This is a genomic window from Candidatus Omnitrophota bacterium, assembly GCA_030688425.1.
In the GTDB taxonomy this organism is placed as follows: domain Bacteria; phylum Omnitrophota; class Gorgyraeia; order Zapsychrales; family JANLHA01; genus JAUYIB01.
Map to the genome: position 1 here is coordinate 115,344 of JAUYIB010000010.1, position 57,671 is coordinate 173,014.

General features: G+C 58.8%; 1 protein-coding gene (only partly in view). It reads right to left on the reverse strand.

Every position in this 57,671-nt window falls within one protein-coding gene, locus Q8Q08_00915, for a pyridoxal-phosphate dependent enzyme (protein ID MDP2652572.1), read on the reverse strand. The gene is 114,990 nt long; 14,133 of those nucleotides lie to the left of the window and 43,186 to its right, leaving coding positions 43,187-100,857 in view, spanning codon 14,396 (partial) through codon 33,619 (complete); the first complete codon in reading order (the gene reads right to left) occupies positions 57,667-57,669. Both codon boundaries (start and stop) fall beyond the window edges.

Consider the following 57,671-nt stretch of genomic DNA (forward strand, 5'->3'; position numbering starts at 1 on the left):
GGGAAGCATGGCGTTGCGCGGCGGGGCCATCCATTGGGACCCTTCCGCGGGCAACGGCGTTGCGTCCAAACGAATCTCTCGCGATGACGCCGAAACATTCTGCTCGCCGGGATCTTTCCAGGCCACTTGTTTTCCACTCATAGCCTCGATCAGATTGTCCCTAAAGAATTGCCGGGCGGAACCGATTCTTAACCCCAACCCCGACCTGGCAAAATGCGCGGGGCTGTCCTGCCAGCTTGCCGAAGACATCAGGGCAGGTTTCAACGCTTCATAGATGTCATCCGCCAAAATAACGGTCAGGGCGGTGATTCCCGATTCTTCCTTTTCCTGAAAAGTAACAACAGGGCAGGACGCGCACGGGATCACGGCGACCGGAACTTCTCCCCAGGACGACATCACATAAGGAAGCGCCCAGAATTTCAATACCCGCTCGCCCGGCTCCCAGGCCAAAACCAATGTCCGGCCGGCATGGTCATCGCATTTCCCGCCTGCACAACCGAAATTGACGCTGGCGCGGACCATGATTTTCCCGTTTTCGAGGACGACGGCCCCAAGAGACGCCAGATCGTCATGTCCCTGCCCCCGGTGGATACGCGCAAATACGCCGTCTGCGCGTTTTTCAACAGACCATGGCGGCTGGCGGAATGTCTCCAGCTCTGCAGCCGGCCCATCCGGACCCGCCGCTTGCAATCTCTCTGTTTCCTGCCACGACGCTTTTTGCAAAGGCCCCCGGGAAGAACCGCCCAATTCGGCAAGGTGCACGGCAATTAAGGACAGCAGTTTAATGACCGTGAGTTTATGCTCATCGGGGAACCCGAACTCCCGCATCGTTGCGGCGGAGGCCATGGCCACAGGTAGTTGGATCAGCGAGTTTCGCATCATCACGGCGTGAAACGCCGCTGCGCAAAAATCGGGCGCCATTTCGACGACCCGGAGATCATTGCGCCATTCACGGATATCGAGCGGGACATTGGCGGCGGCCGGGTCCGTCAGGGATTCCAAGCGTGTAAAACACTCCGCAATGGCGCCCAGCACGCCGCGGAATCGTTCGCCCATCAGCTGGTTGGCCATGGACACTTCGGCATCGGTCTCTCCTCTGGCTATGGCTTGGGCGATCATGTCCCGGTCTTCCGGCTTCAGGCCCAGCGGGACTTCCCAAAGAATACGGTTCTCTGCGGGCTGACGCGTCTTCAGCGGAGCGGGATGGAATGGATATGGAAAGCGGCCGTTATTTAAAGAAAGCCATTCATCGATGACCCGGGTCTGGGCGCGGATGGCGAGGCGCTCGGTGGGCTGATTTTCATGGATCTCGATCTGGTCAAAGACAAAATCAATTTGTTCGTCGCTGAATCCGGCGGCATGCAAAATCGGCCGGGCTTGTTCGCGGGTCAGGTTGTAGTGGACCGCGCCGTCGGAGGTGTGATACGCGACGACATTTTCAAATCCGGGCGGGCCGTTGATCTGTCCCGAACCTTCCAGGATTCTCAGCGCATGGAACACCACCCCGTAAGCGCGGGCCAGCTCAAACTGTCCATGACCGACGGCCAGAAGGATCTGTTGATACATGGCGGCCGAACGGATGGGGTGGTCCTCTTCCTTTCCATTGAGATGCCGTTGCGCCATTTCAACATACTTCTGCACAGACCCCCGATGTTCGTCCATGACCCGGCGGGCGCGTTCGCCCAAGGCCCGGGCGGCTTCCTTGTCTTTCATCAGCCGGATCAGTTCGTCCGTCAAATTGTCCGGAGACGCCAGTTGGAGGATCGCGTCCTTTTCCTTGAAGATGGCGATGACATCCGCAAAATCGGCCGTATAGGGCCCGACAATGACGGGTTTTCCAAAATTCGCCGGCTCCATCGGATTATGCCCGCCGCGCTCGGGAATAAAACTGCCGGCGACGACCACGACATCCGCGACGCAGTAAATTTTCCGCAGTTCTCCCATCGTGTCCAGCAGGATCACCTGGGAATGCCCGTTAGGGCCGGCCGAACGCTTGGAGACGCTCAACCCCTTCCTGGCCAGATAACCTCCGAAGGCGGCCGCGTTCAGCATCATGCGCGGGGCGAAGATCAATCTCGTGCGCTCCAGACCAGGCTGGCGAATCAAAGCCTGATACGCAGCGGTCAGGATGGCTTCCTCGCCCGCGCGCACGCTGCCGAAAACCACCACAGGATCTTCCGGCCCGATCCCCAATGATCTCCGGATGTCCGCCTTTTCCTGATCGGTCACCACCACGTCCGCCGCGTCGAACTTTATATTGTGGATGACGGATATCCTTTCCGGAGACACGCCCTGATGGACAAAATATTCGCTGGCCTCCGAGGATACCACGCCGAACTCGTCGATCAGCGCGATCTTCTCTTTCCCGAAAAATCGGTCCTCAAGACCATGAAGGCCGATCAGTCCCTGGTGTTCCGCGTCCTCGGTCCGGTAAGAATTGATCAACAGGATGCCGGCCCGATAGTCCGTCTTCGCTTTTTTCAGAAGATAAGGGCTTGTCCGGCTGAAAATCTCCTGCAGGATAATCAGGCGCGGGCGCACCATTTTGAGCCACCGGTCAATGAAATAGCGCAGCTCCGCCGGGTACGGCAAAACGATCAACCCGCTGTCCTTCATGATGGGAAGCGACCTGACCTTGGCCGGGAAAAATGTAATCAGCACAATCTTATCGGGCGTGATCTTCCGCAGCTCACGGCTCAATTTGACCGCATTGATCACCTCTCCTTCTCCGATCGCGACGATCACGATAGAACGGCCGGGAGCGGCCAGCTGCGTCTCGATTTCAGGAGGAAACACATTGTACCGGGCGGCGAAATCCCTCGCCTGGATATCGTGGTTCACAAAGTTCCTGGCGGCCCTGACCAGGGAAAGAGACGCATAGGTGACGCGCTTGACCGCCTTGGCTTTTCTCGAGTCGGATTTGAACATTCTGGAATTGAACGACGTCCTGATCAGCCATCTCACGAACGGCCGAAAAGTCGCGTTGAGCATCGTCATCATAAGTCCCGATCTCTTCTTCATCCCGTTGCCGTTGGACACCCCGTTCACGCCGTTGGGAACGATCCCGGGCTCCCGCTCAACGGGCCGCGGACCGTTGCGGCCGTTGACGATCGTGCGCCACACCATGATCACGGCGCCCGCCATCAAAAGCAGCGAAGCGATGACCTGCAGAACCGTCGGATGAGACCCCAGGATGCTCACCGACCAGACGATCGCCCAGAAGGACGTGGTGGAACGGATGATCGTGATCGTCCAGTAAGGCAAATGCTGATACAACCGGTACGCAATGAGCCAGACCGTGGCAAAGATCAGCGCGAGGCCCCACAGCCAGGGGTTCAAAAGGTTCTGTCCGATCTCCGTCCAGGGCAGCCGTCCGGCGTCATGCGCCATGACCGCGAGAAACCCGGGGAGAACTTGCGACGCCCCCGCCTGGTCCACTCCGCGCAGGGTCAAAAAGACGACCCAGTGCGCCGCCACGCCGAAAATATAACCGTATTTCGTCATGATCAGGGACAAGTCGTCCTTGCGCTGGGCGTCAGTGTTCAAAACATCAATGACCGTTTTCTGGATAATGCTCTGAACGATCACGAGCCCGGCCAGGAACAACGCCAGGGAAATCCGCGGACTATGGAATCCGGCCATGACGGCGGACAAAAGGCCGGATCCTGTCCCCATCGCGAGCCCCATATCCAGCAGGGTCAACACCACGACCGCCCCTCCGATCAGCATACCGAACAGGTGGTGCCGGTTAAATTTCTCCCTGGCGATCTTCCCCCAGGTGCCGAACAACAGCGCCCCGATCGCCAGTCCAACGATGAAACCGGTGGTGTTAATCGCGGCATAAACTTGCGGAAGAACGACGCCGAGGGTGTAGACGAAAAAGATCGTGTTGATGAACTGGCTGATCAGCGCGTTGATGACAATCAGGAATATCTCCAGCCGGCTTGAAGCGCGCAGGGTCTGCCATTCGCTGGTTGTCAGGGACCCGACCCGGCTCCAGGTCTGCTTTTTGCCGAACCTGTGACCGAGGGCCACCTGCAGAACCAGAAGTCCGAACATGAAGATCGTGGCCATCGGGAAAAAGGTGATCAGATAGCCGATCGGATTGGCCTGCTGGACGTGCAGGACCTGGCTGGCGATCGGCGAGGAAAGCCCGACGAGGTTGGCCATGACAAACGCCGCCAGGACCCAGAAATACTTCTTAACGGGTTCCGGGATGGACAGCGAGCGGCCGGGGGCCGTGAAATATTCTTGATGGACAAATGTCGTGAACAGGAATAATCCGAGACCGACAAGCAACAACACGGGGAGGGAAAATTTCAGAAAAGCCAGCAGGACGATCGCGGCAAAATTCATCCCCGCCACGGCCGCCGGCGGCCCTTTGTTCATGTCTACGTGCAAGGGAATAAACGCGCCCCAGACGATTGCGCTCCAGACTGCATATCCAGCCGTGAACACCGGCCAGCCGATGATATGGCCGGCCAACAACCCTCCAAGCACCACCACGCCGGCCAAACTCAATGCCCAGAACATCACCTGCTCGATGATCCCCTGGTTGCGCACCGTGAAGCCCAGCCTCCGCCAGGCGGGTTTCTGCTCGGCCTTGCGTAGCCACCGCGTCAGCGCCGGGATCATGGCCGCCCCGGCACCCGGGGCGGGTTCACGGCCCACGATCCTGCCGGGAACCTGGTTCAAATCGGCGGCCCTCAAAACCTGTTCCCCTTCAGCGCTCACGACCACGCCATGATCGGCAAACATATAAATGGGACGGGCCAGCCAGGCCTCGTCCATATCCTTGAGGATATGCTCAACGCCCACAGCCTTCAAAGCGAGGAATAAGACCTTTGCCGTTTCAGTCGAAGGGATGAAACCATTATAATTCTGGTTCCCGTGAAGAATCGCCGCCCGGATGTTTTCGCCGATCTTTTGCCGGTTAAAAGGATCCACCCCCATGCCGATGAACACATCCGAAAGCGCCCCGGCCAAAATCGTGGCCGCGGCTTTGGGATCCGGCATGACCAAAGGCATGACGTAATAAACCGCCGCCTCTTTACGGGACTGATCCCACAACACGCAATAAACGCAATCGATGGCGCCGCTCTCTTGGATGACGTCGCCCGGCCCCCCGACGGTAAACACCCCCAGAGGAATTTCCCGGTCTTCCCGGTGCACCGGCCGGGAGAAACGGTATTTATCTTTTTCAACGTAATCCCGCCGTTTGGAATACAACTCCTGGTAGAGCTGGAGACCGTCCTCGAGATTGGGCTGATCCGGCCTGACCTTCCAGTCGCGGATTTTCTCCGCAAGAACCAGAACGCCGTAGCGAAGCATCTCGTTGGAATCTTGATGCTCCAGCAGGGCCACGGCGCCTTCCAGGGCGACGACAAGATGATCCTGGAGAACAAGGACCTGCTCCTGCCCTTTGCGCAGCTCAAACGGCAGGCCTTCGGCAAAAAGCTTCCCGGTTTCATGCTCTCCATAAACAACGCCCTGTCCGGCGTCGACCACGGACATCGTCCGGGCCGGGACATGGCGGGCGTCCTTTTGTCCAAGGACCATCTGGACTCCCGCTGGAGTCACAACGCCCCGGGTGTGGTCTTCCCCGTCTTCCCGCGCTTTCAGCACGACAAACGATTTGCCGTTGACCGTGGTAACAAAAGCCCTCACCTGGCCGTTGTTCACGGCGACCGGCCATGTGGCCCCTTCCGCATGGGCGCGCGCCAAGAGTTCAGCCGTCACTTCCACGGCGGGCTCCTCCTGCGGGCTCTGCAGAACTTGCTGCTGAATCTTTGATAATGTGTCCTGCCTTGCCGCCAGAATCACCAGGTCCCCGCGCTGCCTGACAAAATAGCGCAGGGCTTCGCCTTCGTAAATGCGCGAATCCCCGGCAATCCGCTCAATCCCGCCCTGCTGCCGAGCTGTTTCTTTCGCTTGCTCGAATTCCGCGCTGTCCGCAAGCTCAAGGATCTGGACTTCACCGGCTCCCAAGATAAACGGCAAGCCGTTTGCGATGAGACTCCCCCGGGCATGCACCTGATGTTCCCAGCCGCGTCCAACGTTCATGACCCGGAATTGCTCCGCCCGGCCTTGCGAGGCATTATCACTGTTAAGAAGCGACTGCATTTCCGAAGGCAACACGCTGCCGAACGACGGCTCGTTGCTGAAACTCCGCTGACCGGTGAGGACCATAAAGGACCGGCCCTGCGCCTGTGTGGCAAAAGCCGCAACACGGTCATTCGTTGTCGCCATCTGCCGCGTCACCCGGTCCTGCCAAACGGACGCGCCCCGGTCGCGGCGCTTCATGGCCTCATAGACGTTCTGCAGGATCTCCCTTTCCAAATCCTGACGGATCGGTAAAAGCATCGGCTCCGCAGACGGGACGCGGGCCAGGAATTCGCGGATATCCTTTTCAGGATGTCTGGCGCCGACCATGTCTTCGGGAGCTATCTCCTCGTCTCCGATCTCCTCCAACGGCCGATATCCCGGCAGCGGTTCGGCCTCGACGTGCCAGTGCCCCGGACGGGTCTTGACAGCATAAAGGCCATGTTCGGGAATACCTAACGTCCGCATGATCTGCCGGGCCGCTCTGAAATTGATCTCTCCGGATGCCATGTCGATTCCGCTGGATTCCAGTCTCTGCAGAAAGGCCTGCACCAAACTTTCCCGGGCGGATTGGTCCAGCGCATCTCTCCGGATGATCGCCTTCAGCAGGCAATTGAGAGACAGCGCTCCTTCCACCCCAATATCCCACCATTTGATTGTTGAATTGCCGGCGTTCAACTCTTGCCTGTGAATCACTGCCTCCGTCAAATCCCGTTCCCCGCTGTAAACCCGGGCTGTCAGGATGGCCTGCGTTTCGGTCAACGCCCGTCCCTCGCGATCCTTGAACTGAAAATCATGAATGAACAAACGATACGGACGACCGCTGCCGAGAAAGGCGTCGGAAAGATCGCGTTCCAGAGGATACTTCAAAGCTCGGCGGAAGGACAAAATTCTCGACAACGGCTGCCGTTCGGGCCCGGATCCCGTCCTCGTGTCTTCCTCCAGAGGATTCCGCGCCGACATGTATAATGAGCTTGGCACAAAGCCTTCGATGTTATCAGCCGGCAGAAGGATTTCCGCCCCGCGGCCTGAAGACGCGATGGTCAGAATCGCCTCATTGATACACAGGTCCCAAAACTTGCCGGTGATGACAACCGTGAGCGTCTCCCCGGGATAAGCACGTATGAGCCCCTCAACTTTCTCGGCGACCTCATCCTTGGATTTTGTCCCGGAAATATCCCATTCAACGACCTTCAAACCGGCCCGTTCCAGCCGGGATTTCGTCAGCTCTGAGATCCCAATCTGCGGAGCATGGACGTTCAGATGTATGATTTCACGGCTCTTCAACGGTTCATCGCTCAAACGCGGAATGTAGGAACGCAGTTCTGTCTGTTCGCCATTCAGCGAGGACGGGCCGTTCTTCCTAGGCCGTGCGATCGGACGCCCGGTCATGGTGTCCATGACGATCTCGTATTGCTGTTGAATCGCAGAGCGCCTGAAAATCCGCACCCGTCCGCCCAGTTCCAGGAATGTCCCCTGAATGTTCAACTGGAGACTTTCCGAATTCAAGGAAGCGAGGTTGGCCAGCACATTGTCGGGAAGCACCTGGCGCGTCACGTCGGCAAAACCCAGCTCGACCAGTACCTCTTCGGTCGCAGAAATCGCACGATGGTCAAAAATAACGATTTCGGGATTCCGGCGGGTCAATTGCAGAAGAAACGCCTTCAGCGCGCTTCGGTATTGACCATCGGCTTCCTGCGCGATCTTGTCCTCATCCAAACCCTCCGCCCTTAACTGGGTTTTCTTGTAAGCGAGGAAATAGGCCTCGACGTGCTGAAGCCAGATGACTGTTCGTCCGCCGTCAGGCAAGCCGGCCAAAGCCTCGCTGATGGCCCCGATGTCTTCAAACGCGACACGGGGAGCCGCCAACAAATTCCCAAAGACGGACTTTTCCTTTAACGACAACCCGTAATGCCCTAAGTGCCCGTCCACCAAAGCAAAATGGACCACACCCGATCCTTCCTGAGTCAACGCGATCCCCTTCGTGCACTCAAAGAGCAGGAGATTCAGGCCGTTCAACGGGGCGATCACAATCCCTTCCCGGGGAAACGGAAGAATGCCCGCTGTCCGTAACAGCGAGAGGAAGAGACGATAAGATAAAACATATTCGCCGATGGAGCTCCGGCGGGCATGGCGGGCGGCCCCCTGGGAGAGCGAAACCATCTGCCGTTCTCTCCTCTGTTCTGTTGTCCGTTCCCCTCCCCACCAGGACTTCTGCTTGTGCTTAAAGCCCTTGGCGTGCACGTCCCAGAGGGTCATGTCCGTTTGTTCGTCGGTCAGATGATAATAAAATTCCGTATCGCCTTTCGGCGCACGCTGCGGGACAACATAGATCCGCTCGGCCCAATCGCGGACGTTCGCGCCGTGCGCCTTGGCCAGCCGCTCCAGCCATCGCCAGGCGACATCGCCCCGGATCAGCGGGCCGTCAAAACCGTCAACCCCGTCCCGGACCGCGCCTTCCTGCTCGATGGCGCGGATCACGTCATGGATCTCCGCATCCGCGGCCCCCAACCGCACCAAAGACCGGATAAAGCAGTTCAACGACCATCTTCCGAAATCTCCCGTCGCCGGCTGAACGGTCCGGGCCTGGGGGTTCAAGGCATTGAGAGCAGCCATGGCCTCCTCGACCATCCGCCCGCCGGAAGGGCTTTCCAGCGAAAGGTTCGCAATCACATACGCCAGCGTTTCCCCCCGTGTCCGTACGGCTTCCGGCAAGTGAGGATTGGGACCGGTTTGCGATTGCCCCATGTCGATGAAAAACCCGCGGTTCGCCGGGTCCATCAAAATGCCGACGATCGTCTTGGGATCATGTCTTCTGACAAAGGCCTGCAGTTCCGCCCATTTCGTGGGACTGACAGCAAATTTCACTTCATAAAAGTCTCCGGACTCCAGCGCCCTCCTTTCGCGGTTCAGCCGCAAAATGCCGACCTGATAAACCAGGAGCACCGCCCCCTGATTCCTCATATCAACGGCCTGGCTTGAGATGAAAACCCCGTGTTCGGTCCAGAATTCCTGCAAAGGCATGCCGAACGACGCCAGCTTGTGCGGGAATGTCCGCGGGAAATTCCTCTTAAAGTCCTCGGCTGTTTGTCTGCGGTTGAAATCCGCCGGGTCAAACTCGATCAAGGCCATGAACTCATCCTCGGAAACCGCGCCGCCGCCGAAAATCAGATGGTCGAAGACCGAGATCCCGAAGACATACCGTTCGTTGCCCACATGGACCCGCAACACCTGATGGGCCTTCTTGGAAACATGGCCGCGATGGATTTGCGTGATCTCACACGGCGAGACAGAAATGGCCGACAACGGGACGCCCTGGCGGACCAATTCATCGATCGCGTAATAGCCCGTCACCGCGCAGTCCCCGCAATTGTTCTCGCCGAAATATTCCAGCCGGATCTCGCGGATGGACGGATCAGACCAGGCCCGGCGGCCGATCAGCATTTCTCCATAATTCCCGAGCGGGAACCTCTGCAACAAGGCGTCGCGGGCCGCGTCAAGCCGTTCCTTCAATGTTTTCGGATCGGTCGCCGCATTGGGGAAAGCGGCGGGATTCCCGGTGCCGGCCCGGCCGGCACCGGGCATAAAGGCATCTGTCCACGGGGAGACCTCCACCGGGAATTCTTCCCGATAGGATTCGTGCACGCGGCGGTTGGGGATGTCCATTCTCCGGGACGGAGCAAACTGCGTCAAAATGTCATAGGCGGATTCATACAACAGCTGCTCGTCCAATCCGGGCTTGCCGCGGTTGTAATCCAGGATCCCGCGCGCCATGCTCTCGTCGGCCGGGGTCCACTGTTCCGAGGAACCCGTCTCCGGGCCCCGGCGCGTTTTCTTTATGCGTTTGTCATACAGCCCGGCAAGATGTTTCCACTGGGCGAGATACGCCGGCCGGTCGTCCTGGTTTTTGGCGGGCTTTAAAATCACGCGCATGACATCTTCATGCTTGTCTCCCATGATCCGGCGGCCCGTCTGGACGCCTTCCACAACGGCGACATCCCAGCCACGCTCCAGGGCTTCAACAAAAAAGGCCGGCATCTTGTTATAGGTCAGCTCCAGCGTCCCCCCCGGTTTCAGGAACCGGCCTGCCTGCGACAGGACCCGGTGCAGAAGCTTCATATCCTGGTCCATAAAGACCTTCATGTGGGGCTCCACTGCGCCCGTGACCGGATACGGCATGTTGAAATAGATGCGGTCGAATTTCATGTCCGGGAGATCGTCCGGCAAGTCGAACAAGTCCGCTTGCACGACCCGGATGACGGACGCATACGGCGAACGACCGACGTTATATTTGGCAAAAGCGTAGGACACCAGATCGTTTTCAACGGCGACGATCTCGACCCGCCCTTCCGCCCGCGCCGCCGTGATGAGGGCGTCGGCCCCGGAACCGGTCCCGAGAATCAGGATCCGCTCGCCGGGTTTGGGGCGGATGCCTTCGTAAAACATCAGGCTGCTCGGCGTGGTCGGTGCGCAAACGCCTTCGCAATCAATGATCGGCGGAAGAGAAGGAATGCCGGTCGTGAAATCCAAAAACAATTTGCCGGACACCGAATTCTTGCGGTGCGTGGCGTTGACCCAGTCGGTGGCCGATTTAAAAACTTCCAGCTCCTGCCCCGAAGTGACCGGAAACGCAGGGAATAGCAACGACACGGCCTCGTTCCGCATCTGCGCGCGGGCCCTGTCCATCGCCCTCGGATTGCGGCGGAGGACCTCTTCGATCTGCGGAACTCCTTCGGCGGCCGCGCGGAGGATCGAATCCAGGATCATCGGCTCGCTCTCTTTGCGGATATGGTCCGGCAAGTATTTGAACTTGATCCCGTAGATGGCCAGCACCACCGCCCTGCGGCCGTGCATCACCAGGCGCACGGGAAGCGGACGGCCGTCCTCGTTGCTGATGGGAAACGTCTCCCGCCTCTCAATACGTTGTGTTTCCTGCTGCGTCAACGGGAGTTCGGTTTCCCAATATCCTTCGCGGACGTCCTGCTGGGAAACATAAAATTCTGTAAACGCGACGTGCAATCCCTCGCCCAATGCGGCCAGGGCGGAATCCGGCGCGATCAGCATCAGGCTCTGCGACTTGATCTCATCCTGCTGGCGAAGATAGGCCCGGCGCTCCTGTTGATACGTCCGTTCGAAGGCCGCCATCCTGTTCTGCCGGTCCGCCCTGGCCCCAACGGAATAATGAGCATCGAGCGCGGGGACGAGCGCGGACACATATTGCCGGAATTCAAAAACGGCGAACGGCGCCCTGCCTTCCAGGTACGGCCCGGCGGCCAGGTCCACAGCGATATCGCGCCCGGGCCCTTTCAGAATGATGAACTCATGGAGCTGGTCTTCATGAATCCAGACGTCGTGAGCGATCTTCAATTCATCCAGCGCTTCGCCCAACGTCTGGGAAATAAAGTGCGCCAGCCCGCTGACCGGCGAGTCCACGCGGTTGAGCCAAAGATAATGACTGGTCCCGTCCCGCTCTTCCATGACCAGCATGCGGGACCGCAATGCCTTCATCCTGCCGAACAGCGCGAGCAATTCCTGTGCCCTGGGCTCCAGCCGCTCCTGGATACGCTCTTCGCTGATCGCCGTGCCGGCCAGGGGCTCGAAGGCCGCCCGCAAGATCCCGCGGAGATCATCCAGCATCCTGTTGAACTCTTCCCGCGCCTCCTGCCAGGGCGCGTCAAGCCGCCGGGCCTGAAGAACGCCGGATGCGGGGGATTTCGTTTGCCCGGAGGGAGGAGCCGTGCGGGCCGGAGGATCTTTCTTCGCGTCCTTTGCGGCCGGTGCGGCCTGGGGCTCAAGGCCTCTCACCTTCTCCATATCCAACAGCCAGCCGGCGAGGATCCGGCCCAACGGGTCCTTGGCATGACGCAACTGGTTCACGCGGAACCCGTGGCGTTCCATCAGATCGATCAAGGCCTGACGGTCCTCATCCCCATAGACCGCGGCCTGGCCTAACAACACCCGGGATATTTCATAACGGACATCGCAGAGCTCGAAAAATCCCATAAGATCACGGATCTCAGCGGCCCGGTCGATCGGGGTCCCCCGCTCCAATTTCTCCCAAATATCCAGGTGGCGTTTGACCTCCTCAAACGCCCGGCGGTCCGTGGACCATCCGGCCTCGCGGATGGCAGATGTGAGGAATTCCCGGACAGAACGCATGCTTTGCAGAACCCCCCGGATTTCTGTGGCGGACGGCGTCTGTAAAAACGTCAGCGTGGCTTCACGAAGATGCGTCTGCCGGATAATTTTCTCTTCCTCCACGCGGACGGTCGCGCTGACCACGATGGCGGAATTTTTGTGATGGACCAGGAACCTGACCTTTCCGCCCACGGGCAGGACGCGGTTGATCGCCGCCAGGGTCTGTTCGCGGTTGGTATATTCCCAGCCGTAATGGGACACGACCGCCGACGGATTGGCGAGCATGCCGGCCGGTTGGCGGTCGGACCCGAGGTCTTCCGCGCGCATGCGGTGGAACGTGACCCCGGCCGGGATCAATGCCGCCGGGATATCCGCCAAATCCAGGGAATGGACCGTAAAGCCGGGGCCAGCCGCTCTAAGGATGCCGGCGGCCACGCCTTCTCCGGTGCCGATATCAATGATCCGCGCGTCCGGCGGAAGCATGCCGGCAAATTCCCGCCAGACCCAGGCCAGCGCGTCAATGACCTCCTGCGCCTGGAACTGCCGGCCCAGGCTGTACATGTGGCTCCAGTCCTCCGCTTTTTTCCTGTCCCCGGCGTTGAGGTTCAATTCCGCGGTTGGGACGGGCTGAGGACCCGGCTCTGCCGCCGGCGCTTGCGTGACGGTTTGAGCAACAGCAGTCGCAATCTCCTGTTCCAATTTCTCCGCCACGGCTTCAATGCCAAAAGCCATGTAACTGTATAAAAATTCCTCGATACCGGATCTCAGCGAGCGACCGGACACCGCCAGCGATAACCAATCCTCGACCATAGATTCGCTCAAGGCGCTCTGGGCCGGCAGCGCCGGGATCAGGGTCCGCAAGCGGGATATCAGGGCGGGGATGTCAACAAGGATTTCCGTTCTGGGGGAGGCTTGGGCTGCCCCGCTGGCAGCGGACTGAGCCTGGGCATCACTGACCCCGTCCACTCCGGCGACAAACCTCGTCGGCCTATCGGCCGGCGGGGCCGGAGACTCGGTCTCGATGCCGGATTGGCGCAGGACGTCCCGGACCATAAGGGACTGTTCCAGCAGCCGCAGCTGATCCTGCGCCGGAGCGCTCTGATACCTTTGGGAATATTCCTCCGGCCTGAACATGACATCGAGGCAATGCTGAATAAATTCTTTAAGAGGATCGAAAGTGATGGGCATGGCTTGGCCAGCCCTCTGCCAAAACGGCATCCCCTTCGGACCTTCGCTGCTCTGCGAGTTGCCCACGGCGCAGGCCACGACCAGAACATCTTCGTTCCGCCGCATGGCCGCGCCCGATCCCGCCTGTTCGAATCCCTCGATGATGGCCCGGCGGAATTGCCCGGATGGTTCGACCCCGCTCACCCGCAGCCAATTGAAGATGAAATTCGTCCGGACCATCTCCGTCACCGCCGCCAGGTCGCCGCGGACCAGCGCCTGATCAACCGCGATGATGTTGGTCGCTAACAGGACCCTCTCCATCCCCACGTACAGGATGTCTTCGACGGACGCGTCCCTGGTCAGGATAGTTTCGCCCTCCCGCAGATCTCTCCCGATGAACGGCAGACGCTGCGCCCCGGCAACCGGCTGAAACCCCCCCCGGACAAGAAGGCGGGCGGCGTCGGCATTCGCGCAGGCGAATAATTTTTGATACCCTCGCTTCCCGGTTTCGACAACCACATGCCGCAAAAGATTGCGGCCGATGCCCCGCCTCTCATGCCGCTCATCCACCGCCATCTGCACAATATAAACAACATTTCGCGCCGGGTAGACCGAGGCGTAAATATAGCCAAGGACGTCGTCGCCTTTCACATAAACATAAACCTCCGGGGTTCCGTTATAAATCTCCGATGACGATCTCACGATCCGGGCAATGGTTTCCCGAGGGACAGGGGAAGCCATAGGCACTCTCTTCGACAATTCGTAAACCCGGTCGATATCCCGCTCCCTCGCCGGGATGATCCTTTCGGCAGGACCAGAGGCCGTATTCTCGCTGCCCATGGCATGTCCCCGCTCAATCCGCGCCATGATCTGCGCGGCATCCTCTTCCCGGACCAGCATCGCCGTGTTCATGACGATGGGGACGAGCATTCCGGCAAATTTTATCGCCAGCCCCCGGATATGATCGTTGCCGTGATTCCGGATATCTCTTTGCACGAACGGCAACGGCTGGCCCAGCCACAACCCGGAGAGAGCGGCGGGATCGCGGTCCCTGAGCCAGGATTGGAGGTCCCCGAGTTTGTCCGCCGGGAACCGCAGCTTGACCAAAAAATTCTCACCCATCGGCGTGGCCAGGAGACGCTGGCGGGGATCGTAGAGCCGCTGCATCACACTGTAGGTCAACTCCAGACTGCCGCCGCGGGCGCGTTCGACGCCGATGGCGACAAACGCCTTGTCCTCTACTGAATACAGTTGCGGGACGATCGGCCCGAGGTCCAGGAACCGGAGGGTCTTTGCCGCGGCTTCCGGCCCGGCGTTTGCCGGAGGAACGACGACTTTCTTCCTTCCATAATCCCGCTCGACCTTGGCCAGATAATCCTTGGCCGGGTATTCCAGCGGCTGCAAATCTTCCTTACGCACGACAAACGGGATGGCCTTCTCATAATCGCGGCGAAGGAAATATCCGGTGCGGCCGAAGATCGTCTGCTCGAAGGGCGTGACTCCCAGGATATACGTTTTGTATCCCCGCCCGACCTCTACAAGAACGTGGCCCAGCCCTTTGCGCTGGGAATTCTCGTAAAGGACCGGCAAATCCACGATCAAGACTTTCACCTCTTTCAAATCAATCCCTTGCCGCTCGATTTCCTTGACGGTCCGATAGGCGAACAACTGGCAATCCCCGCAACCCTCGGCGATCGGATCGCCGGTCGTGGCCAGCGTCCCGGCCGGATCTTTCACGCCGCGCTGGTGATAGCGGAAATATCCGTAATTTTCCAGCGGGAGCTGTTGGGACAGGGCCTCCGCGGCGGCCGCGAGTTTCCGGCGCAGTTCCTCGTCCTGAGCATTTCCGTCGCCGGCGGTCAACGCCGGGATCGACAAAATGGCAAAAATACGGTCAATCAGCCAGCGCAACTCCGGCGCTTGGTACGGCGGCTGATACGGATGTCTGTTCCCGATAGCGCGCAGACCGAGCACATCGAGGACAAGGACATATAAGGGGAGGAGGAACCAATGCGTTAACACGGCGATGAGGTTGAAGAGCATATGGGCGAGGACATTGGCGGCGAGGACGCTCAAGGCATACGCCGCCAACCAGTGGCCGGCGAACAGGAACCAGCCGAGCATGAACTGCGGAGCCACGGCCATCGCCAGCCAGATGAAAATGATCCCCACGGCCCGCCAGACCCGCTGGCGATTGGTGAAGTTGTCATGGGCCCGGAACCAGCGGATGGGCCGGAACGGCCCTGCGATTTCATAGAACGGTGAGAATCCGATCTCGATGCCCCAATCCGGCATCATCGTGATCCCGAAATGCTTAAAGAACCGGTGCCCGGCCTGATAGGTGCCTGTCAACGTCAAGGGGCGGATCTCCCGGTCGTCCTGCGACAAAATTCCTTCAACTCTTTCAACGGTGGCGGCAACCGCCTCCCTGTTGCTGTCAACGATGACATAATTGCCCATGTTGTTCTTGCGGAGGATGCGATTCAACCGGTCCTCGATCAAACGGTAGTGGGTGCAGCTCAAACAGATCACATTGAGGCTTTTTCCCGCCCGCAGAGACATGCCCCGGAACTGCCTTGCCAGCAGCCGGAGCATTTTCTCCATGTGCCGGGAGCGGCTCTGAATGGCGTCCACCAGCCGCTGGCTCGGCACGATCAAGGCGTCCCGCTTACCGAAATTGACATCCGAGGACGCAGGCTCCCGCGGCGAAAAACCGGCGGCGCGCAGCAGAAACCAATAGGAATGGGCTGTCCGGGACCGGGCGCTGGCATTGGTCATGAGCAGAATGGGAAGAACGGACTTTCGTGATGCCGAGATTCCGGATAACCGCTCGACAACAAGACTGACCGGGGTAATAACGATGATCTTCTCGTCACTGATTCCTGCCGCCTTGGCCATTTCCCGAACAATGCGCTCTCCCCCCATGGCGGCGAACGTGTTGCAGGCCAAACAGACAACGTCCCGCTCGGTAATGCCGGCCCAGACCACCCGCCGGACAAGGCCACGGAAAATATCCTCGATCTGGCCGTCATCCAGCCCGCCGATCGTCTTTCCATAAACATGTAACCGGATCCGGACCTGTCCCGAAAGACCGGAAACGCGCCGGGACAGCTCCCGCCGGATGTCTTGCGCCGCGGTCTCGCCGCCACGACCGGAATCAATAACATGAATCGTTGTAACCTTGACGCCGTCAACTCCGGAATGGAACCTGGCCCAGGCGCGGCCGATGCTCTCCGGCAAACGCCGCGACAACGCCAATACACCGATCAAGGTGTATAACGGATCGACAAGCAGGTAAACCAAAATATCGCCCAGGGCGATTTCCGGGATATTGATTCTTTGGAGAACATGCGTTTCCCTTTTATAAACCAGCCAGTACTGCCATTCCTTGGGAATCCCCACCAACCAGGACGGATCGGAATGAGTGATGCGGCCCCGCTGATTCAGCGCAATGACTCCCAAAGAGGCCAGCTGGGGACCGGGGAGAGCGCCGTCAAGTTCCGGGATCACTTCCGCCAGTTCCCACCAGCCATACCGGACGGCGACCCGCCCCGTCACCAGCAGAATCACGTTGACCGCATTCAACGCGGCCGCGGTTGCCAGCAGTGCCCCCAGCCACCCGCTGGACATCCCGACGGTCAGCGCGATCAATCCCAAGACGCAAATGCCGAGGTCGATGGTGAGGGCGACGGACTTCGGAGCCCCTGCCCGAACGGCTCCCCGCTTTTTCCACGGCTGCGGGATGTCCATCGTCCGGCGCTTCTGGGCGCGGCGTTCGGCTTTGACGCGGTCGACAATCTCCCACCACTTATGGCGGGTCAGGGTGATTTCCGAAACCCCAGCTTTGACCGCCAATGTGGCCCGGCTTAAGGTCTTGCCGCGGAACCCGCGGACCGCCGCTTCGATCCGGCGAGCGGCGTCCTCATATGTCCTCCTGTTGCGGGCAGGCAAGACCTGGTCAGGTTCCAAAATTTCAATGACCGTCAGTCCTTTTGTAAGCCGCCGATCGGTGTCCACCCCGAGTTCCGCCGGCCCATATTCTCTCCACGTCTTGGCGCTCACCCCCAGAAAGCGGACCAACTCCGCCACCGTGGTCCGGCCGCCCGGATGCAAAGGCAGCTTGCCGCGGATCTTCTCCCGGCTTCTGGCCCGGCGGGCGTGATAGCCTCCGTAAAGGATTTCAGGCCGGCCCTCCCGTTTCCGCACGCGGTTGTCCGCCCAGACAATGGCCGCGGGTTTGTGCAGCCGCGCCCTGGATTTGGACATATGAACGCCGCGGGCCATGTCGTTGAAATTTAAAAGGCCCCCCGGATGCCCGGCCACGAACCGCCGGATCGTTTCATGGTCGCAGGCAAAACCTTCCTCATCGGAGCCAATGATAACAATCCTGTCAGCCGGACGGCGGTGGCGGTTCATCTGGCCGATCCTGAGGAGGAAATGGTAACGATACAGGGTCCCTGAAGGAATTCCCGTGTCGATCTCGATCTCCTTGGCCGTGTATCTGCCGCCGGCAATCCGCTGAAGGGCTTCCGTGACGCGGACGGCCGTCCGGTTGCTGCGCGCCCTCCGGCCGTCGGCTTTCCTCTGGCGCAACATCCCCAGCGCGTCCTGCGCGGCCTTCTGACAACGGAGCTCAAATTGCTTCTTTTTGGACTTGGCGAATGGCAAGACCTGATAAACGATCCAGTCATGGCTCGGATTGACGAACTCATGGAACTCTTCGATCTTCCGGCGTTTTTCCAGGACAAGGCCGCGCTTTTTCAACTCCCGGCGGATGATCCGGATATAGCGGACGCTCCTGTCCCGTTCCTCTTCCCGGAAGCGCCCGGGATACAGCTCGCCCGAGGTTTCCGGATCCTGATGCAAGTGGTTATACCACCCGAGGGCGATGTATCCCCCCCACTGCATGGCGCGGGCGATTTGAACGGCCATCCTCCGTTTGGCCTCGTGCGGAATGTTCGGATACGAGAAAACGCTCAACGCCACAATATTGCTGACGGAGTCCGGCCGGATGCCGGCATCTGCGAAGTTGCCCCCAGCCACGGGATGCAGTTGAATGCGGTTGGCCAACCGGTGCCTGCGGATCACATCCCGCCATTGACGATTGGCCTCGATCCCCGGCTCAAAAATTTCAAATTTGAGTCCCTGCCTGGCCATCAGGATCTCCACCCCGTCCTCGGACGGGTTCCCGGGGCCGACGGAAATATTGCGTCCCCGCCGGGAGTTCAGCATCCACCACGGGAAGTCGGTTCCGAAATACAACTTCAAGAGATGCTGAACTGCTCTCGGAGTCAGGTCCGCCACCTCCCGGCCAGTCTCTTCCAGGGATGTTCCCTGTTCTCCGGCAATGCGCGTTGCAATGATGGGCAGGCGGGGCAAACGTCTCCGGCCGTTCCCGGCACGCAATTCGGATGACGGCAAGCCGTGGCTGAGGTTGTATAAGGATTGCCAAAGCTCCGTCTCCAGCGCCGAGACCCGAGTTCTCATCTGTCCCGAAAGATTGTCGAACCACTCCGGCCTCAACCAATAAATGGTCCTCAATGTCGCCCTGGCTCTGGTCCATCGGCCGGTTTTTCTCAATTCAAACGCCGTCTTGTAAGCCCTTGCGGCAATGGCGGCCCTGATCTCCCTGGAACGCGCAAGCGCGTTGAAAGATTTTGCCACATCACCCATCGCTCCGAAAACAAGTCCGAGCCCGTTGTGGGCTTCATAATTGGACGGATTCAACCGAACGGCGTGCTGGAATGCCGTTTTGGCGTCCCTGTCACGATGCACCCGAAAAGCAGCAAATCCGTGCGCTGTCCATACGGCGGAATTCCTCGGATTCAGCTTAATGGCCTCGCTGGTGTTGTCCCAAGCGGCATCTCCCTCGAGAAGGGCCAGCAACGCATACGCGATGTTGCTGTGAATCAGCGCCGTCAGTCCACGGCCGTCCATGATCTGGAGATACGGGAACAAAAGCCACAGCCAGGTACTGCCGGTCTCCTTGAGCGCCCCATAACTGCCGCGCTTTTCATATGAAACGCCCAGATGGACGCTCTCAATTCTCTGGTTGATGAAATCGACGATCGTGGCCTTGTGACCCGCCCGGTCCGGGATCAGGACTGCAACATGTTTATCCCCTTCAACAGCCAGGACCTCCAGGCCCAAGACCCGCAAAAGGACATACGTCATCTGGGAAACAGCCGTGCAGGAAACCATTTCCTTTGACAACCCGGTCCAAGCCTTGGCCAAAGTTTCTCCGTTGGAGAGTAGATGGAAGATCGACGGCCCTGGACACAGGCATTCCACCAATAACCGCACCAGTCGGCGCGGATGATCTCCGTCCAGATACCCAGCGTTGAGAACCTGCCGGTTCAATTCCTGCAGGAACTTCTTCAAAACCTGCGGATGATGGAGGGTCAGCGCGTTCATGCGCGAACGGATGCCCCTCACGCCCAGCAGTGCGAACAACCGTTGAAACTCATAGATCAAGATCCCAAATTTTTCATAAGGATATCCCAGATAACCAAGGGTCTGGATCAGCTCGAGACGGTCGCGAACGCGCTGATAGCCGCTGACCGCGCGCTGGGCCTCGACGGCCTGGTCGTGTGACCGGGTCATCGTTTCGACGGCCTCATGCCGGGCGACGGCCCTCAGAACAATGAGAAGCTCAATGTCCGAGAAATGGTCCCTGAGGATCTTCTCAGCGGATTCGGAAAGGTAGATGCGGTCGTCGTCCATCCAGATCTCCACGCCCAGCGGTGGGGCCCGGCCCTGCGTGACCACCCGATAGAAGTGCATCCGCCGGCCTGCTTCATGGATGCCGGTCCGCTCGAATGCCGGGATCAGCTCAGCCTCCATGCGCCCTTCGCGAAGGGTCCTCATGCGGGCCTTCAGCTCCGCCGGCGCGAGATTGCCGAAAAAGCCTGAAGGACTATCTTGAATCCCCTCTATCCCGCGGTCTGCAGCCTCCGCCGCCCGGTTCCACTGGCGGATGCTCTCCGCCGAGCGCGGCATCTCGGAAATGGGACGGCCGTCCCGGTACAGCTCGGCCCCCGCCCAATCCTTCCCCATCACAATCACTTCCTCATCTTCATCCAGCGGAAAAGCGTCGATCACAAACCCTTCCGACGTCTCGATCCAGACGTGATAAATCTTCGGCGTCACCACCTTCCAGGTAATTTCAAACCTCTCGGCAATGCCGTGAGCCCGGGCGTAACGGTCCCAGCGGCGCTTGATTTCATAAGCATGCCCTTCACAGTTGTGCATCGCCGCACCATGCGCCCGTAACTGCGCGGCGTAATCCTGAATGAACTCCCTGGCCTCACGGGCTACCCTCTCATAAAATGTCAAGGACGGATACGCCATCCATTCCCGCGGGCCGAAGTATCTGCGCGAGCCATCCCGATGGGGCAGGCCGCTCAAATCCAAATGATGCGTGAGGTCCATGGCCATGGCCTCCGCTTTGATATGCAAAGCGACGTAACTCAAGCGCCCGCCGCGGAATTCGATCGCCATGGTTTCATGGATCAATGTGCGAAGGATTTCCAGACGGGACCGGTGGTGCTTCGGGAACAGGACGATCACGTTGCGGCCGTTGATGCGGGTGTTGATCGCCAGAACCATCACAGGGTATTTTCTCTCAAACGCGTCGATGTCCCTTTGCAACTGCGATCCCGGCGGAGCCCGGACAACCAGGGCGTCCAAAAGGATTTCGCCCGGCTCATGGGCTCCCTCATGGAACAGGCCGTAGGCCTGGTGCTTGGCCTGGATGTCGGCTTCGATCTCATGCAGCCCAAACGGCCGCTTTTCAAAACGGCCGACGATGGCCCGTAATTCCCTTTCCGCCTCGACAGACATCCAGCCGACCGTGCGGGCCGGGTCCGTCTGCGGCTGCGGGGTCCCTGCGGGTTCGACAAGCCCGAATGGCGGGAGCGGCTCGCCCCAGACAAACCGTTGAACGAATTTCCGCCACGTCCGCCACAGAACCATCCGCCGAATAGAAACCAGCGACCCCATCAGCGTGACCATCATCAGGATCGAGGAATGATAGCTCAGCAGGAACAAAAGGTACGGGACAACCATGCCGTATCTGCGGCCGCGCTTGAGCAGTTCAAATTCAACCCAGACCTTCCTTAATATCAATGTGGCATAAGGATTGGTAAACGGTATATGGCGTGCGGCGAGCTCATCGAAATAGAACTCCAGCGATCTCCGGGCCAGGACATAACGCCACGCGTGCTGGAACAAACGTGTTCCCGGCGTGAACACCCGCAGAGGATAAACGATGATTTCGTTCCGTCCGGATCCGGCGCGGACGCTGCGGAACTCCTCAAAATCTTCGGTCATCCGGATTCCCTGCGCTCTTTGCCGCGCCTGCAACAATAGCGGATCACGCGCGCTTTCCGCCTGGAACCGCGCGTCAATATCTTTGACCCCGCGCGCATACGCCTCCCTCTCCCCGGCCGGGACCGGCCGCGGCGTCAACCCGATCGAAGATTGATAAAAATACATCAAATAGCTGGCCCCCAAAATCATCAGTCCGAAGACGAACAGCAGCAGGCTCAATTGGCCTCCCACAACCAGCGCCGGAACAAGCCAGGCCAGCACAAAAGCAATGGCAGCCGCATAAACAAACACATTCTGGGTGATCAACACCAGGAAGAAGAACGCTGTCCGGATGAGCGGCGCCGGATACCGCCGGGTTTCCCGGAACAGATGCCTTTCCGTTTCGGCATCCCCCGACAGAAGGCTTGTCATGCGGCGAAACTCCACGATCATCTCCTGGGCCTGATCCAGGGCCAGTTGAAGAGCGAGTTTCCGCTGGGCATTGGTTTCCAGCGACAGCATGGATTTGAAAATGTAATCAATTTCCCGCACCAGGAAGGACTCCAAATAAGCGGCGACAGGCATAAGCAATGTGTAGGTCAAATAGTTCCGGTGATCAGCGCGGGTGAACATCTGCTGGGAGAACAGATAATTCGCCCCCCACAGGATCCGGAGGTTGGCCATCACGTTCCGGCCGCGGACGATCCGGACCAGGACGTCCCAGAGGCTCTTCCCGGACAAAAGCACGGTCACATTTTCCCGCCAGGGAATCCGCCCAAGAAGCATGGCCAGGTTGGCCAGGAAACGCTTCGTATCGCCGCGGCGCAGGTAAAACGTGACCAGCTCCATCTGAAGACTGGCGGGCTCCGCGCCTGTTTCACTTTTCTGAATAACGCGGTAATATTTTTCCATCCTGGCGAACGCCAGCTTCGCTTTCTGAACATCGCCGAGTTGCTCCAGATAAACGCCCAGGGCGCCGAAGCGGTCGGCCACTTGCTTGAATTGGTCGCGGATGGCCTGATATCCCCCGACCCGCTGGATGTAGGCCTGAACATATCCGCGGGGATATTGCCGCTCCAGATCATAAGCTTCCTTATATGTGGCCCGGTAACGGAACAGCAAATGAGGGATCTGGATGATCGTTTCCTTAATAATGGATTCCCTCATCAGACGAAACAGCCGCTGTTTCCTCACCTCCGGCGAAGCCAGGCCGTGGGGGTCTTCCCGGGTAAAGGATTCGGTCACGGCATTCAATTTTTCGTACAGTTTTTCCGGCCGGACCGTCTTCTCGTACACCCTCACGGTGGACACCCATTCCCACATGTAAAGCAGAAAGGCGGCCAGTTCCCGTATCTGCGCGGGATCATTGCGGTCAAAACTGTACAAAAACATGACCGGCAGGTAGAACAGCGGCCGGTGGCGGCCTGAATGAACGGGACGGGCTACGCGGTTCGGCGAATCGACCACAAAGACCGGCAGCGGCGATCTCACCCCGACAAAAAATATTTCTTCCTTGATCTTCTCGACTTCCGCGGGGCCGATGCGCCCTTTAAGGACTTCCAGGGCGGATTCAACCCTTTCCACGATCTCGGCCGGCGCCGTGCCCCTCAACGGTTTCTCCCCGGGCATCAGGCGCAGTTCCCGGCCGGCCGGTTTGTGGATATAAAACTTCGGCCAGAAACGGACCGCGCTGTCCGCCCAAATGTGATACGACCGGTCGGCGCTGGTCGTCCGCATGCCCTCGGCGCTCGTGAACGCGCCGTCAAAAATATTTTCGATGAAAGGCTGGGCCTCCCTCGCCTCCCCTTCGCCGGCGTCAAAGAGAAAGCCCAGGGCCACGATGTATTTTTCCATGATCACGGTTCCCCGGAGCTGTTTTTTAACCAGCGGACGGCGGTCAAGTCCCAGGGCCCTCAATCCCGATTCGAAATTCCTCAGGACATCCTCCTGATCACGGCCGCGAATAATTTTTCTCCTGGCATCTCTGATCACCGCCAGATCTTCTCCGGAAAATTCAAAATCATCAACGAGCGCCTCAAAAAAGAGACGGGCCACTTCTTTTCTGCGCCAGGCCGTCGCCGCTTCCGCGTAAAAACCGAGATCATCGGAAAAGATGTGCGACCACATCCTGCGCAGACGCGCGCGGTCGCGGTTGGCGGCGATGAGTTCCTTGCTCATCAGCTCCCGCACCGCGTCCCAGAGATCGCGCTTATAGCCGAAATGCAGGGTCACAACAGGCAGGACGGCCAGGGCCGTGACAACATAGGCAACCAGTTCGCCGAACCCGCGCTTGTGCATATATTCATGGAGCACGATCAGTTGCTGATGGACGGGATGCAACCGGGGCAAAGCCGCTTTGATGTCCGCGCTGCGGACCACAAGAGCGCGGGCTTCCGGATCCCAGGCGATCGCGGAACGCAGGCCCGGGGAAACGGCCGCACGCTGAAGGGCGGCGTTCAATTCATAGACCGGGCCGTCGCGGATCTCACCGGCCTTGAGCTCTTCCAGCGACTTCAGATTCCTCGCCAGCCGCAGAAGGACCAACCCCGTCAAGGCCGTTGCCAGGGCCAGCAACAAGCCCAGCGCTCCCCACCCCAGCAGTCCCCCGCCCACGGCAAACACCGCGCTCAGAGAGATCGTCCAGCCGGCGGTCGCCTCTGTCTCGCGCGAACCCATGGGCTGGGCCGCGGGCTTCTGGGTTTCCAACCGGGCCTCGTCCTCCTTGCGCATCCGCTCGAACATCGGGTAGGCATACGCGTATTCTCCCTGCTTGGCCAACGCCGCGTCATCCGACTGGCCGGGGGCCCACACGGACATGACCCGGCCCAGGATGTATTTCATGGCGTTGATCTGCTCATCAAGGTTCTGCGGGTCCTCTTCTTCCCGCACCGCTCCGTTCTCGGGGAGGATGAACGTGAAGCCCCTCTTCCGCTCTTCCTTGTCAAAGACCAGGTCCAGATAAGACGTGATAAAGACCTGCGCCCCGGTCAAGCGGGGCAGGTCTCCCGCCTGGTTATGGAACATCATGAAATAGCGCACGGCGTTGGAAACGGAAACGATCATGTCCACGAACGGCACCGGGATGTCCAGGTCCTGGTAATGGTCCCATTTGACGAAAGGATTGTTCTTGAAATAATTGCTCGGCTCCCGCGCGTCGGCCAGCATCATGACCTTCAATTTCCCGGACAAAGAATCTTCGGGGCTCTTGCCCTCATCCAGGTCCCTTTCCCGCCGGTCGAGGAAGACCACCTGGAAGCCCGTCGTGTAGCCGTACCCGTTGGTGTTCTGCCGGAGCCGCAGCCGCATGGCCCGCCCCCGGTCAAGGCGGTCGCGGTAACGGGCGGCGTATTCCGTCATCTCATGGACCACTTTGTCCATGACGAAATTATCGTCTTTATCGACCACGGCCATGAACGCCGGGATGATGGCGGTGAACGCGTCGTCCAGCTGCTGGGCCAGCTCGGGCGGGATCAAAGAGAACGGCCGGTCGGGATCAAGGTTCTCCCGGGCTCTCAAAAAGATCCTCTCGGCCTCGTCGAATCTGGCCATCAGGGCGTCATACTCCGGCTGGATATCCGGCGGGCGCCGGTCCTGGGCGCGGAAAATATCCTGCTCGATCCATTTTCTCAAGTGCCCAAAGATCTCCTGGAGGGCCAGGACCCCGCTATGGATCGCCCGACGCTTCAACGAAGCCGCGGCGCTCAAATAACTCCTGATCTCCGCACCCCTGGTCCGCAGGGTTTCCTCTGCGAGAACCAATCCGGGGGAATTGAACTGCTCGTCCACCTGCGCCGACGGCTCCTCTTCCACGGCCGTGACCGTCCGGCGGACCTCGGCCAACGGCCCTGCCTCAATGGCGTCCCAGAGATTCGTATCCACGACCGTCTGCAGCTTCAAGGCCCGCTGATACAAGGCCAGCTCCTTGACAAGTGTCTCAAGCCCGTCTTTCAGGGCTTTCACGCGTTCCATCCGTTTTTCCGCGGCGCCGAACCGAACGGTGAATGCGGACTCCCACTCCTGGATAGACGTCTCGATCGCCGCCAGACGGGTTGCATAAACGGATTCCTCGGTGTTCAGGCCCGTGTGAGCGTCCAGATCGGCCAGCTCGCCGGCGATCCGCGCCCTTTCGGCTTCCGCGACGCTGACATCCGGCTGGATCCGGATGAATATTCCGCTGCCGGACGAGACTTTGATCCCGTCCAACCGCAAGGACAGGGACGATATCTTTTCTGCCACCGCCTGCCGGCGGGCCATCATCCCGGCCAACACCGTCAGCCGCTGCTGAAGCCCGGTCAGGTCATTCAGGTATTCCGCCTGATGGCCGTTCATCGCCAGCGGGATCTTGCGCGCGGCAAATTCATGACGGAGAGCCCGGACCATTCCCGTAACGGCTTTCTTGACGTTCTGCGGCACGGCCTTGTCCGCATAGAGGGCCCGCGCTTTCGCGTCGACGTCCGCCTCCAGGGCCTTCCGGCGTTCAAAGAACCTGACCAGGGCGTCGATCCTGTCATGAAGGACGCGGATCTTTCTGGCCAGCGACGCCAGACTCTGCTCGAACCGTCCGCGGAGGATGTCCGTTTCAAATTTCTGTTCGATCTTCTGGATCTCAAGCCGCACGAGACCGGCGAGCGCCGGATGAGAGACGGCCAGGGAAGACAGCCGTTCGGCGTTGTGGTTCAATTCATCGATCAGGCGGCGCAGGTTCATCATCTCCTGCTCATGGGCCCGGAACTCCCTGTCCAGGAATTCCACCTGTGTCACAATGTCCCTGGCCTGCCCCTTCAACCCTTCATTGCCATCCGGGCCCTCAAAAATCTGCCTGGACAGGTAATCGTCTTCGCTCTGTTCTCTGCTGGTCAGCTCCGCCATGGACTGCCGGACCTCCTCCAGCAGCCGTCCGGTCTCCGGCAAAAATCCGAACCGGAGCTTCGCCGAAAGATCACGGATCGTCGCGAGGGATTTTTCAACCCCCGAGATCTCATCTTTAATGAACCGGCTGATCCTCTGGATGTCCTGCAGAAGCACCTCCTCCAGCTGGTCCATCAGGTCGCCGAACCCTTCCTCCCCGCTGTTGCCCAGCCACAGGACGGTCAAGCCGGTCAAATCCAGCGTATCGGCCTTCAGTCCCCTGACGAAATTTTCGTATTTCGGGTGGGAACGCTGGTACAGATCTTCGATGAGCGCCTTGCGCGTGGGATTCTCCTTTTCAAGCCATGGCAGGACAACCGCCATATTGCGCACAATGCCGGCGACAACCGGCCTGTATTTGTCCCGCGTGTCCCTCAAGGTGCGCCGGTCCTTGCGGACCTCCCGCGTCTGCTCCACTTCCGCCGCCACGCGGCGCGCCTCCTCCTGGGACAACGGGATTTCGCCGATCCCCAGGAGCTGATATTCCCCCTTCAAAGAGCGGTGATGGACATCCCTTTCCGTGACGGTGATATCAAGTCCGTCAAGGCTCAGCTTGACACCGTTCAGAATTTTCTCGGTGTCCGCCGCAACGCCGCCCCGGCTGAGATCGTGGTACCAATACAGGACAGCCAGATCGATCACGTCCAAAGAAAATTTATTGCGGGCGTAGTGCCGGCCGATCGCGGCCCTGATCTCCGTGTCCGCCTTCAATTTTTCGTCGATCTTTTCATGGCTGGCCACCGCTTGACGGACCGCCCTGAAAACGTCCTCCTGGAACAACTCCATGGCCGTGTAAGAGTTGCGCCCCGCGACATCATTGATGACCTGGGCGATGAGCCCTCCCACATACTGGTCAAAATCCTCCGGCGTGCGGATCTTGCCGCGCTCGCTGAACACCCGCCGGATCAGGTAAAGGATGTTGTTCCTTTCCTCCTGGATCGCGGCGGTCATCCGTTGCCGCTCGTCGTTGAGCAAAACGGCATGCGCCCCGGCCGGCTGCGGCACCTCGACTTCATCGGGCATAAGCGCGGCCAGTCCTTCCATGTGCTTTTGCAGGTAATCGACGGATTTATCGCTGACCCCGCCTTCCAAGATAGATTTCATTGAACCGAGCAGGGCCTTGAGCGCATTGTTCAAGACCGCGTCCGGCTCCTCAAAGAGGAGTTTGCGCCCGTTGGTCAGACCGGCGGCGGACAGGGCGTTCGCCACAGCCTCTACGGCATATTTCAAATCCGATAATTCGTCACGCCGCGGCTCATTGGGCCTCTGGGATTTTCTCATGAATTCCACGATGATCTCGCTGCGCAGGGCGTCGATCATCGCCAGCCCCAAACGGGCATAGGCCGCCTCCGGCGAATTCTTGTCGATCCCGTTAACGAAATTGAACGGCCCGCGGGCCCGGCCCAAAAGATCGAGCATGCGTCCCTTCAGAGCGGCCGCCTCGCCGACCTGGGCCTGCATGAACAGGCCCAGATACTGCTTGGCCCACTCCACCTGCTCGACCCCGGCCTCCAGAACGCTCCAGCGGTCCCGGCGGGAATACATCACGCTTTCCCCGGAAGACGGCCGCAGGGACAGATCAGCTTTCTCGAATTCTTCTTTCTGGTAAACACGCCGGTAATACGCGGCGACCTTTTCAAACAGCTCCCGCGCCACCCTGTCCTCCGGCGACTCTTCCTTTGTCCGGCCGTTCAGGAATGTCCGGGAATCCCAGATCATCACCAGGTGTCTGCGCGCGCGCGACAGGCCGACGTCCAACCGGCGCGGATCGTTGACAAAGCCGATCTTCCGCAGACGGTTGCTGCGGACAAAATCATAAATGATGACGTCGTTCTGTCCGCCCTGATAGCTGTCGATGGTCCGCACCAGCGGCCGGTTGGCGGGGTCGGGATATCTTTGCTCAATCATCTCCTCCAGGTACTCCATCTGGATCTTGTAAGGGGTCAGAATCGTTATTTTATTGACCGGGATGCCGCGCCGTTCATACTCCCTGACAAATCTTAAGGAATTCCTGGCTGAGTAAACATTGCGGTATTTGATCTCGCGATTCGTGTCCTGATAGAATTCATCCGTATCGGAATCCAGATCAACAATCCGCAGAGGCGGATTGGCCGGGTCGTAATCTTCGGCGCCAAAGGTGTGCACGTCCCCATCGTAGAAAAGCTCCGACACCAGCCGGGCCAGCATCGGATGCTGGCGGCGGTTGGTGGACAACATCACGCGGTCGGCATAGGACTGCCGGATCAGGATCTCAAAGATGCTGCGTTTGAACACGTCGATGCGCGATTGCGGAATGCCCAGCCCCAGCAATTTGCGCTCCTCGTCACCGTCAAGCCCGAACGGCGCCAGCTGTTTGTGATCGCCGACAAAGATCGCTTTTCCCTTATTCTTGAGGTAACCCAACGGGATCAGGGCGCCGGGCAATGTTTCACGGCTGGACTCGTCCATGATCATCATGTCAAATCCGGAAGAAAGGATGGCCTTGAGCGCCGGATTTTCCCTGGCCACGGCATCCAGAGCGAACCCGCTGTTGGTCCCGGCCAGCACAAAACCTCCCGTCTGGTCCTTTCTGGCGAGGAAGTTCTGTAAAGCCGCTTCCCGTCCTGCCCAGACCTCCTCGGTGCCGTATTCAAATTTGTCAGGATCGTTGCCCAAGCGCAGCGCCGGTATTTCCGGATGGGCGGCCAGCAGGTCCCGCAGCGCGTTGTCCACGGCCTGGTGCATCTGGGACACCAGCAGGACGCTTTTGCCCCTCTTGACCGCCTGAAGGATGATCTCCACGATGGTGTGGGTCTTGCCGGTCCCGGCCGGGCCTTCGATCAGCAAGACCTCGGTACGGTTAAACGCCAGGTTCACGGCTTCCTCCTGGGATTCATCGCCCTCAAAAACGTCCGGGGAAAGTTGCCGGAACGGGATCGACGGATTAAAGAAATCTTCGGCGGCAAGCCGCCGGGTCTCGGCATCGGCCGTCAGAGGCAACAGCCGCAACGCGCGGTAAAAAGTCGCCGCCGGCAACCTGACCTCCTGCCTCGATATCTTCGAAAGCAAGGATTCCACCTCCCCCAATTGGTCTTGAATCTGAGAATCGGATTTCGCCACGCGGAAAGAACCGACTGCGGGGACGGCCCAGCTGTCGACGACCGCCCCGGAACGCGTGACCAGATACCGGTCGCTGTCAGTTTCGGCGCTCATCGGGGACAGCGTGACATAGGAATGGTCAATGTACGTGATGAGCATGATCTGGTTGGTCTTGTCCAGCACGACCTTGTCGCCCATCCTGAAATTGACGCCATTATCAGCCGTAATGCGCACCCGGACCCCCATCGGCTGGCGGTGGTCGAATTTGTATTCCACCGCTTCCTCCGAGAGGCGGATCCTCAAGGCCTGCAGAATCTCGCGGTCGATGCGCAGATCTTTGATCAATTCCGCCGTTTCCAGGGGAGAACGGACTGGCATGCGCTGGGGATCGTACCGTTTGAGGTGCTTCTCGCGATCAAGCCGGCCGGCGATGGCGAGAACACCGTCCATCAAGAGCACCCAGAGGTTGTAAGCCAGGTGAACAACGGCCGCGGCCCGCACCCCCCACCGGCGGGCCGTTTCCCGGGCGGCGGACTTCCCGGCGAAAAACCGCAGGGACCAATACAGCGGATAATAAACTGTGTAATATATTTTATCGGTGACGCCGGCGAGCTTGCGAAGGGTTTCCTTGTGGGACGCGAAAGGATGGATTTTGTAGAATTTCCCTTCAACAACAACGATGATCTCTTCGTGCCTGTCCGCGAATCCTTGCGGCGGGCCGCGCAGATAGCCCTCGGTCCTCCAGTCCTCTTCCTCCAGCGCGGTGTCCCAGAGGAGCCGGAAGACCTGGCCGTCCTCCTTGGCTTTCTTGAGGTCCTTGAGGGATTCCGGGAACAACCCGAGTCCTCTCCGGGGATGCTTTTGAGGGCCCCGGACGGATAATTTTGCCGGGGACCGGGATGTCTTCGATTTATGCTTAGAACGCGGGGGTGCCTCTGTCCTGCCTTCCTGGGCCGGCATCAGGAAGGTGAGCCGCTCGGACATGGTCCTGTGGTTGCCGTTGTCGCCGTCGATCCCCAGCCGGACCAGCGCCCCGTCTTTCGTGTTAACCACGCGCATCAGGTTCGTGTCGCCGGGCGTGATCACCGGAGGGTGCTCAGCCTCCATCTCCCGCTTCATCGTCTCCAAAATCCTTTCCCAGAAAGATCGCCCCAGAAGAACGACAGGCCTTTGGCGGATCGTGCTCGTCTGCATCGGAACGATCACGTCGAACAGCTTGTTCATCGTGCCCAGGCCGCCGGGCAGGAAGATGAAACCGCGGGCGTCGTAAGACAACAGGAGGCGGTGATTGGAATCGTGTTCAACAATAAGTGCCTGGTTGTGGTACCGCCCTGAGTGCGCGTCTTCCTTGGACCAGTCTTTGTTCGGGTCTCTGGAATTCCGGTAAAGGACGACCTGCACCAGGTCCATCCTCCCGAGGCGTTCCGCCACTTCCATCACGGCATCGTAAACAGGCCCGCGGCTCACCACACGCACCGGGACCCCGCGGAGCAGGAGTTCTTCCACGATGGGCTTGAGCTGCTCGAGGACATGCAACCCAAACCGGTTCATTTCGGGATGGCCGGCGATCACCACCGGCCTGGGCAGGCCGCTCAGCATGTCGATCCCCGCCGCCATCTCACGGTTGGCCCGGTCTACGTTTTCCCGGGACTCCTGCTGGGTGTAACGCTTGGCCTGATAAGAATCGAGCATATAAGACAGGGCTTCGGGCTCGGGGTATTTGAGGAAATCAAAATCAGCAAAAATCTCTTCCGGCGCAGGAATTTTGTCAGGATCCAGCCCCCGGATATTTTCCTCAACATGGGCCTGCAAGGCCGCCATGAACTTCTCATCCAGATCCGTAAAATGCGGTTTGGCCCAAATGCGTTTTGATATACCGGCCATGGCCCAGCTTTGCGCAAAAGCCCTCCAGATCGGTTCCCAGAACTTCCCGATGATCTCGACGGGCCGCCGCCGGCGGATGACCTCAAAAACCTCGTCTTCCGTGCCGATGCCGCCGGTGAACACCAGGATCCCGCGGCTGTTGTAATGCAGCGCCAGCTTGCGGGGGATGAAGTGGTCGAATTCCTTGAGGATCTCGTTGTAATCATTGGGGTGCTCAAAACGGTCCAAAAGGATCTTCACGCCCTGGGTCATGTTGCCGATGTTGGGCTCAACTCCGGCCTGAGTGCGGGCGAAAAGATATCCGCGCAGGACCGCCTCCATGATGCCCGGCCCGGCGCCGGTCCGCGGGACCATCGGAGCGGCGCCGTGATGGAACATGTAATACCCGAAGGCGAACGCCACATAATACGTAATATGCGGCGGCTTCAAACGCGCGCTGCCGAACCCGGCCGCGGCCGGAGGAAGGCCCTGCATCTCCAGGATCCGCTCCCGCTCCGCGGCCAGCCGGGACTTGACGTCCTCTGTGGGCTCATAGAACCTGGCTTCCGCAGCGGCCTGCCTGATCCTCATCATGGCGGCCAGCTTTAACTTGGGATTATGGAACCAAACCCGGGCGAATTCCTCAGACGGGCTCGTACCATAAATGCTCGCGTCATCCGTGTTGATCGAGAAGTGGACCCTGGCCCGCAGGAGCGCCTCGGCCGCGTGATTTTTATAATGGCTGTAGGCCGGAGAGAAAATCACCTGGGCCGTCGGGTTTGTCTCCACATGGACATATCCGTCAAAAATCTGGGCCAAAATTTCCTGCTGAAGGGCGACCGCTTCGTCGCGCTCATCGGCGGACAATTCGGCGGGGAGCAACGATGAATGGAGACCGACTGCCGTGAGGTGGGCCAGCCGGTTGACGCCGATGGCCATCTCCCGGCGGACACGGCGCAGGGACAAAAGGTATTCCCCGCTCTTCCACCGCTCGCCGACGTGCGATGTAACCTTGAGCCCGATCTGCCGGGCCCGGCGCAGGATCGGGGCCTCCACCCAGTTGATGAATTCGGATTCGTCACCGATGCTGCTCACACCCACGATGCGCTTGCGCAAGAGCGGCTTGCGGAGTTCAAGGTCGTCCATCTGTTTTTCAAAGGCGAGGATCTCGCTAAAGGCCGTTTCCCGCGCCAGATACGCTTCGATCAGCCGCTCCGTCACCAATTCCTCTTCCAATCCCGCGGGAAAAACCTGCCCGATATTCTCCCGGCGGATCTGTCCAAGAATCTCGTCCATGGCTTCAGCAAACTCTTCCCGGATCTTCCGCTCCGGCAGGCCGAACCAATTTTTTTCCGAAGAAATGACGCGATCAAGGATCCGTTTCCTCACGGCCTCCGCGCTGATCCGGCCTGTCCGCACCTGGGCCATGACTTCGCTGACCGCCCGCCGGGCTGCCGCGTCGCGCTGGATACGGTACAAATGATCCTTGCGGAACCCTTTGAGAAAAGCCACGGTCACATGCCCTCTTGTCTCCGGTTCAACCTCCAGCACCTGCTCCATCAGTTCTTCCAGGGACGGACTGTGGTAATCGGTGATCTCGATATATTTCAGGTTGTCCTCCCGCACCTGCTTGAGGATCCCCTGCTTGACCAGCCGGGGCCTGCGGAACCGGTCGACCTCCCGCAGGTAGGGCCGGGACGGCTCTTCGTCAGTCACGGCCTTGATAAAGGCGAACGTCCATTCAAACGCGTTGTAATCTTTCCGCAATGGGTCATTATAAACAACAAGTTTCCGCAAATGATCCAGGCGCAAATCAACCGCTTCAGAACCCCCGTGGCGTGATCCCCTCAAAACAAACGGTTCCGGGGAACTCCCGATGTGTTCCAAGAATTTCTGATCCGCATCATGCTGGAATTCATCGCCGGGATCCATGAGATGGCTCTGCACCCAAAGAGGGTCCCGCTGATCCTGATATTGCGCCAGCGCCCAGGCAAAGCGGCGGCGGGCCGCCTTGGCGCTGGCCGTATGACCCAGCAGATACGGCAAAAGGTGTTCGGGATAAATCAAACCGGACGTATGCTGATGAAGGATATGTTTGGGCTGTTTGCGAACAAATCCCAGCATGGTATCGTATAGGTCCGGATCCTTGAGGTCCATGTTCAATTCGTTGGCCAGATCCCTGACGTTCATGGACGGATGGCGGCGATACGCATCCTCCACCAGCATGGCAGGCAGGCTTTCGTCAAAATCAGCCGCCATTTCGTGGACTACTTTATAGTCCAAGATTTTCTCATGAACGATAGAAAAGGCCTCGTGCCCCACCGAGCGGATTTTCTGGACCATATTCGCGCGGCCTGGGGCGAGAAGGATGACCACCGAAGCCCCGTGGTCCTGGTGCAACGGTATTTTCAGGGCGTGCACGACGAGGGGATCGCCAGCGGCGTTTTGCAAGGCTGACACTTTCTTTTCCAGCTCCTCCGGCGCGTCGATGATGACGATCTTGCGGCCCTGCACGGCGCTGGCAATGACGACTTCGTCGTTGCCCATGAGAATGCGCGCCAGCAGATCGCGGACATCCTTGTACGGATCTTTGTGCATGGCGCGCTTGGCGACCTTCACGATCTCCGGCCGCAATTCCTCCAGGAAGCCCTGAATCTCACGGTATTCCTTGTCGGACAACACGCGGCTGCTGCGCGCGATGTCGGGACGGATCGCACCTTGAGATCCATTGCCGGGAAGCTGCTCCAACTCGTTCAGAGCGCTGAACACCAACTGCCCCAATTCAGTTGCGTCCGTTTCCGTGATCCACAGGAGCCCTTTCGGCAGGGATTGCAAGAACTCTCTCGCCCTGACGCGCACCGCCAAAACCCCCGGCGCATTGCTGCGCGCCGCCAGCATGATCCGCGGGACGACGGCCTGGATCTGCGGAGCCCGGGACAATTGATCCTCGCCTGGGATGGAATTCAGTATGTTCAGGGCCAGATAAACGTCATACAGAGAAGGCCACTGCTCTTCCATCAGGATGGAAATACTGACGTTCCAGAGATCGTCCTTGCGGCTTTCGAACCGCGCCCGGTCCATCTTCAGCGAACGGAGCGCGCTCAGGACCTGGGGCGGCGTCATGGCCCTGGGCTCGCCGTTGAACGCCAGCCCGAATCTTTGTTCGGCCGGGGTCTTCTTCAGGCGGAGATTCTTGATCAAACGTCCGGCCGCTTCACGGATTTCGTTATGACGATACGGCCCTTCCAGCGCCCCGGCTCTCTCGACGATTCTGACGGCATCATCCGTCATGAACGCCGGCGGCACCAGCGCGAGAACCCGAAGCACGGCGATCATCTGCGGCACCTGGCGGCGGTGAGGATTCAACCGTTCCAAGCGGCCCGCGAGAATCTCGACCACCAGAGGGATATCCTGCACGGTATCTGCCAAGAAAATTTTAACCGCCAGGAGACCCTGCTGCTCCTCGGGCGCCTGGTGTTGCTGGATCGCCTTCGCCAAAGCGTCCATCTGCCTGTTGAAATCGTCGAGATATGGCGGAATCAGTTTGCGGACCAGGTCAAAGACCATTTCCTCCCCGATGTCCAGGACCCGGCCCTTGGCCTTCAACTGCTGTTCCAGGTATTCCATCACGGCCTTGACCGGACTGAAGGGCTCTCTCGCATACCGGACAACGATGTCGCGCCCGGAAACGCCGGCTTCCTCCAGCTCTTTGGCGCGCCGGTATTGCGCGGCCAGGAGAGGAACCCTCGTTCCCTCCTCAACAAGGGCGGCTGCCACGCCTTCGGGAGTCCGGCGATGCGCCGGCGTCTTCGTGGACCCAACCAATTCTCCGGCGCTCTCGACAACGGATTTCGTCTGCCTCAGTTCCCTGAATCTTTCAGCCAGCGTGCGGTCATTGCGGTCCAGGCCACGGTCCAGGGCCTCGTAATACCGGCCTTTGGTGACCGCCTTCAAAGGAAATACGTTTTGCTGCCGGAATGTCCCATCGGTCTGGTAACTCCCGAGAGATATTTCAGCAGGAACAAGGACAGCCCCGTTGCCGCCGTTGGCGCGATAGATAACCTCGGCGCCACCGGGGATTTTGGTCTTGGTTTTTGTAAAACGCAAATCGATCAATTTGGAAGGGATGTAAATGAACTGGTGGGCCAACGCGACGCGCGCCTGCGGAGGACGGACATTCTGGCGGGTCGCAACGGCTTGAAGGTCGACTCCCTCCTGTTTATGCTCCACAATATATACCCCGGCGCGTTCGATGTCACTGCGGCTGACCGCGTCTGATGAAACGCTGGTTACGGCCACGGTTTTCCCGGTTTTACGGTCACGGATCTCAATGCGGCGCAGCCACTGTTCGTGATCAATTACGCCAGGTTTAGTTTGGGACGGGATCCGGAGCCGCAGGGGCATGCCGAAATTGTCAAAATAAACCTGGGCGCGCCGCCCGGCGAAACGCAGGGGAACTTCCATGCTATGGATACCGTGCTTGGCCTTTTCGGAGAAGATCAGCGCCTTGCGGACCTTACGGCCGATCCGGTAGGATTTGGAATCGAGCACAGACACGACAGGAACACCCTTCAGCCAGAACCCGCCGCTGATTTTCGCCAACTCCTTCAAACGGCTCACATCCCATTTGGTGTGAGATTCGATCACCGCACCGTTGCCGTTCTCGGCGATTTGCAGAGGTTCCGCATCGTCGCGGCCCTGGAACCTGATCTCGTCCATGACGGCATGCGACGCGGAAAGGCGCGCGGCAAACACTTCATCTGTCCGGTCTGAGAACATATAGTTGCCCAACGGCCCCTTTTCTTCGTCCAGCGGTTGAAGCGCCAGCCAAACCGACCCGCCGGATGTCGCGCGGGAATAGACCGTCACCTCGCGGCCACGCTTTTCAATATTTTCCAAAGAATTACGGGTGAATTCCACGTCCGCATAGATCACGTTCCGGCCGCGGTCCAAAACGACCGTGACGCGATGGTGCTCTTTGCCGAATTTATAAATATCGACGGGGAGCCATGCCTTCAGATCCCGGGCCCAAATCCATTCGACTTGCGCCGGACGCCCAGCCGATCTCTTTCCAAACACGATGGTCCGCCCCAACAGGCCCACGGGAGCGGAATCGATGATTTTTCTGTCCTCCTGATCCAGAGACAGGACAAGCCGTCCCTGCTCGTCCAACCGGTGATGCGTCGTCAAAAATCCCTGCGCCAATTCGCGAACGGCATCCGCTCCGCTACGTTCCTGCCAGAGGCGCGCGATTCTGCGGCGGTAAGGACCGGATTCCAGATTAAAACGGCGGACGAACGCTTGATGAAGCACAGCTTCATATTCACCCGTTGTCCTGAGGGCCTCTAACTCTCCCCTGATCTTTCCCGCAGAAAGCCCTGGAACGGCCGCAAGGGACTGGGCCAAAACTTTTCGCTCAACCGCAACAGGATCTTCTTTCACGGCGTTCGCCATGGCCAGTGTCCCCGGCTTCTTGACTCCGCGCAGATGGCGGGCCCAGACACGACGGTTGTGCGCCGCATGAACACGGGCGGCCGCGGCAACGGCGTCGGTGTGCGCCAGGGACCGGGCGATGCCCTCGATCCGTTCCCGGTTCCAGGACGGATGCTCGCGTCTCAGTTTGGCTTCATAATATTTTCGGGAAATCTCGAATTGCTTCAGATACGCCGGCGTGGTTTTATTCCGGGCCAGCGCGATCAGGGCCCGGCGGTCGGCGGCGGTCATCGGGCGGGATTCCAGTGTTTTCAAGTCAACGACTCTTTCTTCACCGTCTTCGACGTGGATGCCCGGAAAGTTCTCTTCCGGCGGGGCCTGGCCTTCGTAACCCTTGCGCCAGAGTGTTTCCTCGGTCAGGGATTGTTCGTACCAGAACTCATCCTCCCAGCCTTCGCGGAGTGCCTGTTTTAATCCGTCGCCTTCCGTTGGCACCAGAGCGAGTTCGCTGCCTGGCGGATCAACCGTATCCGATGGCTGACGTCCTGCTGAAAGATAACGCAAATATTCAATGAGTTGGCGATCCGTCATAGGTCCTGGATGGGCGACGATGTCCCTGTCCCGATAAACCGCAACCGTGCGGTCATCCGATTTCCCTTCGATGACAACCGCCAGTCCCCTTGCCAAAACTGTTTCTACGGCGCCTTCTTCTGAACTCATCAACGCCTTGACACCGGCAAATGAAGGGGCAATCGCCGCTCGCATGATTTTGCGGCTTTCTTTGTCGGCACCACGGAAAATCAACTTCGAAAGCTTTGGTTGCGCCGCTTTCCCTTCAATAAACAACTCCGCCCGCAGCTCGGCAGAAACGATCTTTAACGGATCGACGAACCGGACGGCCCCCAGCCGCGCCAGTTCGTTCATGAGAGGGTAATTCATCCGTTTGGTGTATTTGAATCGTTCCTTTTCCATAAACCCGACGGCAAAATGGAGATGTGGCGCTACCGGTGAATACTCATTGCGCGAGCGGGCCGTTGTTCCCAACAAGCTGCCCGGCATGATCTTGTCCCCGATTCTCACCGCCGGATCCAGCTGAATATGCGTATATACAGAGATCAGCTGATATTTGCGGCCGCCGACCTCGATTTCAATGTCATGAGACAGGATGGCCGTTTTCTGCATATCATCGTCAAAAATGAATTTCACTTTCCCGTTGTGCGGGAACAGGGCCGGAACCTTAAGCCCCTCGAGATCGTAAACCAACCCATCCCAGGCGGCCAGAACAAAATCCCAGGCCTCATGCGGTAGCCCGCCTGTATAAGCCAGGCGCCGGGGTTTGAGTTCGCCCCAATGTGTCTGCTCGTCCTTATAGCGCGTGCCCGCCGGCTGGACGAATCGCGTCTCTTCAGCGCGCAAGGTTAAACGGTGTCTCTGCCGCAGGACCTCGGCTGCCTCTGCGCGCAATTGCCTTAATCCTGATTCCAGGCCTTCTGCAAAACCGCCCAGTTGACTATAAACCTTTTGATCATAAATGAAGAATGGGGGCGTGGCGGAAATCGTGTATGTTTCGATATTGCCGGATTTCCCATAAGGATCGCTATGGAATCCCCGCCCTGTGCGGTAAGCGATCTCTGCCATCAAGTCTCTGTTCAACGGATAGATCAGCGTGTACCCCAGATAGCGCAGGCCGGCGTAATCGCGGACAATCTTGTGCATCGGCGACGAAAACTGCGTCATCCTCAAAACGCCGTCACCGTGCAGATACGGCATGATCCTGAATACGCTCTGGACCGCCAACAGGGAATCCGGAACCCAGATATTGCCGACATGGCCCGCCAGAACGTCATGAACGACCCGGCCCAGATTGTCCACGCCGGGGACCTGCGGCCATGACTGGCCGTCGTCCGGATCCCACCCCACATAAAAATGATCGGCCTGAAGCCCGTTAAGGAGATCCTGCCAGAGCGCGAAGAATTTCCTCCTCGCCGCGGTTCTCTCATCCTCACCGGCTGTCTCTGGCGCCGTGAAATACTTTGTCTCGTAATCATTCAGGAATACCAGCGCCGCATCCCGGCCGCCCCCGACCTTGAGAAGATCCCCCATGAACCGTTCCCGTGTCAACAGACACCCTTCAAAAGAGCGGCCCTGAAGATGTTTCGCATGGATCTCATCGATCGTTTCCCCCGGCCAGTAAAACTGGACGTGAACCTCATAGCGGCGGTTTTCATGCTGGGCAAAATAATTCGTCGGAAGGGCGTCAAAGAGATTCATCGCATCCCCGTTGAATATTCTGCCCCGGTATTTTTCCAACACGGTTTCAGGGGTGGTCACATCCATCTCCCGGTAATGGAATCTTACGTTCAATTCCCTGAACTTCCGGTCAAGCTCGAAAAATTCGGCTTTCAGATATGCGTCGGCGTAATGCCTGTCAATCCTCTCAAGAAGCTCCGTGTCCCGCGCCTTAAGCTTGCGGCGGTCCTGGCTCACCTTCCGGAGAGACTCCCGAGAAATATCGGCAAAAACGTACGTGATCCGCCGCCGGGCCAATTCTTTGACTTTGCCGATCGCTCTGGCTTCGTCATAAAGCAGGGACAGATACTTGGCCGCCCGCTCGATACCGGCAACGGAGAATTCAATGAAAACGGGTTCCTGGATGTCACTGTCCAAAAGCCGGATGAGGTCGTCCTTGGCAAACCCTCGGAATTGTTCATCGTTAAGAGTCGTGCTCACTTTCCCGGTCGCGCCGCTGTACGCTTGTGTTTCTTCATAACGGATCCAACCGGCGTAAGAGAAGGCGCCGGCTTTGCTCTCCATATACGGCACGGGGTCCCTGTCCAGATAAACTTTAGGAGTCAAAGGCGTCAGGACCGGATTGGGAGATCGGGATTCCTGCCGAGACAGGCAGCACGCCTGCGGGAACGGGATGGTCGGAGCGTTGTCGCGAATTAAGTGGTCCAAGGCCAGAACAAGGGCCTTTCGGTTTTCATCCTCCGATTTCGATGGGTCGTTGAACATCCGGACGTCAATCGCCAATTCCCTCCAACTGTTATAAGCCGCACGATACGCGATGGGAGGATGAAATGTCCTGAAGCCCACCTTTGAGAACGGCGTCCGGAAGAGATAAACGTGTACACGATGGAAGAACGGCCTGACCTGCTCAAAAGATTTCAGACGGTTGAGTTCCTCATCCAGGACATTGGCGACAAAACGGGTCTCTTCCATAAATGATTTCTTTACGCCCGGCTCCTTGGGCAGATCCGGCCTCAGCAATCCGCGCGAGATGCTGATGATGACGTCCAATTTAAGCATTCTGGCAACAAATTCGGAGACCATTTTCCGTCCCGGGACAGAACGGTCGTCTTCCGCCCTCTGGGCCGACGTGATTCCGGCTTCCCGCAGGTAACTCTCGCTCCTCTGCCACTCGTGGGCCGGCATGAAGTGAATACCCGTGGGGACAGGGAGATTTTTGATCCAAGTCAACAGATTCAGATTCCACAGTTCGCTGAAGCGCACGAGCCGCCCCGCTTTCTCTTCCTTCTGCCATTCCGCAAGGAGCGCTTTGGCTTCCGGATTATTGTCCAAATTGATGCCGTCAACCAGACCGAACCAGAATTCCAGCATGCGCGGATTGGTCAGGAGCGGCATGCCGATCTTGAACTGCGCTTTTTGGGTGAGCCCCCTGCGGTGAGCTTCTGAAAACCATTTCATGAAGAGAATCCTCAAGAACGGCGGCTGGGTCAAAATCACCGTGGCTCCCGCGTTGATTTTTTCCTCCAATTTTTTCAAACCTCTCGCCAGATCCGGTTCGCCGTCCGCCTTCAGAGGTTCCTCGTACGGGTTCCAGGCCGTCCAAATCTGGATATCCTGCGGGATCCTCCCCTGCTGCTTCATCTCCTGCACGATGTTGATCATTTCGACCGTGGACTTGACCGGCATCAACGGTTCCAGGGCCTCGATTTTACGGCCGCCGCCGCGGACAAGGAAGAGCGCCCGGGCATTCTGTTGATGGACCGCAGCCAATACCCGTTCCTCGAGCTGTGAGCGGGTTCTCATGTGGATCCCAATGGTGGCGATATAGGACGGCGGGACAGGGAGTTTGGTGATATTCTCAAATTTGGCGATCTCAATCCACAGCCTGCGCAGCCGTTGCGCTAAGGGGTTACCGGAACGTTCGACCTGCTGTCCCAATTTGCGCAGAACAGATTTGATTCCGGCGGGGTAGTCCGGAGCCCCTTTTCTGACCGGCCGTCCGCGCATCATATGCACGATGTCCTCGGCCACGATGGGAATGTCGGGCGCGTCGCGCATCGTAATCCCGTCGACCATGTCCCGGTGATACAACTCCTGGAACGTGTTCAACTGTTCGATGTACTCCATCCAGGCGCGCTCATCGTTCAAACGCGGCGGCACCATCTCGATGGTGACGGTCAGTTTCTGCTGGTTGATCCGTTCCGTGAGCGGCTCCAGCGTCCTTTGGGCAGAAGGACGGCGGATCATCCGGGAATACCGATCCCCGAATTGAAGCGATTCTGCCTTAAGGAGCGAATAAAGTGCGCCGGCAGCCAACACGCCTCCAATGCCAAGAACTGGAAGCAGCCCCATGGCCAAGGTCCCCGGCTTCTTGACCCCGCGCAGATGGCGGGCCCAGACGCCGCGGTTGTGCGCCGCGTGGACACGGGCGGCCGCGGCAACAGCGTCGGTGTGGGCCAAGGACCGGGCGATGCTCTCGATCCGCTCATGCGCCCAGAACGGATGCTCGCGTCTCAATTTGGTTTCATAATATTCTCGGGAGATATCGAATTGCTTCAGATACGCCGGCGTGGTCCTGTTCCGGGCCAGCGCGATCAGCGCGCGCCGGTCGAAGGCGGTCATCGGGCGGGATTCGAGGGTTTCCAGATCAACGACTTTCTCTTCGCCGTTTTCAACGTGGATCCCCACAAAGTCCTGTTCCGGCGGGGCCTGGCCTTCGTAGCCCTTGCGCCAGAGGGTTTCCTCGCGGAGGGCCTGCCCATACCAGAACTCGTCCTCCCATCCTTCCCGGACAGCGGCTTTCAACGCAGCGGCTTCCGTCGGCGTCATCCCCAGGGGCCGCGTCTGATCGATATCGTCGCTTCTGAAGAACAGATTCAGGGTCATGCTTAACTTTTCGGATTTCTCGACCAGCATCTCTTCCATGCGTTCCCGGGTTCCTTGGCGGACCGACCATAGCGCCATCCGGTCATCATCAACAGCCTCAACCTCGAACCCTTTCCTCCTCAATCCACCCTCGTTCAGCAATTCCGCGAGATGTCTTGTATCGCGCCCGATGAACGTCTGGTCCAGACAGGGGATACGGACAGAAATCCGCTGCCGCGAGAAATCAGGGACCGTCCGGAGCACGACCCGGCCGAACAATGGCCGATGAGCGTTGATGCCGGCATTCAGAATCAGATTGCTTTGCGATTTCGGCGTGAAGGCCCGCTGGCCTTTTTTACTGAAGACGGAGCGGGTGAAATTGACGCCGAATACCTCCCACGGCCTGCGCTGGTAAAGCGCGATGATCTGCCGGATCTGCTCCAGGATCTCCCCGCGAGAGGAAGGATGCTCGAGGATGGAGAAATAATCCGCATCGTAAGTGACAAAGATTTTAGAATGGCCCGGATCGATCTCATCCAGGTTAATGACTTCCTGATCGATATGCCCTTCGTGACTCCTGTTCACCAGGCGGTACGGATGGGCCCAGACCACCCGGCTGACACCAATCTCGTTTTTAGCGTAAAAGACCCAATTCCCAATGTTAAGCATGCCGTAATCCGGATAATCATCATGATGATAGTCAAAATTGACAACGGCGGTGCCTGGCCCGGCTCCCGCCTGCCTCAAGGCTGCGATCACTTCATCATGATCGAACGACTCGCTGGCCCAGGTCTTTCGTCCAGCTTCACCGGCGTAATGGTCGATGGTGACATACCTGTAGACCGGGGACGACATTCTTTCGTTTTCCAGGGTCCTCTCGACCAAATCATACCCGCTGTAAAGCCAATCCGCGTGTTCCGGCTGCTCCAGCCGGATATAAGGCACCGACGCGGCGGTATAGTGGACGTGCAGCCGCCGTTCACCGGTCAGGACGATCGCCTGCTCGGGAAGCTCACCCGGGAAGCGCCGGTTCACGTCCATCCTTACGATCTGGGCGTTATCATCATAGAAGAACTCCATGGAAGCGATCGGAGAAGATTCCGCGAATTCAACCCGGCTCACGGTTTCTTCTGTTTCCAGGTTCCCGTCTTTGTTCCCCAATTTTTCCAAAACAGTCATCGATGTTTCGACATGAATTACGGCTGGATCGGCAAACGATCCACCGTTCGCCATCGCCAAAGTGCCTGACTTTTTGACCCCGCGCAGATGGCGGGCCCAGACGCCGCGGTTGTGCGCCGCGTGGACCCGGGCGGCCGCGATAACGGCGTCGGTGTGGGCCAGAGACCGGGCGATGCCCTCGATCCGCTCATGCGCCCAGAACGGATGCTCGCGTCTCAATTTGGTTTCATAATATTCTCGGGAGATATCGAATTGCTTCAGATACGCCGGCGTGGTTTTGTTCCGGGCCAGCGCGATCAGCGCGCGCCGGTCGGCCGCGGTCATTGGGCGGGATTCCAGTGTTTTCAAGTCAACGACTCTTTCTTCACCATCTTCGACGTGGATGCCCGGGAAGTTCTCTTCCGGCGGGGCCTGGCCTTCGTAGCCCTTGCGCCAGAGGGTCTCCTCGCGCAGGGATTGTTCATACCAGAACTCGTCCTCCCGGCCTTCGCGGATAGCTTCCTGCAGTGCATCCCGTTCCGCCGGTGACAGACCGGCCGGACCGCCCGGCGGAAGAATCCCGGCGTCCTTCCCGTGTTGACCCAATATTCCCAATTGCCCCATCAACCGGGCAACGGCAGGACGATTCTGCAGGGAAGCATTCTGCGCGATGGCATACGAAACGACCATTCGCGCGGCCTGGTCTTGCTGACGGCGCAGCCAGAAATTGGCCGTGACAACAAGGATTTCCGCCTGTGGCAGGTTGCCCTCGGTCAGGATCTGATGCACGGCCTCGCTGACATCGTCATCCTGCAACGCAGTCATATTGAACTGATCCAGTCTGTTGATGGCCGAGGCCAGCCTCACAGCCACATCGGGATGACGGCGTAGTTGTCGGCCCTGGGAAGCCAGGCCGCGGATCAAATCCAGGACTTCCCTGATCTGGACTTCCGTGAAATTCAACGTTTCCCCTTCCTTTTCCAGGGCCGCAAGAAGGTCTTCAATCTGTTCCATCGCAGGATGTTTCTCGGGAACCGGCTGAGCCACAGCCACGGACCGCGGGGCGCCCGGCCTTGCGGGCAGGGCGATCTTCTTTTTCTCAACGGTCTCTACGGTAACTTCTTTGACGAAAGAAGCGACTTCCGTTGCCGCTGTCCGCTCCGGCGCAACCACTGTTTCTGGCAGACGGGCCTTCATCCGCTTCAAGGCCTCGACCTGGCTGGATACATGGACCGGTCTGACCATCCGCCTCGACACCAAAGTCTCCACGGTTTCCAAGCCCATCCGGACGGCCGTGGCGGTTTCCTCGTCAGTCCAGCCATAACGCAAGCGCAAACGCGCGGTATTGAAATAAAGATCCAATCGGGCCAGCAGAGTGGCCTTGTCCTGGGCCCCCTTCTCTTCCAGCAGCATTCGCACCTTGTCGTTCAACGCCGCCAGTTGTTCCTGAAGTTCCTGTTCTTTGACCAGACGGTCCTGCCCCGCTTTGCGGTCCGCCTCCGCCTGCGCGGCTTCGGCTTTCTTCCGGGCTTCCGCCGCCGCTTCCTCGGCGCGGCGCTGCACCGCCCGGCGTTTGAGCCATTCGCGGATCTCGTCCTGATTCATGCCCTGCACCCCGCCGCGCCGGACAACTTCCGGCTCTTCGACCCAAAGCAATTCCTCATGCTCGGCCGGACCTGGGGACGGCTTGAACGTTCCACCGCGGATTTTCGAAAAATGGGCCCCCTTGCCTGCCGGACCAAAGACCCAGCGGCCGGACTTGCGCTGGCTCATCGTGTGGTTGTCCCATTCCTGTTCCGCTTCATGCTCCCGCCACATCGCCTCTTCTTCATCAGCGCTCTGACGCTCTTCGGCCCGACGGCGGATCTCTTCCCGGATCCCGGCCATGTCGACATCTGTCATGGCTGTCCATGGTGTTTCCGGCTCTTCTTCCCATCCCAGCTCCTCATTCTCCGCAGGACCGCTGGACAGCCGGAACGTTCCGCCCCGGACTTTCGAAGAGTAAGCCCTCCGCGTTCCCGGGACAAAGGCCCAGCGACCGGATTTGCGTTCACGCAGTTCGCGGGTTTCCCAGGCCCGTTCGATTTCATGCTCTTCCATTAACTCTTCTTCTTCGCGGATGCGTTCCCGCTCCACGGCTTCCTCTTCATCGACGATCCGGCGGGCAATGTCCTCCCGGCCCTGCCGGACCGTTTCCTCCAGCCACTCGACAAACGTTTTCACCTCATCCAACGCGGCATACGTCTGGAGATCCGTCGTTACGGCATTCCGCACAGCGGCCTCAAATGCCTCCGCGTCGACGAAATCTTCCCAGCGGACCGCCTCAATGCCCTGCCGGCTCTCGGCCAGGACGCGCTGGACCCATTCCAGAGTGCGGCGCTGCTGCCGCTCGATCCGCCGGGCTTCCTCGATCCTGGCTTCGATCAATTCCTTGCCGCGTTTTTTCAATCCCGCGGCCAGCGCCTGCGTTTCCGGAAACGCCGCGATCTCGGCAGGGACAAGACCGTCCACAAACCGTTCCAAGGAAGCTTTATCAGCGAAACCAAGGATTTCTTCGTCCGTGATTTGTCCTAACCGGAATTTCAGATCGGACACCCGGCGCTGCTGCGCGGCCTTCTCGGATTCACGGCGTTTGCTCTCCTGCTGATCGGCGACGAGCTTCCCGGCCCTCTCAATGAATTCCGCGCGTTTGGTTTTCACGATCGGCACGGCCCGGATTTCGGACGGGAGGGCCTGATCCAAAGCTTTCGTAAATTCCCCAATATTTGCGAACCCGCCGCGCTTCAATTCCGGCTCGATACCGCGGTAGGCTCGCTGAACCTTCGACAGCCCTTCGGCACGCTGCTTCTCTGCCGCAGCGGCCTTCCGGTCCCGGCGCCGCTTGAACGCGTTGTGAATAACATACGCCGCGTCCGAAAAAATAAACAACAGAACAATCACGGCACCGGAAGCCACTGATATCGCGACGATTTTGCTGGAAATCAACGCCAAAGCGCCGATGAAGATCGCCGGCACCGCGAGCGCGAACAAAAGGGCATAAATGATCTTGCCCTGCTCGCCCTGGTCGAACACCGATGAATGCCGGCGAAGATGGCGATCCGTCAAAAGGTTGAACACCGCGAGAATATTGTTGACCTCGCTGACGTGATAGTATCTGACAGTGCCGTCCACCCAGACACGGACATCTTCCGGCGTCACAGCCTCCGCGGCAACGTCGAATCTCCGGAAATGCTCCGCCAGTTCATTGGCGTTAGAAATCCCGAGATGCATTCTCATCACCGGGATATGGACTGTATAACTCTTGCGCCAGGTCATATCCGCTTTCCGGTTTGCCCCACGGGCCGTTTTGGCTCTATCTGCCCCGGGACCGGCGGAAGCCCAACCGGCCTTTCTGAAAGGCCATGATTTCGATTTCCGCGCCATGGCCAAAATCCCGTGCCCGAACGCGTTGTGCTTGGCATGCGCCCACCATTCTGCAAACCCCTTGAACACGCGGGCGTTGCGGTAAGCCGCGTCAAACCCGGCAAAAATATTCCTCAATTCCGCACGGTCCTTATCCGTGGCCGGCCGCCATTCGTTCAGGGCTGTATCAAAAACTTCTTCGTGGGCCGCGACGATGTCTTCGATGCTCATCGGATTCAAGCTCCGGTGCCTGAGATAGGTTTCATACGCCGGCGCGATGATCCAGGAAACAATCCCGCCCCAGCGGCTATGGAGCTTCTTCCAGCGCGCCATCATGGCCGGAGGCGCCCTGCGAGGGGCTATCGTTTCCAATTGCTCGAGCAACGGCGTTATTTGCGAGACCGCGGCCTGATACGAAGCCATATCCACAATTTTGAACGAACCTGCCTCACCGTCGTTTTGCAGCATGATCGCGCCATCGGAGACGCTCAGGAAATACCTCGGCGCCGGAATGGCCATGCCCAATCCCAGGCGACCCATGATCGTTGCCAGCGACTCACGGTCATCCACGATCACATCCATCCCAAGCGCCACGGGCACCTTCAGCGCGCGCCAGAACGGCGTGGGCGGGACCGCGTCCGATGATATCATTCCACGGCTTCCTACCCCTTCTTCCTCTGTCAGCTCAACAGCGTTCAAAAAGTATTTGTAGACTCTTCCGGCCTTTTCTTCCCGGAATTCGATCACCTTTCGCGCGGCCTCTTCCACCTGATCGCCGGTGACAAGTTCCATGGCGTTCAATTCCACTATCAATTTCTTGAGAACCGGGATGCTCTCGATCCAGTTCAGAACCCACTCTCTCGACTGGGCGGTGACGATCTTGACCGTGTTGTTCACCAGCAGGCCCAGGAGCAGCGCCTTCATGCCGGGCCGCATCAGCCGGTCCTTGAGCGTGTCGATGCCGGGCACATATTCATCGCGATAAGCATCTTCCTCCGGCTTCAGTCTCCCTGTCGCCATGTCAATCGGCATCCGAGCAGCCGTTTCAATCTGCGTGGTCATCGTTTCTTCCAGGTCGAATCCGACCGTCAGTCCTTTGATTTGCTTGGCCCGCTCAAAGATACGCCGTTCGTCTTCGCTGAATCCGGACGCCATGCTTTCCAGGACGGCCAGGCCCGCCGCCAGGACTCCCGCTTTCGCGCCTTCCCGGTTGACTTCAGCCCTCCGCACGGGTTTGGACGGAAGATCGTCCTTGGAATTCGGAACGACGATCGACGGCTTGAGCATCCGCAGCCAGCGGTTGACGATCTCTCTGACCAACGGATACAGTTCGTCGGCCTGGACCGTGAAATAGACGTCCTGGACCGGCGCCGTCCCTTCCGTCAGCTCGCGGGCCAACTGCGGCGAGATGCCGACGCCGGGTTCGCGGTATTGATACCGCAGCTGTTGGACCTTAAAGTATTTGTCCCAGATCAGGATCTCCGCGCTCTGCGCTTTCGCGCGCTGGCCGTTGAGGAAGGTCAGGATGAGCCGGGTGAGCTGGACCCAGAACAGCTTGGAATAAAGCTGCCGGCGGGCGAAAAACGCCTGGGAGATCTCAAAGACATTGTCATAGCCGAAACGGCTGTATACGGTGATGTATCTGCGGGCCTCTTCCGAGGAATACAGGCCTTTCTCAACGGCCCAGTCCATAAAGTCCATCTGCATCCGCAGCTCAAAGAATTCCGGCGCCAGGACCTGGGACATCATGCCTTCAATCGTTGTCTCGCGGGACAAAAGGATCTGGTCCTGCTCGGTGGCCGTTCTTCCTTTGAAGAAATCCTCCTGCAACTGCAGGAAATCCTTGGTCGTCTGGTCGTTGAGGTCTGGGAACGTCCGGACGAGCTTCACGCCCCACGCCTCGCGCACCAGCAGGACGGCAAAGAACTCGATGAAAACCGACAGGTTGTTCTGCGCCTCTTGTGTCAGGGCCATCCGCGACTGGACCCCGGAAGGATTGACGATGATTTTCAAATCCTTTCCGCTGACGTGTGACTTGCCCAGGGCCCCGCCGCCCAGAATGATGTTGTTCGGATCGTTCCACATCTCCAGATACGCGTTCACGACGTCCATGTGCGGATAACCGTTGACTTCCAGCCATTTGGCCGTGCGTTTGAGCATGTCGAGAACGTGCGCGATCTGCGGATTTTCCACAACCGTGTAATTCTGCCATTTCTCCTCGGGTTTCAATTCAACGGGACGCGCCATTTGCGTGAACCAGTACGCCGTGCCGCCCAACCCGAACGCGCCGGCCAAACCGGCCATGATCTTCAGCGCGCGGCGGCGGGACATCTCAGAAGCGGCCTTGTACGCCGTTCTCTTGACGCCGGAGCCGCGGCGTTTCTTCCCGGCCATGGCGAGGATCGTGGGCTGGCTGCCGCTGAAAAATTCTTTAAGGAACAGGGACTTGGATATCCTACCGTGGATGACAAAAAAGTTGTATTCCCAATGGACGCGGATCGCCGCCTGGACCGACATCTCTTCGATCTCCGTGTTCGTCATGTCCTTGGCCTTCCGCGCCAGATCGGCCGCGGGCGTGCCGGCGGCTTCCAGCGCGCGCAAGTTGGCCTGATACAGGAAATGATAATGGTGCCCCTGGGCGAAGAATGCCCGGTCCGTGGCGCGGGCCAGATCATACAGCCGGCGGTAAGCGCCCTTCTCTAATATCGTTAACCGCCACGCCTCTTTTTTCACGTCATAAACAAAAAGATGCTGGAGCGCGAACCAGGCAGCTGAGAGCTTGCGGAAAAACTCCGGCACGTTCCGGCCCGGCCAGCGCCAGCGGGCGCGCTCTTCCGTCTCCGTCACCTCATTGGAAATCTTCACCAGTTCCGCAGGATCCATTCCTTTGCGCACGCGCCCGCCGGCATGGCGCCTCATCATGGCCGGAGGATCCCTGTTGTCCTGCAATAATTTATTTAGTAATTTTATTGTGGATGATGGCCTTTGAATAAACTGATCGATTTCAACACGTTGAAAATTTTTCCCTGATTTTGGCACCCACTCACCCGAGAACGGATGCGTAATTACAACGACCGGAATGCCTAAAAGTCGATAAGCCGCATGGAAAATACCCGTATCCATAGTGATAACGCCTTGGACATTCTGATCCATAAATTCAAGCACGTCGGCTCTGGAAGTAAACTGTCCCAGGCGCTCCGGCTGGCCAACCTTGGCCAAAATTTCTTTGGTTTTCTCATGATCCTCACCACGGCCGCCATTCATCATAAAATCAACATGCCCCCTTAACAATTGTTTCAAAACCTCCGTCCACGCTGCCGGCAGTTGTTCAAAGATTGGCCGATAAGCGACAAATAAAGGCACCATGGATGCCACCGCGTGCATGTTAACAAAAATAAGGTCTTTGCCTACTCTATGTCTTGGAATCCGAATCTCATAATGGCTAGGAACAATTAATCCAAGCTCTTCTAAGGATCTCTGATACACTTCAAAATAAGTCGGGAGATCGTTAGACAAACTATTCATTCGGGGAAGCAACATAAAGAAATCATTAACCACCTTTTTTAACATTCTGGATGGCAATATTTCGGCAAGATCTTCCCCACCAAGATTGATTCCGATATCAAACATAAGAGTGGTATCGACAGATATGCCCGGGCCATAATGAATCGCTTCGATCCTCTGATCAATTCCATTCAACGTTTCAGTAAAAGCGCTCACCACAACAATCCTCTGCAGACGCGGCCATGTTTTTAATAAAGAACGAACCAATAGAGGTAAAAGGATTATGGCCCCACCCCACTGAGCCAACTTACGATCCAGAATAAGAATATTTTTCACGTCTTTGGTAAGGAATACGTTTTGTGCTGATCCAACTGTTCGTAATTCATGCTCATAATTACGCCTTTGCTCTGCACCCATTGCTGCAACTTCCGAGGCACTCTTCTCAACAATCCGATGAGGGCGGTTCTTATGGACCGGCGTAAATTCAATCTCTCCGGACTGTTCATCATCGGTCGCGGCCAGGATGCCGCCTTTGTCGCTTTCAAAGGCGCCGGCGTTGAAGTTGGCGTGGATGGAGGACGCGGCGTAGAACCCTCGCCACCAGGCCACGGCACGGCGGAACCAGGACGGGTTCGGGTGTTTCTGCTGGTAAACGTGACGGACGTAACGGCGGGCGCGGTCGGCGCGGCGGGCCATGTTCTCGATCTTGGCCCGTTCTTCAGGCGTGGAGGCACGGCGAACAACGTAGACATCATTCATCAGGCGGCTGAATTTGACTTCAAAGACTTTTCCATGCTCGGCGGCGAACGCCGGCGGCCCGCGCTTGAAGAGGATGCGGTAAAGCTCTTCCAGCGGCGGGATGACGTTGGTCCCGACCCTTTCCTGCCAGTCCGACGACCAGTGCCGGAAGCCCAGCCAGCGCCAGATCGGCAGCATGGCTGTCGTGGCGCGGGGACGAGACACTTTGCCAAAGTGAAAGACCAGGTCTTCCGAACCGGCTTCTTTGACAAATCCAAACCGCTCAAACATCTCCTTGCGCGTGGTGTCGCGAGGGGTCACGCTCAACTCGCTGAAGCCCCGTTCCGCCAGGAACGACACCAGGGTTTCCGTCAACCAACGCCTCAACATCGCCCCGCGCTGTTCTTCGTCAGGATAAAAATGGTAAATAATGCCGCGATATCCGCCGATGCCGAGATGAACGCGGTCTTTATTAATCCGAATCAGGGTCATGTCAAGCACCAGCCCGGCCGCATTGTTATAATAGCCGACCTCCAGATACTGCCCATCTTCCTCTGGGTGAGGATTCCTTCGCAACTTAATATAGTGGGTCAGGACCGGGAACATATCCAGCCGCCCCAATTGATTCACATCGGTAATGGTCAACCCCTGCTGGCTCACCCGCCCGGCAGGACGGATGATGCCGTAAACAGGGATAGGAGTTTTATGCGGATTATCCTCATCCTGCGGTGCTCCCATATCCCCCATCGGCCCGCCATTGGCCATGGCCATCACATCCGGCACAACTGGGGAAATCTTCTGCAGCTCCCGGCGCAAGACTTCCGGCATCAGGTCCCAGCTCTTCTTATAAACCGCCCAATTGTAAGCCGCGTGCAATTCTTTGACATACTGGCGTGCGCGGTTCTCGATCACGATGGCATACATGGATGCGTCAAACCCAAGCCGGGTGAGATTTGCGAAAGACGTCTCGATCGACGTCGCATATTCATGATTTGTGACGCCGGCAAAAACGTTCAGGATCCTTTCCTGGGCCTCCGTCAAGGGGCCGTGCTGGCCGACAAACTCCGGAACGGACATGCGCCGGCCGTCAGGAGTGCGCAGGTCTTCTTCGCGGTCGGAGGAATTTTGCAGGAACTCCCAGACCCGCCGGTCCTGCTCCTCCGGCGGCAGATCTAGGATTTCGATCAGGAGAGCTTCGAACAGCGCCCGCTCCGCGGGAAGCATGGCCGGGATCTTCAAGAATTCGCCGGCCCTCGCGATGTTCCTGACCGCGGCGTTCCCATCCCCAGCGGCCCGGTGAACAAAACCGACCAGACCGCCCAGCACGGGATCGGACTCCGATAACTTCTCAATAAGGAAAGAAAAATTGCGCCGCTGGCTGTGCTGCTCGACCAGGCGGCGGAACGATGGGGCCCGGGGATCCGCCCCATAAAAGTATCCCTGCAGGAAGGCGTCCATGGCATCGGACAGGTCGATGGTGTCCCATGACGTATCTGTCCCGTTTTCAGTGATCACCGAATCCATAAAATACGCCAGGTCAATCACGCGATGGCTGATTATCTGCTGATAGACCTCACCGTTGACTCCCTGGAACCCTGAGGCCCGGACCGTGGTTTCCAGATCGCGGATCACGACGCGGACCCGGTCGCCCGGTTCCAGATAAACTCCAAGTTGGGTCACGTATGGCGCCGTGTGGAAATACCCGGCATCATGATAGCCGCGCAGGGCCCGACCGATGGCTCGATACATGTGGTCCGCCTCAACCGCATCGAGTTCCCGGCGCTCGCCAGTCTGATAATTGCGCAAATGGGCAAAACCCGCCAGCCGGATGTCAACCGCGTCGGTCATGCCTCCAACGACAAAACGAACCGGCTTCCCTTCGAAACTGATCTGCCGGTAGTCCCCGTCCCCGATCGCGATATCCACGGGAAGGCCTTTTTGCGAGGCCGTTTGCAGGGTTTCATGTTCGACCGCAGCCAAATCCGCCCGCATGCCGCCCTGGACATCATGCGTCCCCACGGCGATTTCGACCGCCCCGTCCCGCTGGACAAATAATTTGATGCCGCCGTAGCCATGCCCTGCGTGCGGCGGCAGTTCGCCGGTTTCCCGCGCCGGCCGGACGCCTTTGAACCACAACGTCGGGATCACTTTTCCGTCCGTCATGACCGGCCGCTCCAAATGCAGATAGACCTTGCGGCCGTTCTCTTGATCGTTCCTTTCATGGGCCGCAATATACACCCGCCCGTTGCTGAGCGCGCCGAGCGTCCGGACCTGTCCTTGCGTGACCGCCCCGCCGTCCACGATCGCCTTCACCAAAACGCGGTCGCCGGCGGTCAGCTGCCCCCAGACCTCTCTGCGGATGCGCAAAAGACCGCGGTCCTCAATCACTTCATAACCTGCCGCGTCCCTCTCCAATTTCCCGGCAAAGGACTTCCAGGATTCCTCGGCGGTCGGAGAAACCATGTCAAACAGCCTTTTCCACTCAACAGGAAAGACCTTGCGGACACTTTCAACAAAAGCCCATACCGCCGGGTCGGCAGGGCCATGATGCAGCCGCCGCATGAAGGCGCGGATGTGCTTCCGGCCTTCTTCGGAATCCGGGGCGATAAACCGCCGTCCCGCCACATCCTCGATGACAAAAACAAGGTTGGTGTGCATGATCATATACATCCCGGCGGGTTCCCAGACCAGCTTTTCGGAGAAACTTCCGTTGGCGAACCGGACCGGCGGGGATCGGTCATCTCCCAATGCCCTCATTTCATCAAAACGCTTCGAGCCGGACATGGCCAGGACATCGGGGATCTCTGGGGTCAGGACCTGCAGAGCCCGTCGCAGAGAGACCGGCATCAGGGTCCAGTCTTTCTTGTATACAGCCCAGTTGTATTCGAAGTGCAGTCTCTGGACATATTCCAGCGCGGCCGCGTTCGCCCCGGCCTCGTCGTTCGGACGCAGCCGGAAGGTTTCGGATTTTTTGCGTTCGAATTGCTGGTTGGTCACCAGGGCAAAGCGTGTCAGAATTTTGCGCTCCCAGTCCGACTGCGGATTGTGCAGGGCCACGAAGGCCTCCACAGACATGCGGCCCTCCGCCAGGGTGCGCAAGAGTTCTTCGCGGTCGGCGGATTCCTTCATGAACTGCCGGACGCGGCGATCCTGTTCTTCCGGAGGCAGATCGCGAATTTCCGTAAGAAGCGCCTCGAACATCGCCCGCTCCGCAGGCAGCATGGCCGGAGGCTGAGATTGCTGCTGGCGGGAGTGCCGTTTTTTGCCTGCTTCCCACATCTTCGCCATGGCAGCCTTCAATACCGCGCTCCGGGACCGGTCCTTCACCGACGACCGAACAACATCTGCCATCAACCGGTCGCGTTCTTCGTTAAAGAAGGGCCGCAACTGTTCACGCTGTTCCTTGCGCTGAGCAATGGCCGCCGCCGATGTGAACTCATCGAGGAACCCATGGAGCCGGTGCAGGTAAGAGGATTCTTTTTCGACAACAATGTGCCCCTCGTATTCCGGGAAGAACTGTCCGGCCGCGGCATCCACCGCCACCTTCCCCAAATAGGTGTCAACGACAACATGGGCGTGGGCGATGTTTCCGCCGGGAAATCTGCGGACGTCCAGCTGCGCGTCAAAGAATTCTTCAGGGAACGTCAGGGCGATGAGAAGATCGTTGGAAAGGTCCACGCATTGCGTCGCGTCAACGGACGTGGTCCGGGTAAAAGCATAATACCGGGGAAGGCTGTTCATGAGCAGCGTGCGCTGGATGCCCAGGTCACGGCTCTGGCGGACCAGTTCAAAAATCTCAAGACTTCGGGCGTTCAACCGCGCCCGCATCTCGGCCAGGGTGAAGCGCTTCTCATACAAACCGATAAAGACCTCCCGGAAAATCCGCCGCCGATGGTTGGAAAGGAGATACAGCTGGTGATCCAGATCTTTGATCTTTTCCTGCCGGATCTGATGAATGCGGTCCTGCAAGGTGGCCGTGTGTTTCTGCTTCTCGCGAGTTTTCCGGCTGGCCATGGCCAGCGCCACTTGCGGAAGGACATGGGTGCCGTGAGACTTGACAATCATCTGGTCGTATATCGCCGGAAGAACAAGGAGCTTCAGGATGCGGGCGAGGAGGAACAGGAGATTATTCCAGCCGTGGAGCGCCATCGCCGTCCAGACGCTGTTACGGGCGTTGAGTGCGATACGTAACCGCAGGGTCTCCAGTTTCTCCCGTGCCGCCGGGGAATGGCGGGAATACCAGGCCTCCAGGGCCTTCGCGTATTCTTCCCCTTCCAGCAATTTTCCATTCCGGTAAAAATACTTCGGCTCTTCATATGCCGCGGCCACAATCACCGCCAGGAACGCGGCCAGCAAGAACAGCCATTGGCCGGTCTTGAAAATGATCGCCGTATTGAACGAACCGAGGGCGCCGGCCAAAACCAGCAGCCCCAACCCGGCCGCCGCGACCCCTCCCCACCACAGCGCCTCGAACACCCAGCGCAACGGACGGGTCATGGCCGCGGGGATATCTGCCCCAGTCTGGCCCGAAGCCTTGAAGAGGGCCTTCGCGGGCGCCTTAACGCCGGCCAAAAGGATTTCTTCTCCATCGCCAAGCCGGAGGACGTCCTCCGCATGGTTGTAGAACTGGGAATGCCCCTTCATCCGATTGCCGGAATTGACGCGGTTGAGGAACAACACCGGTTTTCGCAATAACCGCGCCGTGCGGGAAACCAAGGCCTCGGCTCCATCCACATCAACGGCGCTCGGCACGATGATCACGTCCGCGGCTTTAAATTGTTCCGCCAACGCCACGGCGCGCGGATTTCCCTCACCGATGCCATCGGCCAGAAAGCGCATCTCGTCTCCGACCAAGACGCCGGCCGCTCTCCCATGGATCCGGAAGACCCTCTGCTCCGGAATTTCTTCGGCATAGAACTGGTATTTGTGGACCTTGTAAACGTTCCCGGACACAGCGTCGATGAGAACATAAATGACGTCGCCGTCATTAAGCAATGAATAGCCCACAGAAACTCCGGACAGACTCGAGAGCCGGGACAACACGGCTTCGCGCTCCCCGATCAACCGGGACAGTTGAGCCGGCTCATGTCCGTTTCTCTGATCAAGCCATTCGGGGAACAGGACCAGGTCGATCCGCTGACCGGCGGATACCCGGCCCTTCAGTGCCCAGACGATCTCCCGCGCCAGCCAGGTATTTTTCTCAAAAGAACGCGGCTCAAGCTGAACGCCGGCGATCCTCAATCCCGCTTCTCCGTCCGTTTCCCCGGCTGAACGCAACGCCAGCATGCCGGCCGTGGTCGCCAGGAACGCGCCGTCCGGGCGAACGGCTTGCCGCTTCTCAATCCGCTGTCGGTAGTCATAAAGCGTTTCCGAAGCCGCCACCCGCGTCACAAAACGATCCCCGCCGGGGGTGAATGTCCACCGTCCGGGGTATTCGCAGACGCACGCGGTCCAGTTGTTGTCCAAGCGGACCGCGCGCCGGTGATGATTTTTCCCGGTTATGACCTTTGCCAAGAATGTCTCAGTCCGGTGGATGCGGTGTGTGGCATAAACGCTCGGGACAGCGGCGCAACCGAAGCCGCCGCTGCCTCTGTTGCAGGCAATGACCAGAAGTCCGTCCACATGCCAACGCTCCGCAATAGCCTTGACGATGTTTTTGACCGGCACCTGGACGGCCATCAGACGACCGTTCGCCGTTGCGCCGTGGACCGCCAGGGCCGGCCCTTCATAAATGTAGACCGGAATGCGGCCTTCACCGTCGTCCTGTTCCATCAACACAAACTTGCCGGACGGCAGGTATTCCACAACGCCGCTCGCTCTGTCGCGGCCCCGGCTGAACTCCGCGACTTCTCTAAAGAGGATTTCGGTCTCCCGTCCCCAGCGGTCGGCCAGTTTGAGAATCTCGCCGCCATGTTTCCGATGATAGGTTTCCTTGGACATCAAAACCTGCTCGTGCCTGCGGGCGCCGATCCAGGCGTAGGGATCATCCCGCAGGTCCGCCAGCGAAAGCTTTCGGCCGTTCAAGTCATCGGCGTCCATTTCCGGCACGATATGATAATACCTATGGCCTTCTTCATCCGAAAACGTCTGGGTCAAATACGTGCTGACGGCATTGCCTTCCTGCAGGGCGAACGCCCTGGGCGCCGCGACGGCCCAATTCCGCGTCTTCGGATTTTTCCGCACGTCCCAGGCGTCCAGTTCCGCGACAAAATCATCGCTGCCCGTCAGGTCCCGGACAAAATCCACAAAACAATTCTCACAGCGGAGATTGTCGCGTATCTCGGGGTTGACCGGGGCATGGAACAATGCCGCCAGATCGCGGATGGTCTCAACGCGCATGCGCCGCAGGGTCGTTGCCGCGGCGATCGGGTGCGCCAGCCACCGCAGAGAAACCGGGATCTGGACGGCGATGAATTCCGTCCCGCGCTCGAACAGATATTGGTTGCGCTCCGTCCCGGGCATGGATTCGTAACCCTCCACGGAAAGCTTGAGGATCTCATGCAGCAAATGCCAGAAGTCCGCGAAATAAACGTATCCTTCGCGCAATTGCTCTTCGAGGTTCGGAAAAACGTTCTTGAGATGCGGATAATAATGGAAATACAGTTTGCTTTGCGCCATCCGCGGATTGATGGCGGAGGGATTGCTCAAAAGGATCTGGGCGTATTCCGGATTGATGGTCAGGTGCGTTTCCCCCGTGGCCAATTCGAACAGGCCGACACCGGCCGCGAAGATGTCCGAGGCCCTCTCCAGGGCGC